The 51,929-nt window shown below is 64.6% G+C and carries 47 protein-coding genes and 3 tRNA genes; 22 read left to right on the top strand and 28 right to left on the bottom strand.

The window, feature by feature from the left end; translation table 11 throughout:
* From Q0O95_RS03620 to Q0O95_RS03640, 5 genes are all read right to left on the bottom strand, one after another.
* Nucleotides 1–903 (bottom strand): phosphotransferase, encoded by a 903-nt coding sequence (locus Q0O95_RS03620; RefSeq protein ID WP_293695367.1) that lies wholly within the window; start codon nucleotides 901–903, stop codon nucleotides 1–3.
* A gap of 38 nt (nucleotides 904–941) precedes the next feature.
* Nucleotides 942–1,391 (bottom strand): MarR family transcriptional regulator, encoded by a 450-nt coding sequence (locus Q0O95_RS03625; protein WP_293695370.1) that lies wholly within the window; start codon nucleotides 1,389–1,391, stop codon nucleotides 942–944.
* Nucleotides 1,388–2,002: an FMN reductase gene (locus Q0O95_RS03630; RefSeq protein ID WP_293695373.1), complete on the bottom strand. Its 615-nt coding sequence runs from the start codon at nucleotides 2,000–2,002 to the stop codon at nucleotides 1,388–1,390. Before Q0O95_RS03630 ends, Q0O95_RS03625 begins: the two co-directional genes overlap by 4 nt.
* 10 nt (nucleotides 2,003–2,012) lie before the next feature.
* Entirely contained in the window at nucleotides 2,013–3,173 is a 1,161-nt protein-coding gene (locus Q0O95_RS03635) for an LLM class flavin-dependent oxidoreductase (protein WP_293695477.1), read from the bottom strand.
* 214 nt (nucleotides 3,174–3,387) lie between these two features.
* Entirely contained in the window at nucleotides 3,388–4,578 is a 1,191-nt protein-coding gene (locus Q0O95_RS03640; RefSeq protein ID WP_293695376.1) for a polysaccharide pyruvyl transferase family protein, read from the bottom strand.
* Nucleotides 4,579–4,721: 143 nt separating this feature from the next.
* On the opposite strand from Q0O95_RS03640, the gene Q0O95_RS03645 reads away from it, so the two are divergent.
* From Q0O95_RS03645 to Q0O95_RS03660, 4 genes are all read left to right on the top strand, one after another.
* Entirely contained in the window at nucleotides 4,722–5,288 is a 567-nt protein-coding gene (locus Q0O95_RS03645; protein WP_293695378.1) for a PH domain-containing protein, read from the top strand.
* Between the two features lie 2 nt (nucleotides 5,289–5,290).
* Entirely contained in the window at nucleotides 5,291–6,892 is a 1,602-nt protein-coding gene (locus tag Q0O95_RS03650; protein WP_293695380.1) for a PH domain-containing protein, read from the top strand.
* Between the two features lie 101 nt (nucleotides 6,893–6,993).
* Entirely contained in the window at nucleotides 6,994–7,875 is an 882-nt protein-coding gene (locus Q0O95_RS03655) for an alpha/beta hydrolase (protein WP_293695383.1), read from the top strand.
* A 115-nt stretch (nucleotides 7,876–7,990) separates the two neighbouring features.
* The gene (locus Q0O95_RS03660) at nucleotides 7,991–9,040 is read left to right on the top strand and encodes a biotin/lipoate A/B protein ligase family protein (protein WP_293695384.1); all 1,050 of its coding nucleotides are present in this window, start codon (nucleotides 7,991–7,993) and stop codon (nucleotides 9,038–9,040) included.
* A 28-nt stretch (nucleotides 9,041–9,068) separates the two neighbouring features.
* Here the strand turns inward: Q0O95_RS03660 and Q0O95_RS03665 are convergent, their stop codons facing one another.
* From Q0O95_RS03665 to Q0O95_RS03685, 5 genes are all read right to left on the bottom strand, one after another.
* A complete protein-coding gene (locus Q0O95_RS03665) occupies nucleotides 9,069–10,055 on the bottom strand; it encodes a proline racemase family protein (RefSeq protein ID WP_293695386.1) in 987 nt (328 codons plus the stop codon).
* A 10-nt stretch (nucleotides 10,056–10,065) separates the two neighbouring features.
* Nucleotides 10,066–10,986: an ornithine cyclodeaminase family protein gene (locus tag Q0O95_RS03670; protein ID WP_293695389.1), complete on the bottom strand. Its 921-nt coding sequence runs from the start codon at nucleotides 10,984–10,986 to the stop codon at nucleotides 10,066–10,068.
* A gap of 78 nt (nucleotides 10,987–11,064) precedes the next feature.
* On the bottom strand, nucleotides 11,065–12,429 hold the full coding sequence (locus Q0O95_RS03675; RefSeq protein WP_293695392.1) for an MFS transporter: 1,365 nt from the start codon (nucleotides 12,427–12,429) through the stop codon (nucleotides 11,065–11,067).
* Nucleotides 12,430–12,645: 216 nt separating this feature from the next.
* Nucleotides 12,646–13,038, bottom strand: a complete 393-nt coding sequence (locus Q0O95_RS03680) for a hypothetical protein (protein ID WP_293695395.1) — start codon at nucleotides 13,036–13,038, stop codon at nucleotides 12,646–12,648.
* A gap of 362 nt (nucleotides 13,039–13,400) precedes the next feature.
* The gene (locus Q0O95_RS03685) at nucleotides 13,401–16,952 is read right to left on the bottom strand and encodes a bifunctional proline dehydrogenase/L-glutamate gamma-semialdehyde dehydrogenase (RefSeq protein WP_293695397.1); all 3,552 of its coding nucleotides are present in this window, start codon (nucleotides 16,950–16,952) and stop codon (nucleotides 13,401–13,403) included.
* A 122-nt stretch (nucleotides 16,953–17,074) separates the two neighbouring features.
* Here Q0O95_RS03685 and Q0O95_RS03690 point away from each other — a divergent pair, with 122 nt between their 5' ends.
* Nucleotides 17,075–17,992: a LysR family transcriptional regulator gene (locus Q0O95_RS03690; RefSeq protein ID WP_293695398.1), complete on the top strand. Its 918-nt coding sequence runs from the start codon at nucleotides 17,075–17,077 to the stop codon at nucleotides 17,990–17,992.
* A gap of 11 nt (nucleotides 17,993–18,003) precedes the next feature.
* On the opposite strand, the gene Q0O95_RS03695 is transcribed toward Q0O95_RS03690, so the two are convergent.
* Nucleotides 18,004–19,014: an EamA family transporter gene (locus Q0O95_RS03695; protein WP_293695400.1), complete on the bottom strand. Its 1,011-nt coding sequence runs from the start codon at nucleotides 19,012–19,014 to the stop codon at nucleotides 18,004–18,006.
* 173 nt (nucleotides 19,015–19,187) lie between these two features.
* On the opposite strand from Q0O95_RS03695, the gene Q0O95_RS03700 reads away from it, so the two are divergent.
* The 3 genes from Q0O95_RS03700 to Q0O95_RS03710 all read left to right on the top strand — a co-directional run bounded on the left by Q0O95_RS03700 (nucleotide 19,188) and on the right by Q0O95_RS03710 (nucleotide 23,976).
* Nucleotides 19,188–21,248: an acyl-CoA dehydrogenase gene (locus Q0O95_RS03700; protein WP_293695403.1), complete on the top strand. Its 2,061-nt coding sequence runs from the start codon at nucleotides 19,188–19,190 to the stop codon at nucleotides 21,246–21,248.
* 240 nt (nucleotides 21,249–21,488) lie between these two features.
* A complete protein-coding gene (locus Q0O95_RS03705) occupies nucleotides 21,489–22,874 on the top strand; it encodes a DUF418 domain-containing protein (RefSeq protein ID WP_293695406.1) in 1,386 nt (461 codons plus the stop codon).
* 253 nt (nucleotides 22,875–23,127) lie between these two features.
* Nucleotides 23,128–23,976 (top strand): aldo/keto reductase, encoded by an 849-nt coding sequence (locus Q0O95_RS03710; RefSeq protein ID WP_293695408.1) that lies wholly within the window; start codon nucleotides 23,128–23,130, stop codon nucleotides 23,974–23,976.
* 176 nt (nucleotides 23,977–24,152) lie between these two features.
* Here the strand turns inward: Q0O95_RS03710 and Q0O95_RS03715 are convergent, their stop codons facing one another.
* Nucleotides 24,153–26,783 carry an MMPL family transporter gene (locus Q0O95_RS03715; protein ID WP_293695410.1) on the bottom strand — a complete coding sequence of 877 codons (2,631 nt, stop codon included), beginning with the start codon at nucleotides 26,781–26,783 and terminating at the stop codon, nucleotides 24,153–24,155.
* 24 nt (nucleotides 26,784–26,807) lie between these two features.
* A complete protein-coding gene (locus Q0O95_RS03720; RefSeq protein WP_293695412.1) occupies nucleotides 26,808–27,536 on the bottom strand; it encodes a TetR/AcrR family transcriptional regulator in 729 nt (242 codons plus the stop codon).
* Between the two features lie 194 nt (nucleotides 27,537–27,730).
* Between Q0O95_RS03720 and Q0O95_RS03725 the strand changes: the two genes are divergently transcribed.
* Entirely contained in the window at nucleotides 27,731–28,009 is a 279-nt protein-coding gene (locus Q0O95_RS03725; protein ID WP_293695415.1) for a type II toxin-antitoxin system Phd/YefM family antitoxin, read from the top strand.
* Nucleotides 28,009–28,413: a type II toxin-antitoxin system VapC family toxin gene (locus tag Q0O95_RS03730; protein WP_293695418.1), complete on the top strand. Its 405-nt coding sequence runs from the start codon at nucleotides 28,009–28,011 to the stop codon at nucleotides 28,411–28,413. The genes Q0O95_RS03725 and Q0O95_RS03730 overlap by 1 nt, the downstream gene beginning before the upstream one ends.
* A 35-nt stretch (nucleotides 28,414–28,448) precedes the next feature.
* On the opposite strand, the gene Q0O95_RS03735 is transcribed toward Q0O95_RS03730, so the two are convergent.
* From Q0O95_RS03735 to pdxS, 3 genes are all read right to left on the bottom strand, one after another.
* Nucleotides 28,449–28,856 carry a Rid family hydrolase gene (locus Q0O95_RS03735; protein WP_293695421.1) on the bottom strand — a complete coding sequence of 136 codons (408 nt, stop codon included), beginning with the start codon at nucleotides 28,854–28,856 and terminating at the stop codon, nucleotides 28,449–28,451.
* A gap of 67 nt (nucleotides 28,857–28,923) precedes the next feature.
* On the bottom strand, nucleotides 28,924–29,538 hold the full coding sequence (gene pdxT, locus Q0O95_RS03740; RefSeq protein ID WP_293695424.1) for a pyridoxal 5'-phosphate synthase glutaminase subunit PdxT: 615 nt from the start codon (nucleotides 29,536–29,538) through the stop codon (nucleotides 28,924–28,926).
* Nucleotides 29,535–30,452, bottom strand: a complete 918-nt coding sequence (gene pdxS, locus Q0O95_RS03745; RefSeq protein WP_293695426.1) for a pyridoxal 5'-phosphate synthase lyase subunit PdxS — start codon at nucleotides 30,450–30,452, stop codon at nucleotides 29,535–29,537. The genes pdxT and pdxS overlap by 4 nt, the downstream gene beginning before the upstream one ends.
* Before the next feature lie 264 nt (nucleotides 30,453–30,716).
* Here pdxS and Q0O95_RS03750 point away from each other — a divergent pair, with 264 nt between their 5' ends.
* Nucleotides 30,717–32,213 carry a PLP-dependent aminotransferase family protein gene (locus tag Q0O95_RS03750; protein ID WP_293695428.1) on the top strand — a complete coding sequence of 499 codons (1,497 nt, stop codon included), beginning with the start codon at nucleotides 30,717–30,719 and terminating at the stop codon, nucleotides 32,211–32,213.
* The gene (locus tag Q0O95_RS03755; protein WP_293695431.1) at nucleotides 32,204–32,833 is read left to right on the top strand and encodes a M23 family metallopeptidase; all 630 of its coding nucleotides are present in this window, start codon (nucleotides 32,204–32,206) and stop codon (nucleotides 32,831–32,833) included. Before Q0O95_RS03750 ends, Q0O95_RS03755 begins: the two co-directional genes overlap by 10 nt.
* A gap of 70 nt (nucleotides 32,834–32,903) precedes the next feature.
* Here the strand turns inward: Q0O95_RS03755 and Q0O95_RS03760 are convergent, their stop codons facing one another.
* Together Q0O95_RS03760 and Q0O95_RS03765 are read right to left on the bottom strand one after the other, a co-directional pair.
* Nucleotides 32,904–33,317: a VOC family protein gene (locus Q0O95_RS03760; RefSeq protein WP_293695434.1), complete on the bottom strand. Its 414-nt coding sequence runs from the start codon at nucleotides 33,315–33,317 to the stop codon at nucleotides 32,904–32,906.
* 31 nt (nucleotides 33,318–33,348) lie between these two features.
* A complete protein-coding gene (locus tag Q0O95_RS03765) occupies nucleotides 33,349–33,687 on the bottom strand; it encodes a hypothetical protein (RefSeq protein ID WP_293695437.1) in 339 nt (112 codons plus the stop codon).
* Nucleotides 33,688–33,748: 61 nt separating this feature from the next.
* Here Q0O95_RS03765 and Q0O95_RS03770 point away from each other — a divergent pair, with 61 nt between their 5' ends.
* Nucleotides 33,749–34,693, top strand: coding sequence for a YafY family protein (locus tag Q0O95_RS03770; protein WP_293695440.1), 945 nt, complete (start codon nucleotides 33,749–33,751; stop codon nucleotides 34,691–34,693).
* A 13-nt stretch (nucleotides 34,694–34,706) separates the two neighbouring features.
* On the opposite strand, the gene Q0O95_RS03775 is transcribed toward Q0O95_RS03770, so the two are convergent.
* Nucleotides 34,707–35,096: a VOC family protein gene (locus tag Q0O95_RS03775; RefSeq protein ID WP_293695443.1), complete on the bottom strand. Its 390-nt coding sequence runs from the start codon at nucleotides 35,094–35,096 to the stop codon at nucleotides 34,707–34,709.
* Between the two features lie 120 nt (nucleotides 35,097–35,216).
* Between Q0O95_RS03775 and Q0O95_RS03780 the strand changes: the two genes are divergently transcribed.
* The 3 genes from Q0O95_RS03780 to Q0O95_RS03790 are packed head-to-tail and all read left to right on the top strand — an operon-like array spanning nucleotide 35,217 to nucleotide 37,527.
* Nucleotides 35,217–35,822: a 1-acyl-sn-glycerol-3-phosphate acyltransferase gene (locus Q0O95_RS03780; protein ID WP_293695444.1), complete on the top strand. Its 606-nt coding sequence runs from the start codon at nucleotides 35,217–35,219 to the stop codon at nucleotides 35,820–35,822.
* A gap of 55 nt (nucleotides 35,823–35,877) precedes the next feature.
* Nucleotides 35,878–36,321, top strand: a complete 444-nt coding sequence (locus Q0O95_RS03785; RefSeq protein ID WP_293695446.1) for a pyridoxamine 5'-phosphate oxidase family protein — start codon at nucleotides 35,878–35,880, stop codon at nucleotides 36,319–36,321.
* Nucleotides 36,322–36,336: 15 nt separating this feature from the next.
* Nucleotides 36,337–37,527 carry a pyridoxal phosphate-dependent aminotransferase gene (locus tag Q0O95_RS03790; protein WP_293695448.1) on the top strand — a complete coding sequence of 397 codons (1,191 nt, stop codon included), beginning with the start codon at nucleotides 36,337–36,339 and terminating at the stop codon, nucleotides 37,525–37,527.
* A gap of 199 nt (nucleotides 37,528–37,726) precedes the next feature.
* Here the strand turns inward: Q0O95_RS03790 and Q0O95_RS03795 are convergent, their stop codons facing one another.
* Nucleotides 37,727–38,953 (bottom strand): YibE/F family protein, encoded by a 1,227-nt coding sequence (locus tag Q0O95_RS03795; protein ID WP_293695450.1) that lies wholly within the window; start codon nucleotides 38,951–38,953, stop codon nucleotides 37,727–37,729.
* A 55-nt stretch (nucleotides 38,954–39,008) separates the two neighbouring features.
* Nucleotides 39,009–40,820 (bottom strand): ABC transporter ATP-binding protein, encoded by a 1,812-nt coding sequence (locus tag Q0O95_RS03800; RefSeq protein WP_293695453.1) that lies wholly within the window; start codon nucleotides 40,818–40,820, stop codon nucleotides 39,009–39,011.
* 69 nt (nucleotides 40,821–40,889) lie between these two features.
* On the opposite strand from Q0O95_RS03800, the gene Q0O95_RS03805 reads away from it, so the two are divergent.
* A complete protein-coding gene (locus Q0O95_RS03805) occupies nucleotides 40,890–41,465 on the top strand; it encodes a TetR/AcrR family transcriptional regulator (RefSeq protein ID WP_293695456.1) in 576 nt (191 codons plus the stop codon).
* An 18-nt stretch (nucleotides 41,466–41,483) separates the two neighbouring features.
* Here the strand turns inward: Q0O95_RS03805 and Q0O95_RS03810 are convergent, their stop codons facing one another.
* Nucleotides 41,484–41,654: a hypothetical protein gene (locus Q0O95_RS03810; protein ID WP_293695458.1), complete on the bottom strand. Its 171-nt coding sequence runs from the start codon at nucleotides 41,652–41,654 to the stop codon at nucleotides 41,484–41,486.
* 29 nt (nucleotides 41,655–41,683) lie between these two features.
* A complete protein-coding gene (gene cls / locus Q0O95_RS03815) occupies nucleotides 41,684–43,186 on the bottom strand; it encodes a cardiolipin synthase (RefSeq protein ID WP_293695459.1) in 1,503 nt (500 codons plus the stop codon).
* Nucleotides 43,187–43,561: 375 nt separating this feature from the next.
* Here cls and Q0O95_RS03820 point away from each other — a divergent pair, with 375 nt between their 5' ends.
* The 3 genes from Q0O95_RS03820 to Q0O95_RS03830 all read left to right on the top strand — a co-directional run bounded on the left by Q0O95_RS03820 (nucleotide 43,562) and on the right by Q0O95_RS03830 (nucleotide 46,862).
* Nucleotides 43,562–45,442, top strand: a complete 1,881-nt coding sequence (locus tag Q0O95_RS03820) for a BCCT family transporter (protein ID WP_293695461.1) — start codon at nucleotides 43,562–43,564, stop codon at nucleotides 45,440–45,442.
* A 510-nt stretch (nucleotides 45,443–45,952) separates the two neighbouring features.
* A complete protein-coding gene (locus Q0O95_RS03825) occupies nucleotides 45,953–46,630 on the top strand; it encodes a hypothetical protein (RefSeq protein WP_293695463.1) in 678 nt (225 codons plus the stop codon).
* On the top strand, nucleotides 46,620–46,862 hold the full coding sequence (locus tag Q0O95_RS03830; protein ID WP_293695466.1) for a helix-turn-helix transcriptional regulator: 243 nt from the start codon (nucleotides 46,620–46,622) through the stop codon (nucleotides 46,860–46,862). The genes Q0O95_RS03825 and Q0O95_RS03830 overlap by 11 nt, the downstream gene beginning before the upstream one ends.
* Nucleotides 46,863–47,063: 201 nt before the next feature.
* On the opposite strand, the gene Q0O95_RS03835 is transcribed toward Q0O95_RS03830, so the two are convergent.
* The 4 genes from Q0O95_RS03835 to Q0O95_RS03850 all read right to left on the bottom strand — a co-directional run bounded on the left by Q0O95_RS03835 (nucleotide 47,064) and on the right by Q0O95_RS03850 (nucleotide 48,307).
* On the bottom strand, nucleotides 47,064–47,651 hold the full coding sequence (locus Q0O95_RS03835; RefSeq protein ID WP_293695469.1) for a hypothetical protein: 588 nt from the start codon (nucleotides 47,649–47,651) through the stop codon (nucleotides 47,064–47,066).
* 351 nt (nucleotides 47,652–48,002) lie between these two features.
* A tRNA-Phe gene (locus Q0O95_RS03840) sits at nucleotides 48,003–48,075 on the bottom strand.
* 59 nt (nucleotides 48,076–48,134) lie between these two features.
* Nucleotides 48,135–48,208 (bottom strand) — tRNA-Asp (locus Q0O95_RS03845).
* A 26-nt stretch (nucleotides 48,209–48,234) separates the two neighbouring features.
* Nucleotides 48,235–48,307: transfer RNA gene (locus Q0O95_RS03850), tRNA-Glu, on the bottom strand.
* Nucleotides 48,308–48,686: 379 nt separating this feature from the next.
* Between Q0O95_RS03850 and Q0O95_RS03855 the strand changes: the two genes are divergently transcribed.
* A complete protein-coding gene (locus Q0O95_RS03855; protein WP_293695471.1) occupies nucleotides 48,687–50,027 on the top strand; it encodes a M23 family metallopeptidase in 1,341 nt (446 codons plus the stop codon).
* A gap of 110 nt (nucleotides 50,028–50,137) precedes the next feature.
* Here Q0O95_RS03855 and Q0O95_RS03860 read toward each other — a convergent pair whose 3' ends face one another.
* The gene (locus Q0O95_RS03860; RefSeq protein ID WP_293695473.1) at nucleotides 50,138–51,133 is read right to left on the bottom strand and encodes a YafY family protein; all 996 of its coding nucleotides are present in this window, start codon (nucleotides 51,131–51,133) and stop codon (nucleotides 50,138–50,140) included.
* Between the two features lie 61 nt (nucleotides 51,134–51,194).
* Between Q0O95_RS03860 and Q0O95_RS03865 the strand changes: the two genes are divergently transcribed.
* Nucleotides 51,195–51,929 (top strand): ATP-binding cassette domain-containing protein (locus Q0O95_RS03865; RefSeq protein WP_293695475.1); only part of this gene is annotated, 735 nt, incomplete at its 3' end.

Consider the following 51,929-nt stretch of genomic DNA (forward strand, 5'->3'; position numbering starts at 1 on the left):
TTACCCGCGAGCTTGCACCGCTCGCTCGGCAAGGTCGATCAACTGTCTCGCGTGGTCGGGCCGATCGCCGACGACCGCTCGTTGCGCGTGGCCGAGCAGGTGCACCGCCGTCAGTGCGCGTGCTCTAGTCGTGTGAATCCAGCGGCGGTCGGCAGCGTTCGCGAGCATCCCCAGCGCCTGCCCCGCATCCGCGTTGCCAGCGCGCTCGTTGAGGATCGCCGAGGCGATCGCGTGGGCGATGAAATTCGCAGAATCGTTGTCGGGTTCGCCGATGCCCGCAGTGTCGACGTCGATAACCCCTGAAACGTCTCCGCTCTCGAAGAAGAGCTGCGCGATGTGCAGGTCGCCGTGAACGCCGACGACCTCGGACGTCGGTGCGTGCTTCGTCGGAACGACGGCGAAGCTGAGTTCTTCGAGTCTCTTTCTTCGATCGGGCAGCGCCCGCATGAGCTGCTCGAGGAACCATTCGATGCGCGTCGCGATCGATCTGCGTGCCGGTTGCTTGAGTCCGATGTGCTTGAATCTGTCTCGCACGGCATCGATCGCATCGAGCAGTACTTCCGGCTCGTAGTGCACGACAGCCTCTGGCCCCGGTGTTCCGTGGCTCGTCGTCAGGAACAGCGCCCCGCCATCCGTGTAGCCGATGACGCGCGGCACGGGCAGCCCGGCTTTGCGCAGGAACCGGTGGTGCTCCGCGAGCGGGCCGGCGACCTCCGGGTGCATGAGTTTGCAGAACACTTCCCCGTCGGCGTGTTCGAGCCGCAGCACTGCACGGTTGCCCTTCCTGTGCGACAGGACGTGCACGCGAACGGGAGGCGAATAGCCGAAGGCCGCGAGTGCTTCGGCGGCGCCTTCGGGGTCGGTCAGGTGCGCAAGCTCTGGAAGCGCCGCGTCCTGAATCACCCCTCTATTCAATCGGAGATTCCGATATCGCACACACCCTAAATGTGTAGATCTCGTAACCTTTCGTCAAGCGGAGGAAAAATCCGCAGCAGCGCAGCTGCATCCTCTTCGCTCAGGTAGTCGAGCATCAGACGGTCAACGAGTCTCGCGTGCACGGGCCGCGTCTTGCGCAGCGCCCGTGAGCCGGCATCCGTCAGTTCCGCCCACACGACCCTGCCGTCGTTGCCGGATGTGCCTCTCGTGATCCAGCCGCGCTTTTCCAGCACCCCTGCGCGATACGACAGGCGCCCCGGCGCGAACGAGAGTTCGCGCGCGAGGTCACCCATCCTGAGCCTCTTGCCGGGAGCTTCCGAGAGTACGAGCAGGACATTGAAGTCGCCCATATCCATGTCGCACTCGACCTTCATGCTGCGTTCGAGTTCGCTCATGAGCCTGCCCGAGCCCTCTATATAGGCCCGCCAGGCGCGCAGGGTCTGCTCCCGGCTCATGATCTGCCGATCAGCTGATCGAACGTTTCGAAGTCGGCGCCCTCGGGGTCGAACGGATCTGTCGCGCGCGCCCGGGGGAGGTTCCTGATGACGGATGCCAGCTCGCGGCCGGCACGCTGCACCCTGTTCGACAGGCCCGAAGTAGCCCACTCCTCACTCGCCGCATACACGCCGGTCGGGATCACGGCCGCCTTCAAGTAGGCGAAGAGCGGTCGCATCGCGGTATCGAGCACCATGGAGTGCCTTGCCGTTCCGCCGGTCGCGCCGAGGAGAACCGGAACGCCGGTGAGGGCGTCCTTGTCTACAAGATCGAAGAACGACTTGAACAGCCCGGAATACGACATCGTGAACGTCGGCGTGACCGCGATGATCGCGTCCGCTTCAACGACCTGTTTGATCGCTTCCTGCACAGCGGCGGTCTCGACGCGAGTGACCATCATACTCGCGATGTCGACCGCGAGCGTGCGCAGTTCTACGACCGTGATCTCGGCGGCGACCTCGTGCTCGAGCAGGGCTCCCTCCGTGGCTTCCGCGAGACGGTCGGCGAGCATGCGCGTCGATGATGGTTCGCTGAGGCCGGCGGCGACAACGGTGATTCGCTTCGTCTCCATGACTGTCAACCTACTCTCCGTCTTGCTTGGCGATGGCCGCACCGGTGTCCACATCATCGCGCGCGGCGGGCTGTGCGCTCGATTCGACACTCCCGTCGGCGCGACTGGCTGCGACGCGAGCCGCGTGGGTCGGGGCATCCGGTACACCGGGAGCGCGCATCCTGTCGAACTCCTTGCGCAGAACGGGAACGACTTCTGTTCCGAGGATCTCGATCTGCTCGAGCACGACATCCAGCGGGAGTCCGGCGTGGTCCATCAGGAACATCTGGCGCTGGTAGTCGCCCGCCCACTCGCGGAACGAGAGTGTACGGTCGATGACCATTTCGGGAGTGCCGACCGTGAGTGGCGTGAGCTCGGAGAAGTCCTCGAGGCTCGCGCCGCCCCCGTAGACGGGTGCGTTGTCGAAGTACGGCCTGAAGAAGTCCTTTGCCTTCTGCTCGGTTTCGGCCATGAACACCTGACCACCGAGCCCGACGATCGCTTCTTCCGGTTCGCCGTGCCCGTAGTGGGCGAAGCGGCGGCGGTAGAGCTGCACCATCTGTTCGGTGTGCTCCTTGTTCCAGAAGATGTTGTTGTGCAGGAATCCGTCGCCGTAGTAGGCGGCCTGCTCCGCGATCTGCGGGCTGCGGATGGAGCCGTGCCAGACGAAGGGAGGGATGCCGTCGAGCGGCCGCGGCGTCGACGTGAAACCGGTCAGCGGTGTACGGTGCTTGCCCGTCCAGTTCACGACATCTTCTGTCCAGAGCTTGCGCAAGAGGTCGTAGTGCTCGATTGCCAGCGCGATGCCATCGCGAATGTCGTAGCCGAACCACGGATACACGGGGCCCGTGTTGCCGCGACCGAGTGTGAGGTCCATGCGGCCCTCCGAAAGGTGCTGCAGCATCGCGTAGTCCTCTGCGATCTTCACGGGATCGTTGGTCGTGATGAGCGTCGTCGCGGTCGAGAGCAGGATGTTCTTCGTCTGCGCTGCGATGTACGCGAGTGTTGTCGTGGGGCTCGACGAGAAGAACGGCGGGTTGTGGTGCTCGCCGATCGCGAAGACGTCGAGGCCGACCTCGTCGGCTTTCTTCGCCATGGCGTTCCACGCGCGGATGCGCTCGTTCTCGGTCGGTGCCTTGCCGGTTGTCGGGTCTGGTGTGATGTCGCTGACGGAGAAGATTCCGAACTGCATGCTGCTCATGATTGCCTCCTTGTTGCTCTGCGAGTCTAGCGCATTACTTCAAATCTTAAATATGTAAACGCACAGACACTGACTCTATTCCCGTGAGGGCACGGCATGAACACCTCCCTGCAGAGCGGCGCTTATTGCGACCCGGGCGAGAACCGGGCGTGGCACCCACCGGCGAACGAGAACTCAAAGCAACGGGGCGCATGGCACCCGCTGCTTACGACTTGAAGATGCGCCGGCCGAGCTGCCCCAGCGAGTGGCCCGCGAGCTGAACCGCGTTCGGCGACGTCGCAAACCCCACTCCCGGGAGGATGCGCGATGCCAGCTGCCGTTTATCGGCCACGTAGTCAGCAGATTTCAGTGCCATTTTCGAAGGCTCCCATGCAATGGGCGCCTTCTTGAGATCCTCTAGGTCGCCGAGCACAAATGGTGATCCGAGATCCGTCACGAGCCTGTGCTTGATGTCGTAGTAGTCGGAGCCGGTGCGGAACATGCCCTGCATGTCCAGCCGTGCACCGACCAGGTGCGGGTGGAACCGCTGCGCGATCATGAAGTCGCGCTTCGAGACGGGTAGGTCGAACAGGAGTTCACGGTTGCCCGCCAGCTCGAAGAACGGGAATCGTTTCGAGAGAGCGACGAACGCGCCGGCATCCTGACCCGTGCAGCTCCAGAACACGTGGTGTTCGAACGACTCGACGAAACGCTGCGGGATCCACCGGGAAATCTTCGCCCCCGCTTCGTCGTGACGCAGCGAAAGGTGCAGGGTGGAGCCGTGCCTCCTCGCGGGATGCAGAGGCTGCAGGAAGGCGTCATCGTAGCCGAAAACAGGGTCATCGTGCAGGTCGTGATTCTTGAGGAAGTCGAAAGACCACTCATCGCGCACCTCGAGGATGTCGAACGCGCGGAAAGCCCGCGCCGTCACTTCTTCATCCGCATCCGGCCCCTGCATAGGCCCCAGCCCGAGCCCGGTTCCGACGAGTCGGCATCCCAGGTTCTCTTTCGCCCACAGCGCGATGCCGAGCATGAAGCCGTGCGTGGGCCACTTCGAGTTCAAATACCCGCCGCCGTGCAGGTGGAACACGGTGGTTCCGCGCAGCTCCCGGTGCAGGGGCGAGTCGGCGTGCTCCGGCTCGGACAGGTAGCCGTAGCCGTGCGAAACCGACTCGTAGAACGTCGTTTCCGGGCGCCAGCGCGCCTCGCGCACCCGCTGCGAGAACTTCACGCCCGGGTACGCATCGCCGAAGAGCTTCTGGAGTACCGTCCGGTGGCTGCCGGATACCGTTATCGACCTGCCGGGAAGACCGAGGTCTCTCGCGTACCACTTGAGCCACGAGTGAATGATCAGTTCATCACCGTAGTTCGGCACACCGCCACCGCCGAGGAGAAAAATCTTCTGCTGAGTCGTCATCGTCCGATCGCTGGGCTTCCTGTGCGTGTGGTGCCGGGCAAAGGCGCACTCAGTCTACAAGGGGCTGCGGGGCGGTGGCTGGGCTCCCGATTCATGACTTCTGGCACCTCCTCGGCGCCCGCTGCGGTTTCTAGTGTGGAGGCGTGAACGACGCAATCCGTTACTCGAGCCCTTCTGACGCCGTAGCCGACGAGACGTCCTCGCAGGAGGAATCGGATTCCGCAGCGCTGACGTTGCGCCCTCCGGCGAACAGAGTACAGCGGCGGGCAATCCTCTGGTGGATGCTGCAGTCGCTCGTGCTGGCCGTACCGGTCCTGGCCGCGACCATCGTCGCGTATGTGCTGTGGGAATCAGCACGGCCGTGGCTCGTCCTGGCCGTGTGCGCCGCAGCACTGCTGCTGGTGGTCGGAGTCGTACTCGAACCCCTGCTGCGCTACCGGGTGCACCGATGGGAGACCACCTCGAGTGCGGTCTACGGCCGCAGCGGATGGCTCGTGCGCGAATGGCGCGCGGCGCCCCTGTCGAGAGTGCAGACCGTCGATGCACGGAGCGGGCCGATCGAGCAGATGCTGGGGCTGGCTACGCTACGCGTTACGACCGCATCCTCGTACGGCGCTATCGACATCGGCGGCCTCGACCGGACGACGGCAGCGCGTCTCGCCGATGAGTTGACCGAGATCACCGAGCAGACGCCCGGTGATGCGACGTGATCGTGAGCGACCGACACGAGCCCACGAGCGAAACCGCCGGTCTCCCGGCCTGGCTGCGGCTGAGCCCGCGCATCATCTGGGTGGATCTCGTGATCAGCATCCTCTCCCTCCTGCCCGCGCTGGTCGCCGTTTGGCTGTTCGACGTCGACTCCGGCGGGCAGATCTGGCCGCTGATCGGCCTTGCGATCTTCGGCGTCATCGGTGCGATCCTCGATGTTGTGCGCTGGATATTTACGCGCTTCAGGATCACACCGACGCACGTGGAGCTGAAAACCGGTGTCGTCCTGCGACGGCACCGCTTCATCCAGCGCGATCGGATTCGCAGCGTCGATATCGAAGCCAAGCTGCGACATCGAACGGCCCGGATGCGGGTCATCAATATCGGGGCGGGCCAGCAGGCTGCCGCTGGAGAGTCCGCGTTATCCCTCGACGCGCTGAGCGTTGACGATGCTCTCGCGCTGCAGACCGAGCTGCTCACCGCGGCGATGGACACGGACGACCTCGATGCTTCGTGCGAGGGGGTCGCTGCTGAGCAGCGGAAGCAGGAGGACGCATCCGTCGACGAGGGCCGGCATCCCGTTGCCCGCGAGAACGGCGAGCCTATACGGGTGTTCGCGCGTTTCCAGCCGAGCTGGTTCATCTTCAACATGTTCAATATTTGGGCGTATGTGCTCGCGCTAGGGCTGGGATGGGGCGCGCTGTGGCTGCTCGGCACTTTCGGCATCGACCTCTACGGCATTGTCGTCGGGCTCTTCGATTGGGAGTCCATAGGCTGGCTCGGCACCGCGCTGGTCGCGGTGGGTGCGCTGGGCGCGATCGGGCTGGGCGTCAACTATTTCACCGAGAACTGGAAGCTGGAGCTGGCCAGAGTGCAGGGCCGCGATGGAACAGTGCTGCGCACTCGAAAGGGTCTGTTCACGACTCGTGAGGTCAACCGGGACGAGAATCGAATTCGCGGGGCGCAGATCTCCGAGCCTGTGCTGTGGCGATGGATGGGTGCGAGCGACACCAGCGTCATAACAACCGGGCTGGACGTGTGGTCCATGACGGAGCCGGCGGCGATCCTCCCGCGCGGACCGCTCCGTCGTGCTCGCGAGGTTGCTGGCGACGTACTGGGGGATAGCGAAAACCCTTTCACCGTGGATTTGGTCGGGCACCCCATGAGGGCACTCTTGCGGCGGCTGCTATTGGCCGCGTTCGTCACCGTGGCTGTCACGGCAGTGCTCGTCATGCTGGCGTTCACTGCAGTAATACCGGTGACGGTCATTTGGGCCGCCGCGGCTCTGTTGCCGGTATGTCTGCTTGCGGCGATTATCGCGTATCGGGCATTGGGACACAGGCTCACCGATCGCTATCTCATCACTCGATCCGGTCTGCTGAACCGTGCGACCACGGTGCTGCAACGGTCGGCGGTAAGCACCGTGGTCATCAGCGAGTCTCCTCTGCAGCGGTTGTTGCGGTTGCGTACGGTTGGCACGATGACGGCGGCCGGCTACGGCGGCTACGACACCCCCGACCTCGACCGGGAAGACGGCTTGGAGTTCGCGCTTCATGCGGCACCGGGAATTCTCGACCCGTTCGTGATCCAGGACGACACCGAGTGAGCGAAAGTGGCGCTCACTGCAACTGGATAGGCGAGCAGCGCTAGAGTGCAAACGTAACCGGCTTGCTTCGATGCCGGGCCTGGAGTGCTCAGGAGGATCTCGTGCCGCAGTTCGATGTTGTGCGTCGTGAAGCTCGGCTGACCATGAATGACGGTGTCGAGCTCTACCGCTACGAATGGACGCCCGCGAAGCCGGTTGCACAGATACTGCTGCTCCACGGTGTCGCCGAGCACGCGCTCCGCTACGAACACGTCGCCCAGTTCTTCGCCAACAACGGTTACCGAGTTGTCGCATACGACCAGCGCGGACACGGTGCCACGGGCATACGCCAGCACAGGGGCGACACATCGAAGCTCGGGAAACTCGGTGCGGGAGGCGTTCGGCGCGTCCGCCGCGATCTCGCCGAGATGCTGCGACTCGTGCGTGGCGAGCAGCCGAGCCTGCCACTCGCTCTCGTCGCGCATTCGTGGGGATCGCTGACGACCCAGGCGCTCCTCAACGAAGATGCTTCTCTCGTCGACGCCGTCGTGCTGACGGGCACCGCCTGGCGTCGAATCGGGCACATGAACAGCGGTGATCTGAACAAGCGGCACGCGCACCTCGGCGATACGGGCGGCGAGTGGCTTACGCGTGACGACAGCAAGGTACAGGCCTGGGTTGATGATCCTCTGGCTTTCGAAGCGCGCGTGCAGCAGCTGTTCGGAACCGTCGAGGCGGCCAAACTTCTGGGGAGGCCCGCGAAAGGGCTCAGCGCGGATGTGCCGATGCTCATTACCTCTGGTTCCGACGATTCACTCTCGAATCCGACGTCACTCGGTAAGCTCGCGGAAGACTACAGGAAGCGCAGCGGGCTCAGCGACGTGACGCTCGCGATCTTCCCCGGCGCACGGCACGAGATCTTCAACGAAACCAACCGTAGCGAAGTCATGGAGTTCATCGAGCAGTGGCTGGCGAGTAAGCTCCTGCGGCGCTCGGGAACGTAGTGCGCCATCCGCCCGCGTGTGTCTCGTCACCCGTGTCAGCTGCATCGCGAGATTTTTGCCGCACGCGGCGAAGAACACAGCGTAGGCTTGATCCGACACTGAACAAGGAGGCGACGTGCACGGCGAGTACAAGGTCCCGGGCGGAAAGCTCGTGGTTGTTGATCTTGAAGAGGTTGACGGCAAGATTGCGAACTTTCAACTCGCGGGTGACTTCTTTCTCGAACCGGACGAAGCGCTCGACGCGATCAACGCCGCCGTTGAAGGGCTGCCCGCTTCCGCGCCGGCATCCCGCATCGGCGAGGTAGTTCGTGAGGCGCTCCCCGCGGATGCGAACCTGCTGGGATTCACGCCCGAGTCGGTCGGCGTCGCAGTGCGTCGCGCGCTGCGGAACGCGAGCTCGTTCGAAGACTACGACTGGTCGATCATCGTCGACGAAGCTCGCGAGCCGATCGAGCACGTTGCTCTCGACGAAGTGCTCACGCGCGAAGTCGGGGAGGGGCGAAGGGGCCCAACGCTGCGCTTCTGGGCGCTCAGCAAGGCGGGTGCGTACCTCGGTTCCTTCCAGTCGTATCGCAATGAGATCGACGGCGACGGCGCAAGGAAGCACGATGTGCAAGTCGTGCGGCGCATCACCGGCGGCGGCGCGATGTTCGCCGAGCCCGACAACGTCATAACGTATTCGCTGTACGTGCCAGGCGAACTCGTGCGCGGCATGAGCTTCGCCGAGTCGTACGAGTTTCTCGACTCGTGGGTGCTCGAAGGGCTTCGCGAGCTCGGCATCGATGCGCGGTACGAACCGCTCAACGACATCACTTCGCCGGGGGGCAAGATCGGAGGCGCAGCGCAGAAGCGACTCGGCTCCGGTGCAGTTCTGCACCACGCGACCATGTCGTACGACATCGACGCCGACAAGATGCTCGAAGTGCTGCGCATCGGCCGCGAGAAACTGAGCGACAAGGGCACCACCAGCGCGAAGAAGCGTGTTGACCCATTGCGCTCGCAGACGGGCATGGCTCGTGACGACGTCCAAGCGTCGCTGCTCGGCACGTTCCGTCGGCTCTACGGCGGCGCGGACGACACCGTGCGCCCGGAGGAGCTCTCGGAGGCACAAGGGTTGATCGAGACGAAGTTCTCGCAGGAGAAGTGGTTGCGGCGGGTCGTCTAGCGCTTCTCCCGGGGTCGGGGCGAGAGCGCTAGCGCAGCGAGAAGCCGATGTTGAGCGGGTCGTGCTCGTCGCGCTCGAACGTGCTGCTGCCGACGCGGTAGGGAGTGCCGGTCACCTCGGGTGTTATCGAGCCGTCTTCGTGCTCCGCCGCGACCCGAGCAGTGAATCGTGTGCCGATGATGGAGTCGTGCGTCAGCACTTCATCAGCCGCCAGCCTGCCGGTCGCGTGCAGCAGCGTGGTGCGAGTCGCGGTACCGGACCCGCACGGCGAGCGGTCGACCTCACCGTCGGCGAAGACCGTGATGTTCCGTTGATGAGGGCCCGTGGGCAGGTCGCCGAGGTCGTCGAACAGGATCGTGCCGTAGACGCCGGAGAGACGCGCATCCGCCAGTTGGGCATCCGGATGCTCGTTGAGCGCCCACTTGATCTCTCGACCGATCGCGATCAACTCCGAAGTCTGCTCCGGCACGACCGCGAGCCCGACAGCCGATGCGGGCAGCGTCGCGTACACGGCACCCGCGAAGACGAGGTCGACCGTCACGCTGCCACGAGAGGTCTCCAGCGGGATGCCGAATCGCAGCATTCGGGATGCCACGTTCCGGAAGGTCACCGACGTCGTGCGCCCCTCCTCTCGATGCACCGTCGCCTGCACTCGGCCGCTCGGCACGTCGATCGTGACGGTCGCTTCGCCGTCGTAAGGGGCATCCACGAGGCCGTGTTCCACGGCCCATGCACCGAGCGCCATGGAGCCGTGCCCGCACGCGGTCGAGAATCCGTCCTTGTGCCAGAAGAGCACGCCCAAGTCTGCTCCGTCGTCGTCGGGCGGCGTGACGAACCCGCCGTACATGTCGTCGTGACCGCGCGGTTCGAGACAGAGAAAACGGCGGAGCTCATCGACGGGCCCGTCCATCGCGTTGACGCGACGCTCTGCGACAGTGGTGCCGCGCGTTTCGACGTCGCGCACGATGCGGAACGGTTCGCCAGCCGTATGCCAGTCCTCAGTGGTGATGCGCATTGCCGTCCAATCAGTCGGCGAGTAACGAGGCTACGACAAGGTCCTGCCACCCCATGCCTGCGGTTTTGATGATGCGGGGCCGTGAGAAGTCGGGCTGCACCGTGCCGCGGACGACATCGACCATCGGCACGAGATCGTCCGCGCTCATGAGCCCCTCGTCGATGGCCATCGTCGCGTCCCCGCACTCGCGCAGAGCCACCTCCACGGATTCGATGACGGTCTGCGAACGTGCGACGAGCGGACCAGGAAGCTCACGGCGATCCGTCTCGTGCGACCCCACGGCAGCGATGGCGGGAGCACCGGCGATGGTGTCGTCGAACAGCGGTGCCGCAGCCGTGGTCGCAGTGACGATGATGTCTGCCGAGGCGATCTCCTCGCCCGTGCCGACCGTGACGGGCACGCCGTACGCGCTCGCCGTATCCGCTGCCGCTTCCGCCTTCTCTCGATCGCGACCGACGAGCGTTATGCGTTCGAGCTGCGGCCTGATCGCCAGCATCGCCTCGACGTGGCGGATGCCCTGCGGGCCGGTGCCGAAGACGACGAGTTCGCGAGCGTTCGGAACAGCGAGCAGGTCGATGATCGCGGCCGACACCGCAGGTGTGCGAATGCTCGTCAGCTCCGTGCCGTCCATCAGGGCGACGGGGCTCAGCGTCTCGGCATCGAGCAGGATGTACACGGCTTGAATGCGATCGAGCCCTCGCTCGGTGTTGGCCGGTGCGACCGTGGCGAATTTCTGCCCTGCGAAGCGGCCAACCTCGGCGGGCATCAGCAGCAATTGGCCGTGCTCGACTTGCTCGATGCGGCGCTGCAGCGCATTTGCCGGGTCGAACTCCTGCAGTGCTTGTTGCAGCGCGCGCGTCGCATCCAGCATGGAGACGCGTTCGGCGATCTGTGCAGCGTTGATGAGAGGAAGTGTGGTGATGTCGAACACGGTGTCCTTTCGGTGGCATTACGTTTGCGGTGCGGCCCCAGGCTGTTTCGAATAGACCGCAGGGCCCGCACCAAGCGGCTACTTCGCTGACTCGGCGGCTTCGTCGGTCTCCTCGGCGTCGTAGCTGATGCCGAGCGTCTGCAGGCGAGCCGACTCGAGGCGTCGCACGGGGCCGGCGAGGGCGACCGCGACGATCGAGATGACCGCGAGGGCCGCGAGGTAGATCGCGATAGGCACCCACGAGTCGTCGTAGCGCGAGAGCAGCCAGGTGGCGATGAGCGGGGCGGTGCCGCCTGCGAGGGCAGCACCGATCTGGTAACCCAGCGTCACGCCCGTGTAACGAACGCGGGTACTGAAGATCTCGGAGGTCAGCGTCCCGAGCGTGGCCGTGATGGGAGGCCAGATGATGCCGAGGCCGACGATGACGGCGGCGTAGACGGCCCAGTTCATCTGCAGCCCGAGCAGCATGAAGAACGGGGCTGCGAAGAGACCGATCAATGCCGTGCCGGTGATGTAAACCGTGGGCCTGCCGACGCGGTCGGAGAGCCTGCCCATGACCGGAATCAGGATCGTGCTCACGAGCGCACCCGCGCTCACGGCGTTCAGCACGGTCGAGCGCTGATAGTCGAGCACGCCGGTCGCGTAACTGACGACGAACGTCGCGAACACGTAGAAGGGAGCCGTTTCGATGACCTTCGCGCCGATCGCGACGAGCACGGAACGCCAGTGATACCGGAAGGTTTCGCTGATCGGCAGTTTCGCGACCTCACCGGTTTCCTTCGCCTGCCGGAACGCGGGGGTTTCTGCGAGGCTGTGCCTGATCCAGAGCCCGACGAACACCAGCACGATCGAGCCGATGAACGGGATGCGCCATCCCCAGCTCTCGAACTGCTCCGTCGGCAGTTGACTCACGGCTGAGAACGCGAGGGTCGCCATGAGCATGCCGATGGTGATGCCCATCTGCGGAACGGAACCGAACAGGCCGCGGCGGTTCTTCGGCGCGTACTCGTAAGCGAGCAACAGTGCGCCTCCCCATTCGCCACCGATCGCGAGGCCCTGGATGATGCGGCAGAGCACCAGGAGGATGGGAGCCAGGATGCCGGCCGTCTCGAAAGTCGGCAGCAGTCCGATCGCCACGGTCGCCCCGCCCATGAGCGAGAGGGTTATCACGAGCGTCTTCTTACGCCCGATGCGGTCGCCGATGTGCGCGAAGAACACACCGCCGAACGGACGGATGAAGAACGTCAGCGACAGCGAAAGGTACGAGAGCATCAGCGAGACGAGCGGATCTTCCGACGGAAAGAAGTACTTGTCGAAGATGATTGCCGCTGCTGTCGCGTACAGGAAGAAATCGAACCACTCGATCGCGCTGCCCGACAGGCTGCCGATGAAGACCTTCCTGTTTGTCGCGGGTGCTCCCGCGACGGAAGTCTGGGATGACATAGGTGCTTTCCGTTCTTGATCAGGGCGACGGATCGCGAACAGGCCGTCCGGTCGTCATTGATCAGATGTATTGAGGGGCGCCTTCAAGTCTGCACGATCGTACGGCAGAACTCGACGACAATATCTTGGCGTGATCGTGCAGTACTCCTAACGGATTCGTCGTCGGCTCAGGAGCGCCCGTCAGTTCAGGAGCGCCCGTCAGTTCAGGAACGCGCGTCAGTTCAGGTCCGGCAGACCCGGGATCGTCAGCAGCCCCAAGCGCAGCCAGAGGATCGACGACGCGATCGACAGGCCGAGTACGAGCAGCAGTGTTGCGGTGATGGCGATGAAGAGGCGCTGTCGCGCGCCCTCGGTTATGCGTCTGAATCCCCACGCGATGGGGAGGCCGACGCACGCGATGATGAATGCGGCGCTGATGGCGACCCAGTGGGGAACGCAGGCGAGGAGGGCCAGCAATCCGGAGCCGACGGCAGCGAGGTAGGGAGGAGTTTCGGGTCGCTGGAACTCCGATGTCTCCTCGCCGGGTGCGGGTTCAGCGCGCTCAGGGATCGGCACCGAGACGCGAGGCTGCAGCTCGCCCCTGCGCACACGCTCGACATCATCCCTCATGGCCGTGCGCCTCCCGTGCCGGATGCGCGATCGGCTCCGGCAGCGTTCGCAGCGTGCGAGAGTGCCATGCTGCCAAGGTATCGCAGCGGCCTCGAGACATGGCCGAGAGGTGAAGCCACACGCATCGCCGCGAAGATGATTTTTTGCCGGTTGTGCCGAATGTATGGGTTTGCCCGAAGGTATGGATATTGGCCCGACATTGGGTCACCTGGGTCGATTGTCCATACGTTGGGCACCGTTCGCGCGTGTGGCCGGGATGGCTGCGTCCGAGCGTGGGTGCGAAAAACTTCGAAACATGACCGTCATGTTTCGAAGTTTTTCGCACCCTGGGGACGGTGCTGAGCGGTTCCGGCCGAGTGCGGCTAGATCAGGTCGTCGCTCAGGCGGTTCGGCGTACCGAAGCGATGCGCCGTGATCGAGACGGCCTGCTCGTGCAGGAACGGCAGCATTGCGACGCGGCCGGCTCGCACCGACTCACCGGCGTAGACGGCGACATCCGGCTTGCCGTCGACGATGCGGAACACCTCGGATGCCCGCTCGGCTCGATCATCACCCGCGAGGATTCGTACGCGAGCGGACGCCTGCGGGCCGTCCTGCGCGGCGAGTCCCTGCAGTCGTCGCTCCCAGGCCGCCTCGTTCTCGTAGACGAGCGTCGCACCCGCCTGCTGCGCGGCCTTCTCGACGGCATCCGGCAGCACGGTCGCAGCGCTCAGCGTCACGCGCGAGCCGGCTGCAGCACCCGCAGCGAGCTCACGGATGACCTGCTGCAGAGAAGCAGACGCCGCCGCCCGAATCGTGACAGGAACGGAGCGGTAGCGGAGTAGGTTCCGCTCGACCCCGAGACCCGTCGGGTCTGCTGCGATGCCGAACTCTTCGCGCCAGGCTGCGGCGTCCGAGCTCAGCGCCTCTCGCAGCCACGCGAAGTCTTGCTCGCCGAGCGCATCCTCGCTCCGAGCCGCTTCAGCGGCACGCAGGAGCGCATCGGTCGCGGGCAACGGCTTCTCCTCGGAGGTGACTGGAGCGTCGTGCCAGTCGACAAGAGCGTGCAGGTAGCTGGGGCCGCCCGCCTTCGTGCCGTTGCCGATGGCCGACTTCTTCCAGCCGCCGAACGGCTGTCGCTGCACGATGGCGCCGGTGATGCCGCGGTTGACGTAGAGGTTGCCTGCTTGGATGCGGTCCAGCCAGGTGCGCAGCTCGTCACGGTCGAGTGAGTGCAGACCGCTCGTGAGGCCGTAGTCGATGTCGTTGACGATGTCGATCGCCTCGTCGAGGGTCTTCGCCGTCATGACGCCCAGGATCGGGCCGAAGTACTCGGTCAGGTGGTACTCGCTGCCGCGCTTGACACCCTCGCGGACGCCGGGGCTCCACAGCTTGTTGTCGCCGTTGCCATCGCGCGAGAGCGGGTGCTCGCTCGGGATCGGTTCGGGCTTGATGACCCACTGCTCTCCGGGGCTCAGCGTTGTGAGGCCGCGCAGCAGCTTGCCATCGGGGGCCGACACGACGGGGCCGATCTGCGACTCGAGATCGTCGGGGGTGCCGACCTTCATGGAGCGAACGGCGTCGAGCAACTGGCGGCGGAAGCGCTTGGAGGTTGCAACCGAACCGACCAGGATCACGAGCGACGCGGCGGAGCACTTCTGGCCCGCGTGGCCGAACGCCGACTGCGCGACGTCCTTCGCGGCGAGGTCGAGATCCGCATTCGGTGTCACGATCAGCGCGTTCTTGCCGCTCGTCTCGGCCAGGAGCGGTAGGTCCTGGCGCAGTTCACGGAACTTCACGGCGGTCTCGTAGCCGCCGGTCAGGATCAATCGGTCGACCCGTTCGTCGGCGACGAGGGCGCTGCCGAGCGACCTGTCGCCGAATTTGACGAGCTGCAGGACGTCCTTCGGGACTCCCGCCTCCCACAGGCACTCCACCATGACGGCGCCCGAGCGTGCAGCCTGCGAAGCGGGCTTGATGACGACGGAGGAGCCGGCGGCGAGGGACGCGAGAACGCCTCCCGCAGGGATGGCGACGGGGAAGTTCCACGGCGGGATGACCGCGACCAGGTCCTTCGGCTCGGCGACGGCGCCGTCGACGGAGTCGAGCGCGCTGCCGAGCTTCGCGTAATAGTTCGCGAAGTCGATGGCCTCGGAAACTTCCGGGTCGCCCTGATCCAGGGTTTTGCCCGTCTCCGAACCCATGACTTCGAGGAGGTCGGCCCGACGGGCCTCCATCCGTTCGGCGGCGCGGTGCAGGATGCGCGAGCGCTCGAGCGAGCCGAGTGCCTGCCACGACTTCGCTGACTGCGTTCCACGTTCGACGAGTTCGTCCAGCTGTTCTTGCGTCTCGACCGTTGCGTCGCGCAGCGTCTGCACGCCGAGCTCCGACTCGACCATCCGATTCGCGATCGCGCGGCCCCAGATGCGGTTGCCCGCGAGATCCGGATCGGTGTCGGGGGCGTTCACGAAGCCCTTCTGGCCGGATGCGAGCGCTTCGATACGAGCCTCGGCTCCTTGCTCGTCGTACTTGCGGCGATCCTGCTGGCGGTTCGCGGTCGGTACGCCTTCGACGGGGTTGTTGAGCGAGGCGAGGAAGCGATCCTTCTCGCGCTCGAACAGGCCCTTGTCGTCGTGCAGCTCGAACACTGCCGACATGAAGTTCTCGTGGCTCGCGCCCTCTTCGAGACGACGGATCAGGTAGGCGATGGCGACGTCGAACTCTTCCGGGTGCACGACCGGCGTGTAGAGCAGCAGCTTGCCGACGTCGCGCTTCACGGCCTCCGCCTGCTCGGTCGCCATGCCGAGCAGCATCTCGAATTCGATGCCGGCCTCGACACCGCGTGCCTTGGCCAGCAGCCAGGAGAGCGCAAGGTCGAAGAGGTTGTGGCCTGCGACGCCGATGCGTACGTTGCCGATGCGATCGGGGTGCAGCGCATAGTCGAGCACTGCCTTGTAGCTGGAGTCAGAGTCCTGCTTCGAACCCCAGGTTGCGAGTTCCCAGCCGCGGATCGCGGCGTCGACCTGCTCCATCGGGAGGTTCGCCCCCTTCACGACGCGGACTTTGGTGGGGGCGCCGCCGCGCGATACGCGCTCCGCCGACCACTCCTGCAGGTGCATCATGGCACCGAGCGCGTCGGGGAGGTACGCCTGCAGCACGATGCCGGCCTCGAGCTGCAGGAACTCCGGTCGGCCGAGGATGCGCTTGAAGACCGCGATCGTCAGGTCGAGGTCCTTGTACTCCTCCATGTCGAGGTTGATGAACTTCGGTGCCGGGGTGGCCTTCGCAGCGATCTCGAACAGCGGCACGAGCTGCTGCTCGATGTGGTCGACCGCTTCGTCGAACGCCCAGTGATTGTGCGGCGCGACGGTCGACGAGACCTTGATCGAAACGTAGTCGACGTCATCGCGCAGCAGGAGCCGCTTCGTGCCCTCGATGCGGCGCCCTGCCTCCTGCTCGCCGAGGATCGCCTCGCCGAGCAGGTTGATGTTCAGTCGGACGTCGTCCTTCTTGATCTTCGTGATCGCGCGCCCGAGCTTGCTGTCGGTCGCGTCGACGATCAGGTGCGAAACCATCTGACGGAGCACCGTCTGCGCGGCCGGAACGACGACACCCGGCAGGGGCTTCGACGCGATGCCGCCGAGGCCGATCGCTCCGCGCATCGGCGCCGGGAGGAAGCCGGGAGTGAGGGGAACCAGCTCGCGGAGCTTCTTCGCAGCCGCCCGGTTATCCTCGGGGCGCACGACGCCATCGACGAATCCGACCGTGAAGTCGAGGCCGTTCGGATCCTGTAGGACGCCCGCGAGACGGCGCCCGGACGGATCCTTCGGCAGGGTCGCCGCGGTGCTCAGCCATTTGTGCACCAGCTCGACAGCTTCGTCGGCCAGGTCGGCGGGAGCGGCGAGCGACCGCTCGGTTTCGGAGGGGCGGGTCATTGCAATCTCCAGTGTCCGGGTATCAAAGGGGTATGCCGCCATTGTCCGCCTAGTCGTTCATGAAGTAAAGCAGTAGTATTAGGAGAATACTGTACGGATTTACTTCATCATTTGGAGCACGGATGTTCGAGGTCAAGCGACTCAGATTGCTGTGGGAGTTGAACGCGCGCGGAACGGTCGCGGCGGTCGCCGAAGCACTCAACTACAGCCCGTCGGCGGTGTCGCAACAATTGGCGATCCTCGAGTCGGAGGCGGGTGTTCCGCTGACCCGCCGCGTCGGTAGGGGGCTGGAACTCACACCGGCGGCAGATGTCCTCGTCGCCGAGACGGCGGACCTGCTCGACCGTCTCGAGTTCGCACAGGCGCTCGTCAAAGGGACGGAGAAGTACGTGCTCGGCACCGTCCGGGTCGCGGTGTTCCAGACCGCAGTTCTGGCGCTCATGCCGCACGCCCTGCGGCACCTGCGGCGCGAGCATCCGAAGCTCCGTGTCGAGATGGTGCAGCACGAACCGGAGGAGGCGCTGTACGAGACGTCGGCGCGGGGCTTCGACCTGGTGGTCGCGGAAGAGTATCCGGGGCACGCCGTCCAGGCCACGGCATCCCTGACGCGCAGCAACCTGACGCGTGACCGGCTCTCACTCGCGGTTCCCGTCGGCGATGCACGCTACGACGAATGGCCGCCGATCCGTCGGCTCGAGGATGCCGCGACGATTCCGTGGGTCATGGAGCCGCGTGGAGCTGCATCCAGACACTGGGCGGAGCAGCTGTGCAGGGTCGCCGGCTTCGAACCCGACGTTCGCTACGAGACCGCGGACCTCCAGGCGCACGTCCGCCTCGTCGAGTCCGGTCACGCGGTCGCGGTGCTACCCGACCTCGTGCGCGTCGACCGGGCGACATCGTTCAGGACGGTCGCGCTCGATGGCAACCCGCACAGGACCATCCTGACCGCCACGCGCGAGGCAGCGAGCGAAAGCCCCGCCGTCCGAGCCGTGCGAGCGGCGCTCGCGGCCGCCGTCGAGCACCTGCACGAGGCGACCTGACCCGATCGGTGTCAGCGCAGCCCTCCGTCGGGGTCGATGCCCCGAGGGTCCGAGTCGTCGCCCTCGTGGCCCTCGTCGTCTTCGCTCGGCAGCGTGATCTCGCCGGTGCGAACGTCCAGCGACTCGTCCGCGGGGATGATCGTGCCGACCGTGCCCGTCACGACACGCTCGTGCGCGGGTTTCGCCGTCAGCGCGACTCCCGCGGAAGCGATCATGACGAGGGCGATCGCGACGAGTTCGAGCGGCCCGATCGTTTCGCCGAGCAGCATGATTGCGAATGCCGCTGCCGCTGCGGGTTCAAGGGCCATCATGACGCCGAACACCCTCGTCGGGATGCGCCGCAACGAGATCAGTTCGAGTCCGTAGGCAAGCACGCTCGACAGGAGTGCGATGGCTCCGATCGGCAACAGTATCGACGGGTCGGCTGCCACCGCGTTGGTGAGCGGCACGATGGCGAGCGGCAGCACCAGCACGGCGCTGATCATGAGCGCGACCGCGAGCCCCTTGAGCCCTGCGACGCGTTGGCCCACCTGCTTAGAAGCAATGATGTAGAGCCCCCAGAAGACTCCGGCCGACGCCGCCAGCAGCACGCCCACGGGGTCCATCTCGCCCCTGAACGACTGCAGACCGATGATCACGACGCCCGCGAGCGCCAGCAGCACCCAGACCAGTTCGCGGAACCTGCGGGATTGGAAGAGTGCAACGGCCAGCGGGCCGATGAGCTCGATCGTGACCGCGACGCCAACGGGAATCCGCTCGATCGACAGGTAGAACGTGAGGTTCATGCCCGCCATCGTGGTGCCGAACATGAGCATCCACAGCCAGGTCTTGCCCGTGAACGAGAACAGGCGCGGACGCGCTATCAGCATCAGTACGACCGCGCTGATCGCGAGACGGCCGAGCGTGACAGAGGCGGGGTCGGCCCTGTCGAAGGTGCCCTTGCCGATGACCGACCCCAATTGGACAGCGCAGATCGCGGCGAGCACGAGGGCGACACCGAGGAGAATGCTGGAGCGGTTCACACGACCATTCTGCCTCCGCGGGTGCTGCGGACACGAACGAGAGCGGAGCACTCCTCTTGTGCTCACCGCACAAGCTGATTCGCGCGCCTCGGCTGCGGCTTGTGCCCCTCGACAGCGAACCGGCCCGGACGCCGATTTCGGCATACCTTGGCAGAAGAGACGATGGAGGAACTGTGTCGCGCATTGACGTTGAATGGCTAGGACGAGACCTGCTCGGACGGTGGTCGGAGCGCCGCCTGGCCGGGCGTGCGAAAGCCGCCGACCCGAAGTACCAGCGCATCCCGAACCAGACGATGGAAGAGCACCGCGAGCGCGTCTTCGAGCAGATGGGGCATCTGAGCGATGACGGGGCTGTGCGAGTCGCCTTCCCCGAGTCGGTCGGCGGTGCGAGCGACCACGGCGGGAATATCGCCGGCTTCGAAGAGCTCTTCCTCGCCGACCCGAGCCTGCAGATCAAGTCGGGCGTGCAGTACGGGCTCTTCGCGGCGGCGATCATGCACCTCGGGACGCAGGATCACCACGAGCGTCTGCTGCCGGGAGCTGTCGATCTGACGGTTCCTGGCGCGTTCGCGATGACCGAGAAGGGTCACGGTTCGGATGTCGCCTCCGTCGGCACGACGGCGACCTACGACACCGAAACGGAAGAGTTCATCGTACACACGCCCTTCCCCGGTGCCACAAAGGAGTTCCTCGGAAACGCAGCGCTCCACGGCAAAGCCGCAGTCGTCTTCGCGCAGCTCATCACGCAGGGCGTGAACCACGGCGTGCACGCATTCTACGTGCCCGTTCGGAGCGATGCCGGCGAGCTGCTCGACGGCGTCGAGTCGCACGACGATGGCTTCAAGAACGGCCTCAACGGCATCGACAACGGTGGCTTCACGTTCACGCAGGTGCGCATCCCCCGCAACAACCTGCTCAATCGCTACGGCGATGTCACTGCCGACGGCACCTATTCGAGCCCCATCGACAGCCCCGGCCGTCGATTCTTCACCATGCTCGGCACACTCGTGCAGGGCCGGGTCTCGCTCGACGGTTCCGCCGTCGTCGCGTCGAAGGCAGCCCTGTCGATCGCGATTCGCTACGCGCTGCAGCGCCGTCAGTTCAATGCGTCGAGCGATACGCGCGAAGAGTTGCTGCTCGACTACCGGAGCCACCAGAGGAGGCTGTTCACCAGACTCGCGAAGACCTACGCGATTTCGTACGCGCACGAAGAGTTGCTGCAGCATTTCCACGGCGTCTTCTCCGGCGAGGAGGACACTCCTGAAAACCGTGAAGACCTCGAGACGCTCGCAGCCGGGCTGAAGTCGCTCTCGACCTGGCACGGGCTCGACACGCTGCAGGAGTGCCGCGAAGCATGCGGTGGTGCCGGCTACATCGCCGAGAACCGCTTCGGCCCCTGGTACGAGGATCTTGACGTCTATACGACGTTCGAGGGCGATAACACGGTGCTGCTGCAGCTGGTCGGGAAGCGACTGCTAGGCGACTTCGCGAAGCAGTTCAAGGGTGCCTCCGCCGCTTCGCTCGCACAGTTCGCGGCGAAGGAGTTCGCCGGTCGCGCCGCAGCACAGGTCGGCCTGCACGTCATGCGCCAGGACCTTCACGACTTCGGCAGCCCCGCGAAGGCCTCGCTCGAACTGCGCAACACGAAGTTCCAGCAGGAGCTGTTCGCCGACCGTGTCGAGACCATGGTCGCGGACATCGCGTCGCGTCTTCGCAAGGCTCCTCGCGACGATCAGGCCAAGGCCGCTGCCATGTTCAACAACGAGCAGAATCAGTTGCTTGAAGCCGCTCGTGCCTGGACGGAGCTCCAGCAGCTGAACGCGCTGAACCGCGCACTCGAGCGTATGGACGGCGAGACGCTGCAGATCATGACCTACGTTCGCGACCTGTTCGCGCTCACCGTCATCGAGGAGCACGCGGGTTGGTACCTCGAGAACGGACGGTTGTCAGGGCAGCGTTCGAAGGCCGTCACCTCGACGATCGAACGACTGCTCCAGCGCCTTCGCCCGCACGCGGCCGATCTTGTGGACGCGTTCGGCTACGGCGACGAGATCCTGCGATCGCCGATCGCGACGGATGCGGAGGGCGAGCGCCAGCGCGAAGCCGTCGCGTACTACGACCGCTTGCGCGCATCCGGAGAGCTTCCCGTGACCGAGAAGGAGCTGCGCGAGCGCGCTAAGCGTGAGGCGAGGGCAGCCGAGGAGGCCGAGCGCACAGAGCGCGCGGCGAGCTGACCCTCCCGTCCCTGCCCGGCCCATCTCCCTCATCCTTATTTCCGTGGCCGTGCCAACTTCTCGGTCGCTGGGCGACGACACGCCGTAGAAATGCCTCGCCATCGCCAGGCGACCGAGAAATTGACGGTTGAAGGGCGGCGGGATGCTGGCGATATGTTGCGGCGCGCGTGACAGTTGTCACGCCGCATTCATGACGGCGCACTGCTGCGCTGCGTCGCGCATTGCCGCACAATGGATTGCATGAACGCTGCGACCGGAGCACCTCAGCCGTCCGCCCCGTCGGGGCACAATCCATCCGTTCGCTCGCTCGCGCCCGATCTAGCGCGAGGGCTGATGCTCATGCTGATCGCGGCCGCGAACGTGTCGTGGTTCCTGTGGGGGCGTGAATCGTCGGAGACCGGCGTACATCTCACCGATGGCAGCATCTTGGATCGCGTGGCGCAATTCGTCATGATCGTCACGGTGGATGGCCGCATCTATCCGCTGTTCGCCTTCCTGTTCGGCTACGGCATGGTGCAGTTCGTGCGCTCGCGGCTTGGCAGGGACGAACCGTACCCGGAAGTCAGACGGATGCTGCGCCGCCGTCACTGGACGATGCTGCTGCTGATAGGTCCGCTGCATGCGGCGCTGCTGTTCATGGGCGACATTGTGGCGGCGTACGGACTGGTCGCACTGATTCTGGTCGGTATCTTCTTCGACCGACAGGAGCGCACGCTCTGGATCTGCGTATGGATACTGGTCGGGCTGTGGGCGCTCAATGCAGTGTTCTCGATTATGGGAGGGGTCGGCATGGCGTTGTTCTCGCCGGACTTGATCCCCCTCATGTCGAAGGGAATGCCCGATATTCAGGGTATGACCGTCGGGCAGGAGAACTACCTCTGGAGCATCGTGGGCCGTCTCGGCATGTGGGCAATGGGCGGGCTCACACAAGGAATTATCAGCGCGGTGCCGATCACGATTCTGCTGGGATGGATCGCCGCACGCAGGGGCATCCTCGATAATCCGGCCGCGCACAAGCCGCTGCTGCAGCGCGTCGCACTCTTCGGCATCGCGATCGGTTGGCTCGGCGGCCTTCCCTCGGCGCTCACGCACGTTGGCGTACTGACGGTGCCGAGCTGGACGTTTACCGGGCTGGACACGATCGCGGGTGCTGCGGGAGCCGTCGGCTACGTCGCGCTCTTCGGTCTGCTCGCAGCCCACTGGCAGTCAGCGCCACCCGCCCCCATTCGCTGGGTCGCCGCGGTCGGCAAGCGCTCGCTCACGTTCTACCTGTGGCAGTCGCTCATCTTCGCGCCGCTGTTCAGTGCATGGGGCTTCGGCGTCGGCGGCACGGTCGGTACTGCGGGCGCGCTCGGTATCGCGATGCTCGTGTGGCTCGCATCGGTTCCGATCGCGGTGCTGCTCGAACGGAGAGGCGCTCGAGGGCCGGCGGAGGCCGTGCTGCGGCGCATCACCTACGGTCGCGTCGGCACCAGCGGAATGAACGCAGGAGCGCAATATCCGAACGGCCGCCCAGAAGCCCCACCACCGTATCCACCGCCCGGCGCCGAACAGCTCCAGGGCGCGCATCCCAATGTCGATCACCCACAGACCGAGCGGATCCCGGGGCCCGAGCAGGACCGATAAGGGTGGACTACGCTACTTCTTCGATCTCGTAGGCCTGTGCCCTTTCTCGGTCAATGGCGACAGCCATCCACATTGCTTTGAGCGGCCGTATAGACCGAGAAAAGGCACTGATGAAGTGCCGGATCCGGGTCGTGGTTCGTGAGGCTCGCCGTTGGATGGTTCATGCTCGGGAGGCCATGACGGATTGCTCAGTGACAGGATTGCTCAGTGACGACTACCGTGGGCGATTGTCGACGCGAGATAGTCTGACGCTATGAGCATCCCCAACTATCGACTCAATGACGGTCACGAGATTCCCGGCATCGGCTTCGGCACGGCAGGGCTCCTCGAGGACGACGGCTACCGAGCCGTTCGGAGCGCCATAGAAGTCGGTTACAGGATGATCGACACGGCGATGCGCTACGGCAACGAGGAGCCGGTGGGCAGGGCGATTCGCGACGCGGTGGCCGCGGGAGATGTGACCCGCGATGAGATCACCCTGATCTCGAAGCTCCCGGGGCGCGACCACGGGTACGACGCAGCACGGGCATCCATAGAGGGGTCGCTCCAGCGACTCGGGCTCGAGCGCATCGACATGTACCTGATTCACTGGCCGCTGCCGCGGTTGAACGAGTACGTGAATTCGTTCAAGGCGATGCTCGATGCTCGTGCAGAGGGGCAGATCGGCAGCGTCGGCGTCTGCAACTTCACGCCCGAGTACCTGCGTTGCCTCATCGACGAGACAGGCGTGACCCCTGCCGTGAACCAGATCCAGGTGACGCCCGACCTGCCGCGCAGTGACTGGCGAGAGGTGCACGCCGAGCTCGGCATCGTGACCGAGGCATGGAGTCCGCTCGGCGGTCTGCACGGTATAGGCGATGACACGAAAGAGGTCTTCACGGGCATCGCTGAGGAGCACGGTGTCGGTTTCGGGCAGGCGATGCTGCGGTGGCACACCCAGCAGGGCACCGTGCCCGTTGTGAAGTCCGGCAACCCCGACAGGCAGCGCGAGAACCTCGACGTGTTCGGTTTCGATCTCACGGATGCCGACTTCGAGCGCGCCGCAGCGCTTGCGAAGCCCGTGCATCCCGACTGGGACCCGGAAACCCACGAGGAGTTCTAGGCAGCTCATCCTCTGTCTTGCGCTGGACCTTGCGGCGAGCGGCCGTGTAATTCGGCAAACGCCTACTGAGCGCACTCATCGCTGGGCGTTTCCCGAATCGCCAGAACTGCCGGTTCGGGAAACGCCTACCCAGCACGCTGCTGAATAGGCATTTCCCGAATTGCGAGGGGTCGAGGCTAGCCGCGTTCCGTCTTCGACTCGGCGGAGTCTGTTGACGAATCGTCGTCCTTTGCGCCCGCGCCGGCATCCGCCGCAGCGACCTCGACAGGTCCGGTACCGGGGTGGCGTCGCTCGAGGCGTTCGCCCTCGACGTCGACGTTCGGCAGAATCCGGTCGAGCCACTTCGGCAGCCACCAGGCCGACTTGCCCAGCAAGTGCATGACGGCCGGAATCAGCAGCAAGCGCACGACGAACGCGTCGAACATCACGCCCACGGCAAGGCCGAAGCCCATCAGCTTGATCATGGCCGAATCACTGAAGATGAAGGCGCCGAACACCGAGATCATGATGATCGCAGCGGTGATCACAACGGCTCTTCCATTCCTCAACCCCAGCTGCACCGCCGTGCGCGCATCGTTGCCGTGCGCATACGCCTCTCGCATGCCCGAGGCGACGAAGAGCTGGTAGTCCATCGCGAGCCCGAACAGGATGCCGATCACGATCGTCGGGGCGAAGCTCAGAATCGGCTCGGGCGAGTGGATTCCGAGGACGCTGCCGAGCCAGCCCCACTGGAAGACAGCCGTGATCGCTCCGAAGGTCGCGAACAGCGACAGGACGAAGCCCAGCGTCGCCGTCAGCGGCACCAGCAGCGACCTGAACACGAACACGAGAATCACGAACGACAGCCCGACCACGAGTGCGAGGTAGCCGGGCAGAGCATCCGCCAGTCGCTCGGAGATGTCGATGTTGCCGCTCGCGCTGCCCGCGACGCCGAGCTCGATGTCACCCTCGAGCGGTGACAGGTCACGCAGATCGTGCACGAGGTTCTCGGTCGACTCGGCTGACGGACCCTCTTCGGGAATCACCTGGAACGCCAGCACGCTGTTGTCATCGTTCGTGGCGATCGGCGCGACCGCGTGCACGGCATCCCGCTCGGCGATCTGCTCGGCGATCTCCAGCTGCTGCGACACGAGGTCGTCGTCGCTCACGCTCTCCGGCGCATCGGCGACCACGAGGAGCGTGCCGTTCATACCCGGGCCGAACTCGTCCTCGATCGCGACGTAGGCGCGGTACTGCGTGGAGTCCTGCGGTTCGGATGCGCCGGTCGGCATCCCGAGTCGCATCGACAGCGCAGGAATCGCGATGATGAGCAGCAGCACGATCGCCGCCACGCCGGTCAATACGGCGCGCAGATTGCCCATCGGCTTCACCTGTGATGCAGAAGCGCTGCCGCCGTTCGAACCGATGCGCTCGCGTTCGCGCTTGCCGAGCGCTCGCATCCCGATCAGTCCCAGGAAGGCCGGAGTCAGCGTCGTCGCGATCAACACGGCGATGAAGACACCGAACGCGCCGACCGAACCCATGAGCCCCAGGAAACCGAGCCCGCTGACGTTGAGCGCGAGCAGGGCCACGATGACGGTCGCGCCCGCGAACACGACCGCGTTACCGGAGGTGCCGTTCGCGAGCCCGATCGACTCGTGCAGATCGTAGCCGTCCTTCAGCTGCCTTCGGTGCCGGTTGATGATGAACAGCGAGTAGTCGATGCCGACCGCGAGACCCAGCATGACACCGAGCACGGGCGTGACCGACATCATCTCGATCGCGCCGGAAAGGGCGAGCGCGGCCGTGGTGGCCACACCGACACCGATGACGGCCGACAGGATGGGGATGATCGCCGGCAGGAGCGCGCGCATCAGGATGAGCAGCGCGATGAGGGCGATCGCGACGCCCACGACTTCGCTCGGGCCGAGAATCTCTGGGATCTCCATCGTGAGTTCCTGTGAGAAGTCGACCGTGACGCCATCGGGGAGTTCGTTGGTGATGAACTCCGTGACGGCTTCGCGTACCTCGGGCGTCACGTCGAAGAGCGAGTCCTCGAACACGATCGCGCCGACGGCGGTGCTGCCGTCTTCCGATACCTGCCGGATACCGGCGGCGAGGTCGAAGAGCGCGCTGCCGTCCTCGAGCATTGCGAGCCCGGACTCGTAGTCCTCTTCGCCGTCTTCGAGCTCGGATCGAGCGTTGTCCAGCTGCTCCTGCTGCTGGTCCAGTTGTTCCTGGCCCTGGTCGAGTTGCTGTTCCTGGCCGACGATCTCGGGGTTGGTGGACGGGTCGACGCCCATCGCTTCCATCTGCTCTTTCGCCTGGTCGAGTTGCTCGCGGCCCTCGTCGAGTTCCGACTGCGCCTGATCGAGCTGCTCCTGCCCGTTCTCGAGTTCCTCCAGGCCCGCATCCAGCTGTTCTCGGGCATCCTCGAGTTCGTCGAAGCCGTCTGCGATCTCGCGTTCCTGGTCGGCGAGCTGCTGCTGCGAATCGAACGGGTCGACAGCGCTCTCGACCCCCTCGAGATCGGTCGTGTCGTCGAGAATTGCGGCCAGCGCATCCTGCTGCTCGTCGGTGAACCCGTCGCCGCTGTCCGTCTGGAACACGACCGACCCTGTTCCGCCGGCGGATTCAGGTATTTCGTCCGCCAGCTGGTCGGTGACCCTGGTGGTTTCGGTGCCGGGGATGTTGACGGTGCCGACGAGTGTGCCGCTGAACGCAAAGTATGCGCCCGCGCCGAGCCCCAGCAGCACGAGCCAGGATGCTATGACGACCCAGGCTCGGCGAGCTGAGGCTCGCCCGAGACGGTAGAGGAATTCTGCCACGATGGCCCTTTCGATGAGCGGGTATTAGCGAGGGGAAGTTGGTCCGGACTCCGTCGGCCAGGTGGCCGTGACTCTCGCGAGCAGCTCGTTGAAGCGCTCGCGGGATTCCGGGGTCAGGACGGTGTCCGTTTCTCGTGCCCAGTGTCGTGCAGCGGTGGAAACCCCGCTGATGACCTGAGCGACAGCGACCTCCGCGTCGAATGCGTCGAGGTCGCTGGATGAGCGGACGATCTCGCCAATGAGTTCGTCGCCGGTGCGGCTGAGTGTTGCGTGGAAAAGCTCGTCGGTGTGACCTATGACGCCCGGGTCGGGGCCGAGGCTTCTCGCGAAGAACGCGATCGTGTCGAGAAGATCGGGCACCTTGAGTGTGTGAACTCCGGCGTCGAACAGCGACTCTCGAGTTACGGATGGCTCGATGGCGCGGATGGCCTCACCGAATCGATCGACGAAATGGCGCAGCCTCTCTGATGCGAGCGTGATGAGCACCTCGTCGAGTGAGGCGAAGTGATTGAAGATCGTGCGGCGCGAGACGTCTGCCTTGGCCGCGAGTTCATCGACGGAGAAGAGCGCGGAACGCTGCTGCGCGACAAGGTCTTCCGCCGCCTGCAGGATCTGCTCTCGCGACCGCTGCTTCTGAGCTTCGCGGCGATCCTGCGCCGGCTTCGACGTGCCCTTGACGAAGCACTTCGACTGCTTGGTGTCGGTCGGGTCGTCGACGTCACCCGTTTCGGGAGCGGAGTTCGAAGCGATCACGTGAATACACTAAGTGCAACGTTGCACTAGGTGCAATCTGGAACGCCTTTCGATTTTCTATGGTTTCGCTGCCCTGGGGTGGCCGGCGCCGAGGGTGTTGCCTTCTTCCGTTGTCACACTCGTATGACCCCCTCTGCCGACAGATGGCAGTGTTCGACGCCGGCAATGTCAGACATAAGTAGTACAATGAGGTCATGCGCACAGTATCGAAACGAGAGTTGAACCAGAACACCGCCGGTGTCCTGGACGCCGTTACGGATGCTGAGGATGTGGTTGTGACCGAGCGCGGAAGGCCGCGTTGGCGGTTGAGCACCACGCGCGAAAGTGCCGACACGTTGCAGCGGTTCGAGCGTGACGGTCGCTACACGCCACCCTCGTCGGCACCCGCGCCTTGGCCGCAGCAGCCGGGAGGCCCGGAATACACCGAAGAAGAGGTGGACGAGCTCCTGGCGGACTTGCGCGGAGAACACTGATGGGGTCACTCGTGTATCTGGATTCCTCGGTCGCGCTTCGCACGATCTTGAATGTGCCGGAACGCAATGCGCTCGTTGCCTGGATGCAGACGCCCGATACGACGTTTCTGTCGTCGAGATTGTTACGCACCGAGGTCGTGCGAGTACTGCGTCGCGATGAACGGCCACTCTCCGACGGCGCCCCTCTGCTCGACCGAGTTGGGCTGTTGGATATCACCCGCGAAGTGCATTCGGTTGCGGAGTCCATCGAGCGCCATGTGAAAACCCTCGACGCACTGCACTTGGCCACGGCACTGCTCATCGGGGAACGCGTAACGGTAGCCACGCACGACATGAAGATGCTTGAGGTTGCCGGTCGCTTAGGGCTCAGGTCCATTGATCCCGTCAAGTCATCTAGCGTCTAATCGCCGGTCGTACCTCGTGCGTTGACGGTGGCTCGTCAGTCACGGACGGCGGCGGTTGCCTCGATCTCGACCAGCTGATCGTCGTAGCCGAGCACCGTGACGCCCAGTAGCGTGCTCGGCACGTCGTGGTCGCCGAATGCCGCTGCTACGACATCCCATGCCGTCACGAGATCCTCCTGGCGTGCAGACGCCACGAGCACGCGCGTCGAGATCACATCACGCATACTCGCCCCGGCCTCCGCGAGCGCGATCTCCAAATTCTCGATGCATTTCGCCGCCTGGCCGGCGAAATCGCCGATGGCGGCGGTGGAGCCATCGAGGTTCAGCGGGCAGGAGCCGGCGAGGAAGATAAATCGAGCATCCTTCGGTGCCGTGGCGGCGTAGGCGTACTGTGCGCGGTCGCTGAGATCTGCGGAACGGATGAGCTGCACGGCTGAGTTCATGTCTCCATACTCTCCTGCGCACAGCGTGTACCGCATCCCCCTTGCGAACGAGGTTGCGTCGAGGAGGCTATGCTGCGGCGTCCGCGGCCCGCTGCGCCGCCAGGTCGAGGAAGCGCCTGTGCAGACGGTTCTCGCCCGTGATCTCCGGGTGGAACGTCGCCGCCACGAGACGCCCCTGCTGTACTGCGACCGGCTGACCATTGTGGCGCACGATGGTCGCCACCCCGGGGCCGACGGCCTCGATGATCGGCGCGCGGATGAACGCGGCGCGCATCCGGTCGCCCGGAGTGCCATCGACGCTTATGTCAGCATCCGCCTCGAACGATTCCAGCTGCCCGCCGTAGCCGTTGCGGCGTACGGTGACGTCCAGGCCGCCGACGCGATCGAAGCCCGCGAGGGCGTCCGCGTCGAGCACGTGATCGGCGAGGAGGATGAGGCCCGCGCAGGTGCCGAGCACGGCGAGCCCGGTATCCACTCGCTCGCGCACTGCGGGCAGGAGCCCTGTCGAAGCAGCTAACCGTGCGATTGCGGTGCTCTCACCGCCCGGGATGACCAGCCCGCTCAGCCCCGTGAGTTGCTCCGGTCGACGCACCGGGGTCACCGATGCGCCAAGGGCCCTGAGGAGCCTCGAGTGCTCCTCGATCGCGCCCTGCAGGGCGAGGATGCCGACGCGTGCGTTCACCAGCCGCGCTCGGCCAAGCGGTGCGGTGCCGCGAGGTCGGCGACGTTGATGCCCACCATGGCTTCGCCGAGCCCGCGAGAGACCTTGGCGATCTCCGCCGGGTCTTCGAAGTGGGTTGTCGCGTGTACGACTGCGCGAGCGCGAGCCGCCGGGTCTCCCGACTTGAAGATGCCGGAGCCGACGAAGACGCCGTCTGCGCCGAGCTGCATCATCATCGCCGCATCCGCGGGCGTTGCGACACCACCCGCGACGAAGGTCACGACCGGCAGGCGGGCGTCGCGAGCAACCCGAGCGACGAGGTCGTAGGGCGCCTGCAGCTCCTTCGCCGCGACGTACAGTTCATCGGCGGGAAGGGCTGCGAGGCTCGCGATCTCGGCGTTGATCGTGCGGATGTGGCGCATGGCTTCCGAAACATCACCGGTGCCGGCCTCGCCCTTCGAGCGGATCATCGCGGCACCCTCGGTGACTCGGCGCAGCGCCTCACCGAGATTCGTTGCACCGCACACGAACGGCACGTCGAAGCCGCGCTTGTCGATGTGGTGCGTGTAGTCGGCTGGAGAGAGCACCTCCGACTCGTCGATGTAGTCGACGCCGAGCGCCTGCAGCACCTGGGCCTCGACGAAGTGACCGATGCGGGCCTTCGCCATGACCGGAATCGAGACGGTGTCGATGATGCCATCGATGAGGTCGGGGTCGCTCATACGTGCGACGCCGCCCTGCGCCCGGATGTCGGCGGGAACGCGCTCGAGCGCCATGACGGCGACGGCACCGGCATCTTCAGCGATGCGGGCCTGGTCGGGCGTGACGACGTCCATGATCACGCCGCCCTTGAGCATGTGGGCCAGGCCCTTGTTCAAGCGGGTTGCCGGAGTTGTTTCGCCCTGCTCAGCGGTGCGCTCTTGCGTCGTCGTCATGGTGCTCCTTGTTCGGTGATGTGCGGAAATTTGCTTCTCAGATTTGCGCGGCGTCGGTGCCAGTTTCATGCCGCGCCAGAAGGTTTTTACGGGTCGAGACGGCGTCCAGACCCATAAAAACCATCTAGCACTGCTTGGAAAACCTTCCGGTGTTGCCGCGTCGTGTTCGTTCGTCGCCGTCATTCAGCTTGCTGTGCGCGATTGGTCTACGGCAAGATCCAGTTCAAGGCACATTGACTAGACCAGTTCGCGTAGCATTGCACCATGTTGCCCTTCGTGATCGATCGCGCATCCGTCGTCCCGATCGCGGCGCAAATCGCCGCGGGCGTCCGCGGGTTCGTCGCCGACGGTGCTCTGGAAGCCGGCCAATCGCTTCCCTCGTCCCGCAGACTGGGGCAGCAGCTCGGTGTCGCAAGGGGCACGGTGGTCTCCGCCTACGATCAGCTCGTGAGCGAGGGCTATCTCGTGACGAGAGCGGGAGGTGCCACGCGCATCCACCCCGATGCCGCGAGGGCAGACGGGATCGAACGAGCGAGTTCGAACGTGAAGGAGCCGGCCGTGGCCGTGGGCGAATCGTCGCAAGGACGGCACCGCTCGCAGTGCGCCCGGCAAGATGCGCGCAAGCGGCCGGATGCCGTGGACCTCATGCCGGGCAGGCGTCCGGCACCGGTCATCGACGACGCCGCGTGGCGCGAGGCGTGGCGTAAGGCGGCGACCGCGAATCGGGTCGACTATTCTCCTCGGGCAGCGGTGGCCGGCCTGCAGGAGCTGCGCCTCGCAATCGCAGAGCACCTGCGATTGCTGCGGGCGATGGTCGTCGACCCAGACTCGATCATCGTGACGGGAGGCGCACGAGATGGGCTGACGCTCGTCCTCGCAGGGCTGGAAGCCGCACCGGTCGCAGTCGAGTCCCCCGGCTATCCCGGCTTGCGACGCGTACTGCAGCGCCGCGGGGTGCCGGTGCGAGAGACGCCGGTCGATGGCTCCGGGCTGATCCCCGCGAAGCTGCCGCGCGACTCCCGCGCGGTCCTCGTGACGCCGAACCACCTGTTCCCCGTTGGCGGCAGCATGCCCGCGGCGCGACGCATGGAGCTGCTGCGGCACGCGTCCGAGACCGGCATGCTCGTCATCGAGGACGACTTCGACAGCGACTTCCGTCACGTCGGTGCCCCGGTGCCGACGCTGTTCGATCTGCACTCGGATGCCGTCATCCACGTCGGCACGTTCAGCCAGGTGCTGACGGCAGAAGCGGGTGTCGGCTATGTCATTTTGCCGGATGATGCTCGGGATGCGCTGCTTGCTGCGGCGGAGGACCTCGGGCCGAGTACGCCCGCGATAGCGCAGCGAGCGGTCGCGGATTTCCTGCACTCCGGCGGTCTGCGGCGGCGCATCACCCGCAGGAGGCGCGCGCTGATCCGTCGCCGTGACCTGCTGCTGCAGGAGCTCGCGGGGCTGCCGGTCGACATGATCTCCGGCGCCCACGCGGTTGTCAGAACGCACGGCGCCGGCAGCGTTCCTGCCGTTATCGAGCGCTGCGAGTCTCGGGGGGTTCTGGTCGGTGACCTCTCGGCGTACTGGAGCGGCGGCATCCGAGAGTCACCAGCGCCGGATGCGGAGGAGGGCATCGTCCTGCAGTGCGATGACACTGCCGACGACGACCTGCTGTTCGCGCTGCGGGTCATTCGCGAAGCGCTGGACGACGCCTCGGTCACCCTGGCTCGATGCGAGGAGAGGGACGGTTGGAGTGAGGGATGCGCGTGATTACTGCAATCGACCTTGAATATCCCTTCTCGGGTCGATGGCTGACACAGAACAGCCCGGCAGTACGTGTGCCGAGCCATGGCACCGCTCTTTTCGGGACCTCCTACGCGATCGACTTCGTTCCCGTCGATGATCGCGGCCGCACTGCGCCGTTCACGCTTGCGTCGCTTGTGCGCCCCGAGCGCCCGGAGAAATTCCCCGGGTTCGGTCGTCCCGTCCTATCTCCTGTTGCGGGTCGTGTTGTCGCAGTGCACGACGCCGAGCAGGATCACGGTGCCTTTCGCGGATTCCCCTCGGTCGCCTATGCGCTGACACAGCGTCGTCGAGTCGCCGCGGGCTGGATCGGCCTGGCAGGCAATCACGTGATGATCGAGGCGGACGGGGCGGTGGTCGCGCTGTGCCATCTGCAACACGGGAGCGTTTCCGTACGTGCCGGCCAAGCCCTGCAGATCGGTGACGTGGTCGGCCGGTGCGGCAATTCCGGCAACTGTACGGAGCCGCACCTGCACCTGCAGGCGATGGATCACCGGGACCCGCGGCGTGCGCGAGCCGTTCCTATCACGTTCCGGGGCGGGCTGCCCCGGAACGGAGAGATCATCGAGGCGGCGCCTGGCGACTGAACTGCTTGTTTATTGAGGTGTCGTGCCGAACCGCTTGGATCTTCGAGCCGCTCCCGCAAAAGCAAGCACTTCAGTCGCCTTGGCCGAGCACCTCGAGGTAGTGCGGGCTGTGCATGATCCCCAGGATGTTCCCGAACGGATCCGCGACGTACGCCGTCACCCACCCTTCGCTGCGGATCGTGGGCGGCTCGATCTCTTGTGCGCCGAGCTCGAGTAGGCGCTCGAAAGAGGTCTGCACGTCGTCGACGTGCCAGTACGTGACCGCGCCCGCGGGGCTTGCCGCACCATGACCGGGCGGGCGGTAGCGGCTGTCGATGAGGCCGAGTTCGTCCTCGCTGTCGCCGATACGGAACTCGACGTATGCGGGCTCCTCGATGGAGGGCTGTGCGAAGTAGGGGTCGACGCCCAGCAATTCTCGGTACCACTCGACCGCGGCCGGTACGTCGTCGACGAAGAAGGTGATGGTGGTGAATCCTCGTAGCATGGTGCTTCCTTATCTCTGAGTTCTTACTCGATTAGTCCTGTGGGGTGTGCCGGCGGTACGTTTCCATGCCGGCCGGGCGCATGCGGCCCTCGGCGATGAGCCGCTCGGCAACGGCGATGTTTCTTGCCGACCAGTTGCTGCCGCGTCGCCGTGGCGAGTACCGCTGCAGATAGGTGCTCTCGTCGCCAGCGCGGCGGTGGCTGTCGATCCAGCCGAAGCAGAGCGCTATTTCTGTCGCTTCCTCTGGCTGCACGGACTCGATGCCCGATGCCTTCTTGCCGACTCGAATCCAGACCTCGTCGACTTGCTCGTGATGGCGTTCGAGCCAGTGCTCCCATTCGGTGGTGTTCCGTGCGGTGATTTCTTCCATACTTCGATGGTTCCAGCTAAAGTGCTCACGGAATGAGCACTTTCTCTGAGATGCTTGAAGTATGCGCGCCGACCGAATGATCTCCGCACTACTGCTGATGCAGGCCCGTGGGCGAGTCACGGCGAAAGAGCTCGCGGCCGAGCTCGAGATCTCGGTTGCGACCGCCAGGCGCGATCTCGAGGCGCTGTCGATGGCGGGCATCCCCGTGTATCCGCAGCAGGGCAGGGGAGGGGGATGGTCGCTGATCGGCGGAGCGCGAACAGATCTCAGCGGCCTCACAGCGCAGGAGTCGCAGGCGCTCTTCGCGATGCTCGGAGCCGCGGAGGGCGCGTCGTCGGAGATCTCGTCTGCCGTGCGGAAGCTCCTCCGAGCGCTGCCCGGCCCGTTTCGCGACGACGCAGCGGCAGCGGCCGCGGCCGTGCGTGTCGAACGCGCAGGCTGGGGTGAGTCGTCGGCGGAGGAGCCGCCGCACGTGCAGACGATGCGGCAGGCCATTGTCGATCGCGTCAACGTGGGCATGGCGTACACCGACAGCGCCGGACGACGCAGCGAAAGAACGATCAGCCCGCTCGGGCTCGTCAACAAGGGCGATAGGTGGTATCTCGTCGGCGTTCGCCCAGGGGAAGAACCCCGCACCTTCCGCATGGATCGTGTCGCCTCCGTGACCGTGACCGATGAGCCCGCCGAATGGCCGACGGATTTCGATCTGGATGCGCACTGGCGGCGGTTCGCCGAGCGCATAGAGGCGCGGCGCTCACTCGTGCGTGCAACCGTACGTCTGCCGTCTCGGTATCTGTGGGTCTTGCGCGATCACTTCGGTGCGTATCTTGAAGTTCGCGAAGAGTACGGCGATGTCGTCGAGATCTCGGTCGCCGCCCACACGGCTCGCTCGATCGCCGAGCAGCTCGCGGGTTGGGGTGCCACGATCGACGTGCTCGAGCCCGCTGAGGTCCGCGCCGAGCTTGCGCAGATCGGCACGGAGCTTGCGGAGGCCTACCGCGGGTGAAGAACTGCGCAGCTCACTCCTCGCACAGGCAGAACGGATGACCCTCCGGGTCGAGGAAGACGACGAATTTGCCGTCTTCGCTCGGCTGGTGGGCGTGGCGCACGGCTCCCGCGGCTTCTGCGGCAGCCGTTGATGCCGCGATCGAGTCGACGTAGAAATCGAGGTGAGCCTGCTGCGGGATGGGCCCGTCCGGCCACGTCGGCGGGCGATAGTTCTCGATCTGCTGGCAGCCGAGCTTGACCGAGGCTGCGCTGCCCTCTGGCGGCAGGACATCCACCCAGTCGCCGTACTCGGGGCGATCGTCCACGCGCCAACCGAGAAGCTCCGCGTAGAACTCCGCGAGCCCCCTCGCGTCTGCGCAGTCGAGGGCGAACACGTACTTCTTCGGTCGTATCGAAGCCATGCCGTGCATTGTAGGTGCTGAGACGCGTGTTCGTCGAGAGGCGGTTCCGGCGAGCTCTGCCGAGGCTATGGATGTCACCGGCAGCTCCGCGGTCTACACCCTGCGCAGTATGCTTTCGGCATGGCACTCGAAACGCTCCGTCGCGGCGTTGCCCGCGTATTCTGGCGATGCTCGAAATGGAATCTTGCCCGCGAGCAGGACCGCTACGACGGTCCGCGCATCATGATCGGCGCTCCGCACACATCCAATTTCGACTTCGTGCTGATGCTCGCTATCGCCTGGGAAGGGCGATACAGCATTCATTGGCTGGGCAAGCGGCAGCTGTTCAAAGGGTGGCGAGGGCCCGTCATGCGTTCGCTCGGCGGCATCACGGTCGACCGTGACAACCCCGGCCGAGTGGTAGACGAGATTGTCGAGCTCGCGAAGGGCGATGAACGATTCTTGCTGGTTGTGACGCCGGAGGGGACGCGCAAGGGCAAGGGGTGGCGCAGCGGGTTCTACCGGATCGCCACGGGCGCCGGGCTCCCCGTCTCCCTCGGATTCGCCGACGGCTCGACGAAGACGGCCGGTATCGGGCCGACGTTCAAGCTGAGCGGTGACGTCGCGGCAGACATGGACCGGATTCGCGAGTTCTACCGTGACAAGACCGGCGTACGCGCCGAGTACCGCACAGAGCCCCGATTGCGTGACGAGTCGTCTCTGCACCTGGGTTCTCCCAGCCAGTAGCCGCTGCTCTCCCTCGCACCTGGCGGGTCGGTGCACTGTAGTGAGAGCATGGGGCATGGATCACACCCCAGTGCACGAAATATCCGAGGAGGACTGCCTCAAACTTCTCGGCCTGTTCGATATGGGGCGGCTGGTGTTCAGCGTTGGCGATTCGGCGGAGATCTTCCCCATCAACTACCACCTGGTGGATCGATCGATCACGTTCCGCACGGCGCCGGGTACGAAGCTCGCAGGCGCGCTTGTAGCACGAGAAGTCCTGTTCGAAATCGATCAGGTCGGCGAGCACGAAGCCTGGAGCGTTATCGCGCGCGGTAGGGCTCGACGTCTCGAAACGACCGCGGAGATCGACGCCGCAGAGGCCCTACCGCTGCAGCCGCTCATCCCCACCGTGAAACGCGAATTCGTGAGCATCGACATCGGCGCAGTGACCGGCCGACGGTTCCACAGGAGCGCTGAGCCCGATCGCGACTTCGACGCCGTACTCGATAACCCGGACTGATCAGGAAGACGTCGCATGAACGTATCCTCCGGGTTCCCCGCACACCGGTTCGGCGTCTCGCCGATGGCGCTGACGTATCCGGCCTCCGACATCCGCAAGATGTTCACCCTCGCCCAGAACCGGCCGGAGGTCGTGAAACTCACGGTCGGCGAACCGGACTTCCCGACACCCGATCACGTGAAGGAGGCGGGTATCGCGGCGATCCGCGACGGTGACACCGGCTACGTCGCCAATGCCGGGATTCCGGAACTGCGGGATGCGCTGGCCGCCAAGTACGCTGCCCGCTGGTCGCGTGAGCTGACAGCCGAAAACGTCGTCGTGACCGTTGGCGCGATGGAAGCTCTGACACTCGCCCTCGACAGCGTGGTGAGCCCCGGCAAAGACGTGCTGGTGCCCGACCCCGCCTTCCCGAACTATCGCGGTCAACTGCACCGCCTCGGAGCACGCGCGGTCACGGTGCCGGTGCGCGAAGAAGAGTCGTTCAAGCTGCGCGCTCGCGATGTCGAGGCAGCGTTGACCCCGCGGACGACCGCCATCATCCTCAACAGCCCTTCGAATCCGCTGGGCTCCATTATGGATGCTGACGATGTCGCCGAGATCGCACGCCTTGCCGACCTGCACGGCTTCGTCGTGATCTCCGACGAAGTGTACGACGAATTGGTGTTCGACGGCGCACGCAATACATCGATCGCCGAAGCCGTCCCGGGGTTCGAGCGCTTCATGGTCGTGAACAGCTTCTCGAAGACCTACGCGATGACGGGCTGGCGGTGCGGTTTCGTGATCGGGCCCGCGGACCTCGTGGCGCCCATCCCGCTCATCCAGGAGGGCGTTGCCTCATGCCTGCCCGGCTTCGTGCAGCGTGCCGCCCTGGCCGCGGTCACCGGCCCGCAAGACGTGACGAGGCAGATGCTCGGTGCCTATCAGCAGCGTCGAGATCGCATCGTTTCGCTGTTGAACGACATCGAGGGCATGCGCGCGCTGCGACCGGAGGGCGCGTTCTACGCGTGGGCGAACGTGCGCGACCTGGGGCTTACCTCGTGGGATCTCGCCGCCCGACTGCTGGAGGAGAAGAACGTCGCCGTGATCCCCGGCTCAGCTTTCGGGCCGGGAGGAGAAGGGTATCTGCGGCTGTCGTTCGCGTCGTCGCTCGAGTCGATAGAGGCGGCGTGCGCCGGCATCGCGGAGTATGCGCGGTGGCGCTCCTGAGAAACAGCCATTTCTGGCTGTTTCGCGCCCCCAGCGCCGAGGCCGTCTCGGCCGAGGGTGCGCGATTGGACCGCTGAGCCCATGCACGGGCGCGAAGTAGTGGTCGCGCTCGTGAAATAGTCGAAAGAATGCCTTTCGGGAGCCTCCCAAAGGGCATTCTCTCGACTATTCCGTGCCTGTCGGAGCCGGCACAGCGGGCTCAAGCCTCGGCAGTGTCCTCCTCAAGCTCGTCTTCGAACCCGTCGTCGGCGTCATCTGCGTTTTCGACCTCGATCGGATCCCCGCACAGCCATGCCGTTATGGCTGTCGTGAGCGGGATGGTCAGCACGAGCCCTATGGACACTACGAGAATCGGCACGATCTGCGCGGCGAACTCCTCGAACGTGAACAGCTCGAGCATGGTCAGATCGAAGGTGGCTCCGAGCATGATCATGACCATGGATGCGCCGACGTACGCGAACGCCACCGTGTAGACCGTCGATGCGATGTGGTCGCGGCCGATGCGCATGGCCATCGCGAAGATCGATCGACGCGAACGGTTCGGTGCGCTCGATCGCAGCTCGATCACGGTCGCCGACTGGGTGATCGTGACGTCGTTCAAGACACCGACGCCCGTGAGCACCATGGCCGAGAGCAGGATGCCCTTCGGATCGATGGTGCCCTCGGTCGAATAGAACAGTCTTCGCATATCTTCGTGCGCGAGCGGCGTGAGGTTGGTTGCCGGGATCGCCCACCACGCGAGTGCTGCGACGGATGCGATCCCCAGGAACGTGCCCAGCAGCGCCGTGACGGTCTTCACCGAGATGCCGTGCGCCAGGAACATCACGATCATCATCACGACGCTCGCCGTGACGAGCGCGACCATGAGCGCATTCGCACCCGTCATCAGAGCAGGCAGCAGGAAGAACCAGACCATGGCCATGGCGCCGATCAGCCCGACCAGCGCGGCGAATCCCTTCCAGCGCGCAACGGCGACGATCGCGATCACGAACAGCCCGAACAGCACCAGCATGGGCCATTCGCGGTGATGATCCATGTAGGAGTAGACGGTTTCGGGGCCGGACGGCGTCTCCTGCAGGGAGGTCAGATTCACGACTCTGATCCTGTCGCCGATTGAGAAGTCCTCCGCGGGGACATCCGGGTTCGCATGCACGAGAATCGTGTTCTCGCTGCCGTCCGGCTGCATCGTCACCATACCGCCGGCCTCACCCGGGTGCGTATCGACGATTTCACCCGAGATGGTTGATCCCTCGTGAGCGAACAGCGGCTGCTTCTCAGGCAGATCGGCCTGGTTCGGCCACAACGCGATGAGACCGATCAGAGTGATGAGCCCCAGGGCGCCCATGATCGCCGACAAAGACACGACTACGCGGCGACTCGTGCGCAGTTTGGGAACCCCCTCGGTCGGGGCGACGTGCTGATGCATGCGGTCACAGTAACAGCGCTGCTGTGCGCGCAGCAGTTGCCATACGGCGGGGGAGTTAGGTGCGTGCCTCCGCCGGTGACTCGTGCTTGGCGCCGGTATCGATGCGCAGTGCCGCGACGAGCTCGCGGTAGAGATCGTTCGTCGCCAGCAGCTGTTCGTGTGTTCCTCGCGCCGCGATCGAGCCGTCGTTCATCACTACGATCTCGTCGGCGTCGATCACGGTGGACAGGCGGTGCGCGATCGTGAGGACGAGCGCGTCGCGTGATCGGTCGGAGATCTCCTGCTGGATCGCCGCTTCCGTGACACCGTCCACCTGTGCCGTCGCTTCGTCCAGCAGCAGGATGCTCGGCTCCGCCAGCAGCGCGCGGGCCAGCGCGATGCGCTGTCGTTGGCCGCCCGAGACGTTCGTCTCCGTCAGCATCGTGTCGAGCCCGTCCGGAAGCTCATCGAACTTCTCGGCCAGGTGCAGGCGCTGCAGTACGCCCGCAACCTGCTCCTCACTCGCATCGGGATTGGCGAAGAGCAGATTCTCGCGAATGGTGCCGGGAACAACCGGTGTCTCCTGCTCGACGTAGGCGAAGTTCGCGCGAGTCTGCGCGTGCGTGAGTTGTTCGTACGGGATGCCGTCCAGCCGGACTTCTCCCGCGCGCGGTTCGACGAAGCGCAACATGAGCGAGAGCAGCGTCGTCTTACCTGCGCCGGACGGTCCGACGAGCGCGATGTGTCCGCGGTGCGGCAGATGCAGGTCGACTCCGGTCACCGCCGGAGCAGCGTCCTCCTCGTAGCGAACCGAAACGTCGCGGAGCTCGAGCAGCGTTTCAGTTGCTGCGTTGCCCCCGATCGCCTGGGGACCCTCCGGCTCCTTGCTGGACGTGCTTGCGGCATCCGGCTGCGCTTCCAGCGGGATCTGCTCGACCTGCCGGATGCGAGCCGCAGCCGCGAGACCGGACTGCAGGGTCGTGAGGTTCTGCGCGAGCTCCATGATCGGGCCGGTGAGCCCCCAGACGTACAGCAGGAACGCGACAAGCGCCGAGACCGTGAGGTAGCCCTCGGAGACGCGGTAGGCGCCGATCGCGAGCACGGCGATGATCGCGAGTTCTATGCCCGTCCCTGCGATCGTCCAGACGCCCGCACCTATGCGTACCGACCGCATGCTGTGCCTCCTGGATTCCGAGGCGTGGTGCAGGAGGCGGGCAGTGCGTCGCTTTTCGGCGCCGGACGACTTCACGGTCTTGATCGCGCGGACCGTGCCTTCGAGCTCCGATCCGAGATCCCCGAGAGCGGCTTGCGCGCGCTCTTCGGCCTTCGCGATGGCGGGCATCAACACGACGAAACTGAGCACGACGACGGCGACCGCGATAATCGCAGTGATGAGCAGCACGCCGTCGAGCGTTGCCATCAGCGCGATCGAACCGGCGATCATGATGCCGCCGTTGATGAGTCCGATCAGGCTGGACGATGCCGCCTGATTCAGCAGCACGGTATCGGAAGTCACCCTGGTGACCAGCTCACCGGGGCTGCGCTTCAGCAGTTCGAGTACGCGTGAACCGAGGTAGCGCAGAATCATGCGCCGGCGTGCATCGAATACGACGTCCTCGGCGAGCTTGCCGAGCAGCACCCACTGGAACCAGCCGACCGTTGCGCCGACGACGAGCAGGACGATCAGTACGAGCACGGGCTGCAGGAGCGAGCCGCCGACTTCGAGGGTGTCGAGCACCCACTTCGTGACCATGGGGCTCGCAAGGCCCATCGCGGAGACGATGAGTGCAAGGAACAGGCCGAGTACGAGCACCGGCAGGTAGGGGCGTACGAACGACCAGAGGACGCTGAAGGGCGTCGGCTGAGTTTCGGTTGCTGAGTCAGGCATGCATCAAATAAAACATAAATGTCTTATTTCAGTCAAGCGTGTTTCGCAATAATCGGTTAATGTAGTGCCATGGCCGAGCGACCGAAAGTGCGTGAACGCACACGCCTTGCCATTCTGCACGCCGGTATCGACGTGCTCTCGAACGATCCGTCCGCCCCCCTCGGCGAGGTCGCAGCGCGAGCCGACGTCGCCCGCAGCACGTTGCACCGCTACTTCCCCGACCGCCGATCGTTGGCTGTCGCTATCGGAACTTACGTCAATGAGCAGTACGACGAAGTCGTCGACCGCGGTCTGCAGGGCGGTGGCACGGGGCTCGAGCAGTTCAGACGCCTGTACGTCGAGCTGACCGAGCGCCTTGATCTGCTGACTTGGTGGATGAACCCGGGCTCGGCAGCGCTCTGCGAAGGTTCGGAAGCCGAAGTCGAGGATGAGCCGGATACCCGCATCGTCGATCTCGTCGCGCGCGGCCATGAGGACGGCAGTATTGATCCGCTGGTGAGCGCGGACTGGACCGAGAATCTGTTGTGGTCGACGCTCTATGCGATTCGGATGACGCCGCTCAGCGGTGCGGAAGGTTTCGACCTCCGCAATCAGGCGGTGCGCACACTGATGAAGGCGCTGGCCGCCGACCCGATTTCGGTCTGACTTGATGTTCGCAGCGGGTCAGGGCCGGAACAGCTCGATCCCATCCGCCGCAAAGTAGTTCTGATAATCGGCGCCCACGCGTACGAGGTACAGATTGCGGGGCTCGTCGAGGTAAACGACCGTGCCAACGCTGCCGATCCGTGCGCCCTCTTTGATCTGCACGGTGTCGCCGATCTTGAACTCGTCCATGCGACAACGGTACCGGTTGCTGCCGAACGCTATTGCAGTGCGGAAGTCAAACGTAAAACCGACTCGGAGTAGCGTCGGCCAAGCGGGCGTTTGGGCCACTGCTCGGGGTCGAGCTCCGTGCTCAGGCGTCGGTATTCGGCGATGACGCCGTTAATCTGCTCGACGATGTCGCCACCGGTTGCCAGCAGGCTGATCTCGTAGTTGAGCCCGAACGATCGCATGTCCATGTTCGACGAACCCAATACCGCGCAGGTGTTGTCGATGAGGAAGCACTTCGTGTGCAGCACTTGCGGTGCCGGGTACATGAAGATCCTCACGCCGGCGTCGAGCAGTGCTTGATAGTACGACGACTGCGCCCTGTCCACCATGAACTGATCGGCCTGCTCGCTCACGTAGAGTTCGACACTGACGCCGCGCATCCCCGCGGTCGTGATTGCCGCGAGCAGCGACTCGTCGGGCACGAAGTACGGGCTGACGATCGCGATGCGTTCGCGCGCCATGTACATGAGCGAGTTGAACGCACGCAGCGTGGGTTCGGTGCGGAAGCCCGGGCCGGACGGGATGAGCTGCACAGCGTTGACTGCGCCGCCAACGTCTCGCTCCGGGCCGTGCGCGCTGGGCAACAGGTGCTCGTCTTCGTGCTGAGTGCCGGGGCGGTAGGCGTGTATGTCGACCACCTCGCCGGTCTCGCTGTACCAGTCAACGGCAAAGATCGCCTCGAGCGAGGACACGATCTCGCCCGTGAGCTCCACCATGATGTCGTTCCAATGCCGGCCGAGCTTACGGTTCTTCTCCGAACCGTAAGTCGATTCGATGAGGTTCGCCGAGCCCATTATCGCGATCCGGCCGTCGACGACGAGAAGCTTGCGATGATTGCGCAGATCCGGGCGCTTCCACGAGCCACTGAACGGGCGGAACGGCAGCATGAGTCGCCAATCGATGCCGGCATCCGTCAGCCAGCGCTGCAGTTGCTTGAAGCCCGGATACTTGCGCGACCCGATGTGATCGAACAGCAGTCGGACCTTGACGCCCCTTTGCGTGGCTGCCTCGAGTGACAGGAAGAACGCATCCGTCGTCGAGTCGCGCGCGGCGATGTAGAACTCGACATTCACGGTCTCTTCGGCCGAATCGACGATGCGCGTCATGCGCTTGAAACACTCGTCGTACTCCATCTCGACGCCGAGGTTGGTGCCCGTCACCATCGGCAGCGACGTCAAGGACCTGGAGAGTTCGACAACGCCGCGGAGGTCCTCGGCCACATCGGCAGAGGGAGGGACGGTAGGCAAGGTTTCCGTGCCGATCTCGAGCAGCTCATTGGCTCGGGCCTGGATGTTCTGCCGTCGCTTGTTGATGTACGGGCTGCCGATGAGGAGGAAGAGCGGCACGCCGACCAAGGGAATGAACAGGATCAATAGGAGCCAGGCCGTCGACGATGACGGCTTGCGGTTCTCCGGGACCACGCCGATCGCAACGATCTTGATGATCAGATCAAACGCGATGTAGAGCCCCATGGCGAGGTTTCCCAGCGTCATGGTCGAAGCGCTTCGTCGTGGGCGGGATGCGCGCGGTACGCTGCGGAGCCCACTCCTGGGTACAGATGGCGATGGCCTGCCGTGGTCACTCTGTGAGCGTACCGCGGCGAGCTGTCGAATCGGCACGGAAGACCGACTTCCTGTCGTTCGCGCACGAGAGGCCGACCGATTGTCAGTCTTTCGCGATTTCAGCGTGGCATTTCGAGTCTGTGACGGGAGGCCCGCGCACTCGCCCTCAGTCACACCTCCCGACCCCCGCGGGTAACGTGAAGCTCGCCCCGCTGCAACGGATTCCCGAGCGACAGGCTTGCGAGTTCGCTTGAAAATCGGAATGGTAGGTGGGTACAACAATCAGCAGCAGAACGGTAAACAACTATGAGTGAACCGAATACCCCCTCTGTAGACGGAGAGGGGAACGATCCCGCGGCGCCTGAGCGCGCCCGCACAGAAGTGATCCCATCCGAGCCAGGGCTCCCCGATACCGTGCATCTGCCGCAAGACGTGCAGATTGCCGATGACGACACCGATGACGACATCACGCGGAAGCTCCGCAGTCACGGTGTGAGGATGGGCAGGGGCATGATCGCGCCCGCCGTCTTCTGGCCATCGCTCATCGTGATCGCGCTCGTGTGTGCGCTTGCCATCGCGCTGCCAGGCATTGTGGGCGGAGCGTTCGAGACGATGCAGGACTGGATCGTCGCGAACCTCGGCTGGTACTACATGCTCTCAGTGGCTGCCTTCATCGCCATCGCCGTGTTCATCGGGTTCTCCCGACTCGGTCGAATCAAGCTCGGCCGCGACAACGACAAGCCCGAGTTCAATATGCTGTCGTGGTTCGCCATGCTGTTCGCAGCGGGTATGGGTATCGGGCTCGTCTTCTACGGCGTTGGCGAGCCTCTCACGTACGCAACGGTTTCCCCGAAGCCCGGATGGGACGGAACGGAAGCTGAACTCGCCGGTCTTGCGATGGCGCAGACCTTCGTCCACTGGGGTCTGCACCCCTGGGCGATTTACGCGGTCATCGGCCTCGCGATCGCCTACGCCATCCATCGCCGCGGACGACCGGTCTCGATCCGCTGGGCGCTCGAACCGATCTTCGGCGAGCGCGTCAAGGGTTGGACGGGTGACCTTATCGACATCCTCGCGATCTTCGGAACCGTGTTCGGTGTGGCTACGTCGCTCGGGCTCGGTGTCCAGCAGATCTCGGCGGGGATGGCCGCGATCGGCATCGTCGATCAGGTGAACAACACGATCCTCGTCGTGCTCATCATCGTGATCACCCTGATCGCCATGGTGTCGGTTATCAGCGGCATCGGGGCCGGCATGAAATGGCTCTCGAACATCAACCTCTCGCTTGCGGGCATCCTGCTCATCAGCGTGCTGTTGCTCGGCCCCACGCTGTTCCTCCTGCAGAACCTGACCGAGTCCGTCGGGCTGTACTTCGCGAACTTCATGAACATGACGTTCGACGTTGGGGCGTTCCAACGTGGTGAAGCAACCAGCTGGTTCGCCGGATGGACCATCTTCTATTGGGGCTGGTGGATCTCCTGGTCGCCCTTCGTCGGCATCTTCATCGCGCGCATCTCCCGCGGCCGCACCATCCGTCAGTTCGTCGCCGGTGTTCTGCTGGTGCCGACGATCGTCGGCTTCATCTGGTTCTCGGTCATGGGAGGCTCGGGCCTCTTCCGACAACTATTCGGAGCCGGGGATCTCGTGCAAGATGGTGAAGTCGATGTCGAGAGTGCGCTCTTCCAAGTGCTCGGTGATCTGCCTTTCGGGATGATCTTCTCGATTCTGGGCATCATTCTGGTTGCGATCTTCTTCATCACCTCGTCTGACTCCGGGTCGCTGGTCGTCGACATGCTTGCCTCAGGTGGTCACCCGAACCCGCCCGCCTGGTCGCGCGTGCTCTGGGCGGTGCTTGAAGGTGTTGTCGCCATTGCGCTGCTGCTCGCCGGTGGGCTGCAATCGCTGCAGGCGGCTGCGCTAGCGACGGCGCTACCGTTCAGCATCGTGTTGCTGCTGATGGGATGGGCGACGATCAGAGCGCTGCAGGTCGACCACAAGGTGCTCGACCGAGCGCAGCGGATGGAGCAGGTGGATCGCCTCACGGCACATGTTTCCAACGAGCTCGCCGGCCACATCCCGGAGAACCCGGAAGTGTCGTCATGGGTCGATGAACGGGTCGATGATCGCATCGACTACCGGCTCTCTCGGACTCGTGGTCTGTTCAAGCGCAAGCCGGAAGACAGGTAAGCGCAGAAGAGATCTCTGAGGATAAGCGAGGCGCCTGCCGGGAAGTGCTCTCGGCAGGCGCCTCGTTCGTTTCCCGGACGGCCCGGCTAGGTTGGGATGCACGCTGCGGGATGCGCTCGGTGCGCAACTTCTGTCGGAATTCTTCGATAATTCCGACCCGAACCCCGCACTGAGTTCTCGCGTCGCGATCACATCGTTACGCCTTCTGGCGATTCAGATGACAAGCCGCCCTTCGGCTGGCTCTCCAAGGGTGGTTTCTCAACTATTCTCGGCGCATTTCACGCACGGGTCGGTGGCACTTGGGAAAGAGATCACGCCCCGTGAGGTCGGATTTCGGCTGGCCATACGGTTTCGGCGAGAGCGTCGGTGTGGGCCGAGGTCCCCGCACACTGGTTTCTGTCGAACACTCATCGTGCAGCGGTGACGCATCGAGTGCATAAGAGTGGACACCGTCAGCCGACAGTTATATATTGATTATCGATAATATCGTTTTTCGATAATCGAGGGTTTATGAGTACGGACACCGTGGAATCTGAATCGCCGGTGCGGCCAAAGCGTGCCCGGTACCGGGTGATCAACAGCATCGTTGTAGGCGTCGCCTCGTTAGCAGCCCTCTTCACGCTGCTGCAGGTGGCGACCACCGTGACGGGGCGTGCGTTGTTGACGTTCGGGGGAGCGGACGGTCGTCTGCCCTTGGTGCAGCTCCCGCAGCTGATGCAGGCTGACCATGCCGAAGGGGGGTCGGGGACGCTTGCCGACCTGGACTTGTCGATGAGAGTCCTGGGAGCCTCGCCGATGTTCGTGCAGGCAGTGGTCTTTGTCGTGGCCACGATCGGATTGGTGCGTATTGTCTCGGGCATCTCGCGGGCGCAGCCGTTCAGTGATGGCGTGCAATCCAATTGGAAACTGCTCACGACGGCACTCTTGGGTGGTGGCCTGCTGCAGGCGGCGCTCGAGACGGCGGCGTGGATGTACTTCTCCAGCAGGATCGGCTTGTTGTTCGGTGCCGGTTTGGGAATCACACGTGAAGAACAGGAAGCCTTCCTAGGCGGCGACTACTCTGCGATAGCTGTCGCGTTGCCGAACTGGCCATTGACGATCATCGTCGCGGGGCTCGTGACGCTAGCCCTCACGGCGGCATTCCGCATCGGGGCACGATTGGAACGCGAGGCCGACGGTGTCGTCTGAGACTGGCCCGGACGGCCTGCCGGAACATCGCATTACCGTGCATCTCGACCGAATACTCGAACGACGCGGCATGACGCTCACCGAACTCTCACAGCGTACGGGCCTGACCATGGCGAACCTGTCGATTCTGAAGAATGGCAAGGCGAAAGCAATCCGCTTCACGACACTCACGCTCATCTGCGATGCCCTCGAATGTTCGCCGCAAGACCTCATCAATATCGCTCCTGCCTAAGCGGGGCGCGATCGCAGCATGGCCACTTGGCGTCACCAGGGGTCATGAGAGATCAAATGAAGAAACCTCTCGATGCAAAGGCTCCGGGGTTCCAATGACTACTATCGCCCACGGTCAGAAGCGGTTTTCATTACTCGCTCTTGCCATTCGCTGCCGCTGAATGTGGAGGATAGGTAGGAGGATTCAGGACAATACCAAGTCTTACCTTGACGCGGAGAACACTCCAAGGGCTTCGGCGTAGAGCGCAGGGTCCTCCCGTGTTCCATCAGTCACGAGGAGGCCCGAGGTGCCGACGACGCGGGTGTGTTCCGCTCTGCAGGGAATCGTCACCACGCGTTCGAGCCCGGCTCTCCACGCGGGCACAAGGGCGTCGAGGGAGAGTCGCTCGGGAGACTCGGCGGCCGTATGCCGGGGCGGCCATATCTTCTCGAACTGTCGCTGGCTCCACTCCGAGAAGCCCGCCTCGAGGGCTTGCCCACCGAAGCGCCCGCGCCACGTAGGTCCCGTGAGCCGGGCGAGCAGCTCCGCGTGTTCCGAGGAACCTGCAGCGCTCGCCTGGAGGCTGTCCATCGCCGAGGCGTCGAGCGGCTGTGCCGCGACGGCCAGGGCGCCCTCCCACAGCGTTGACCAGGCTTCACTCCATTCAGCCACATCGGATGGTGTGTTTGCGCCCTCCGGGCCATCGATCAAGGGGCCGGGCTCGTCGCCGATCGGTTCGAGGCTCCAAGTCTCCCGCACCCAGAGCAGCTCGAGGAGTGCCTGTGAGTGGTCCTCGATGCTGATGGTCATGTCGTGTGGCCAGGGATCGCCTTCTATCGGAACGATTGAACGCACAGCGACCTCCCGAATCCGCGCGTTGACTTCATCTGTCGTGCAGTATCGCATGTAATCGGGGCGTCCGACGGGGTAGTCACGAAATGCGGCTCGGATGAGCTGGAGTGAACCGTAGGGTCAACATTTCGTGACGTTCGACCGGTAAGTCAACATTTCGTGACGTTAGAACAGGCGGCGTGTTGGTATGAAGAAACCCCGCGATGTAGAAGCTACGCGGGGTTCCAGTATCCGGGTGCGAGCACCCGTCTACTGACTCAATCGGCAAGACTGAAAGAGCAAGCTCTTTCGTCTGGCCTCAATCGTCAGTGGCTCCGACCGGCATCGATCCGGTGACCTTTCGATTTTCAGTCGAACGCTCTACCAACTGAGCTACAGAGCCTTACGGCGACATTGTACTGTCTGGGCAAAGGCCCTCTCCGAAGAGAGGGCCTTCACTTGCGACCCTGACGGGACTTGAACCCGCGACCTCCGCCGTGACAGGGCGGCACGCTAACCAACTGCGCCACAGGGCCTTGTGTATTGAATTGTAACGCCTACGTGACCCCAACGGGATTCGAACCCGTGTTACCGCCGTGAAAGGGCGACGTCCTAGGCCACTAGACGATGGGGCCATGCGCATAAACGCACAACTACCAAGGAACGAGAATAGAGCATCTGGGAGCTCGATTGCAAATCCTTGAAAATGTCAGCGTTGACGCACTTCCGAACTGTACCGTATTCGCAAGCCTCACGCCCAACCCGAGACGACCTGAAGTTGGCCCCGAAAGTCTTCTGACGAGCAGGAATGAGGCGCGTCGCGCCTTGAGGAACCGCACGTGGGCGCGTCGTATGATCCCGCATCCGGCCCGTCGTGCTGCGGATGTCGCTGCAATCTACGCATAGCGCACGCTCCGAATCGCAACCATCCTTTCAAGTTGCACTTGAACTTGATACGCTGGGCCAGCCCCTAGGCCCAAGCTACGGGTCCCCTACGTTAGGAACGTTTCAATCATGGCAAGTCGCAACGGCACAGCAGCCAGGCGCGCTCCGCGGTTCGCGGTAGCTGTTGCAGCGGCAGCCATCGTTGGCCTCTTCGGGTCTACTGCGGTGCCTGCTTCTGTTCAAGCGCAAGAGACAGACGAGTACGGCTACCCGACCTGGGCCGAGGTCGAGCGCGCACGGGAGAGCGAGAGTTCGAAGGAACAGCAGATCGTCGAAATCCGGCAGCTCATCAGCAACCTCGAAGATGAGGTAGCGGAGGCCGAGCGCATCGCCGAACAGCGGATGGCGGAGGCTCAAGAGGCCGAGCAGTTGTACATGGATGCGATGGCGAACGCAGACCTGCTGCAGAACCAGGCCGACGAAGCCCAGGAGCGTGCGGACGAGTCGCACGCCGCGGCATCGACGTTCGCGGGAGCCCTGGCTCGCTCCGGCGGCTCGGGCAACATGAGCATCGAACTGTTCTCGAACCCCGGTGAAGCAGACGACGTCCTGTATCGACTCGGTCTTATGGACAGTGTCACCGGTCGCCAATCCACGCTCTACGAGCAGGCGCAGCAGGATGCCAACACGGCACAGTCGCTGTCCGAGCAGGCGGAGATCGCTCGAGACGAGCGCGACCGCCTGAACCAAGAGGCTCAGGAGGCGATGGAGCTCGCCATTCAGGCGCAGGCCGCCGCCGAGGATGCTCTGCAGGAGGAGATCGATCACCGCGGAACCCTCGAGGCGCAGCTCGAAGTGCTTACCGAGGACCGCGCGGCGACGGAAGAGGATTACCGAGCCGGGCAGGAATACCGCGAGGAACTCGAACGCCAGCGACTCGAAGAGGAGCGCAAGCGTCAAGAGCAGGCTGAGCGCGAACGCCAGCAGAACGAGCAGAACAACAACGGCAATAACAACCCCGGCACCGGAACCAACAACCCGACGAACCCACCACCGGTCAGTGGAGGGTGGGCTCGGCCCAATAACGGCGGTGTTACCTCGAACTATGGCTACCGGCTCGACCCGCTGGGCCAGTTGGGTTGGAAGCTGCACGCCGGTACGGACTTCGCTGCCGGATGCGGTGCCCCGATTTTCGCTGCCGGCAACGGCACGGTCGCAGCCAAGGGGTACGACGTCTACGGCGCGAACTTCGTGTTCATCGATCACGGTAACGGTGTGCAGAGCCGGTACTACCACATGATGGCCCCTGCCAGTGTGAACGTGGGGCAGTCCGTGAGCGCGGGACAGGTGATCGCCTACGAGGGCGATACCGGCTGGGCGACCGGCTGCCACCTGCACTTCGAAGTGCGGGTCTACGGCGCGCCGACCGATCCGCTACCGTTCTTGAGACAGCGCGGCGTCTCGATCTAACCGATCCGCGTAGAAGAAGGGGAGAGCATCTACTCTCCCCTTCTTCCGTGTACCGGGCACTTGCAGGATGCGCTCGTTCGCGGCACGAGGCAACAGCCGAGAGCAGCCGCTCACGGTGTTGCGTCGGAGGCAGCAGGGGGAGGCGCGTCCAGCGCACGCAGCATCCGTGCGAGCGCCTCGCGCAGCTCGGCGCGCGCGGGTTCGGGGAAGTCGGTTGTGTATTCGACGCCTTCCGGCACGTAGAGCATTCCGTACATGGCCTCTCGCCAGTCGCCACCGCCGATCGGCCAGCGGGTGCGGCGCTCGTCCTCCTCTGTCGCGCCCTGTGACCACTGGCCGAAGAATCGCCGCATCTCATCGAAAGGCATGTCCATGACGATGTCCGCTTCCACTTTGTGGGGCGTCCATGAGCTGGCGATGAGGGCGAACACCTCGACCTGTTCGGGAGTGAGGGAACGGGGCGGAAACAGTGCGTGCGTATGCTCGAGCTCTGCAATGCGGTCGACACGGAAGGTGCGCCAGTCCTCGCGCTCGAGGTCCCAGCAGATCAGGTACCAGTGCCGGTCGGCCGGAGCGAGCGCTTCCGGCTCCACGCGCCGACGCGTGACGACGCCATCCCCGGAGGTGTAGGTGAACCGCAACCGCTCGTGATCGCGGCAGGCGAGCGCGATCTCACCCAGGATCTCCGACGAGACGGGAGCGCCCGAGGAGATGCCTGCGGGCTGTACCGTGTCTGCGAGTGCGTTGACGCGTCGCCGCAGCGGTGCGGGCAGCACCTGTTCGAGCTTTGCCAGCGCCGTGATGGTCGTCTCCGCCCCGGAAACGAGCCGCCGGGATGCCGCGACACGGAGCCCGATCGCCATCGCGACGGCCTCCTCGTCGGTGAGCAGCAGCGGGGGTATCGCGCTGCCCGCTTCCAGTCGGTAGCCGCCTGCGGCGCCGGGCGACGATTCGACGCGGTAGCCGAGCTCGCGAAGCCGCTCGACATCGCGACGTAGCGTGCGCTGCGTCACGCCCAGTCGTTCAGCCAGTTCGGAGCCCGGCCAGTGCCGGTGAGTCTGCAGCAGGTTGAGGAGAGCGAGTGCGCGAGAGGTTGTGTCCGACATGTTTCCAGCCTGTCGATTAATGAGGACTAGATCTGTCCGCATTGTTTTCTAGCTTCAGGGTATGGCAAACGAACCGATCATCCAAGCGCAAGGACTCACCAAGCGTTTCACCGTCAGCAAGAAGACCGTCGAGGCGGTCACCGACCTCACCTTTTCCGTCGCCCGCGGCGAACTCGTCGCCTTCCTGGGGCCGAACGGGGCCGGGAAATCCACAAGTCTCAGGATGCTGACCACGCTCCTGCCTCCCACTGCGGGAGGGGCAAGCGTCGTCGGCCGGGACATCCTTCGGGATCCGTCGGGCGTGCGTGCCCGAATCGGCTACGTCGGGCAGCTCACCAGCGGAAGTTTCGCTCAGCGGGTTCGCGACGAACTGATCAGTCAGGGAGCGTTCTACGGCCTCACGAAAGCCGCTTCGCGGTCTCGTGCCGATGAACTCATCGACTCGCTGGATCTGAGCGGCTTCGCGACACGCTCCGTCCAACAGCTCAGCGGTGGCCAGAAGCGGCGGCTCGACATCGCGCTCGGGCTCATGCACGCCCCTCCGCTCATCTTCCTGGACGAACCATCGACGGGGCTCGATCCGCAGAGCCGCGCGAATCTGTGGGAGCACATCCGCGACCTGCGCAAACAGCATGGAACAACCGTCTTCCTGACGACGCACTACCTCGAGGAAGCCGACCGCTACGCGGAACGCGTCATGGTCATGGATCGCGGGCGCGTCATCGCCGACGACACGGCAGCGCGGCTGAAGGCTGAGCTGGCGGGGGACGTCGTCACGCTGCGCTTCGATTCGGAA

It is taken from the genome of uncultured Agrococcus sp. (assembly GCF_945915485.1).
In the GTDB taxonomy this organism is placed as follows: domain Bacteria; phylum Actinomycetota; class Actinomycetes; order Actinomycetales; family Microbacteriaceae; genus Agrococcus.

Coding starts and splice junctions, on each gene's coding strand:
- Q0O95_RS03625 (WP_293695370.1), bottom strand. CDS start 1,391: ATGAGCCGGGAGCAGACCCTGCGCGCCTGGCGGGCCTATATAGAGGGC.
- Q0O95_RS03630 (WP_293695373.1), bottom strand. CDS start 2,002: ATGGAGACGAAGCGAATCACCGTTGTCGCCGCCGGCCTCAGCGAACCA.
- Q0O95_RS03635 (WP_293695477.1), bottom strand. CDS start 3,173: ATGCAGTTCGGAATCTTCTCCGTCAGCGACATCACACCAGACCCGACA.
- Q0O95_RS03640 (WP_293695376.1), bottom strand. CDS start 4,578: ATGACGACTCAGCAGAAGATTTTTCTCCTCGGCGGTGGCGGTGTGCCG.
- Q0O95_RS03665 (WP_293695386.1), bottom strand. CDS start 10,055: ATGCGCATCACCACTGAGGACTGGCATACGGCTGGCGAACCGTTCCGC.
- Q0O95_RS03675 (WP_293695392.1), bottom strand. CDS start 12,429: ATGTCATCCCAGACTTCCGTCGCGGGAGCACCCGCGACAAACAGGAAG.
- Q0O95_RS03680 (WP_293695395.1), bottom strand. CDS start 13,038: ATGAGGGATGATGTCGAGCGTGTGCGCAGGGGCGAGCTGCAGCCTCGC.
- Q0O95_RS03685 (WP_293695397.1), bottom strand. CDS start 16,952: ATGACCCGCCCCTCCGAAACCGAGCGGTCGCTCGCCGCTCCCGCCGAC.
- Q0O95_RS03690 (WP_293695398.1), top strand. CDS start 17,075: ATGTTCGAGGTCAAGCGACTCAGATTGCTGTGGGAGTTGAACGCGCGC.
- Q0O95_RS03705 (WP_293695406.1), top strand. CDS start 21,489: ATGAACGCTGCGACCGGAGCACCTCAGCCGTCCGCCCCGTCGGGGCAC.
- Q0O95_RS03710 (WP_293695408.1), top strand. CDS start 23,128: ATGAGCATCCCCAACTATCGACTCAATGACGGTCACGAGATTCCCGGC.
- Q0O95_RS03725 (WP_293695415.1), top strand. CDS start 27,731: ATGCGCACAGTATCGAAACGAGAGTTGAACCAGAACACCGCCGGTGTC.
- Q0O95_RS03730 (WP_293695418.1), top strand. CDS start 28,009: ATGGGGTCACTCGTGTATCTGGATTCCTCGGTCGCGCTTCGCACGATC.
- Q0O95_RS03735 (WP_293695421.1), bottom strand. CDS start 28,856: ATGAACTCAGCCGTGCAGCTCATCCGTTCCGCAGATCTCAGCGACCGC.
- pdxS (WP_293695426.1), bottom strand. CDS start 30,452: ATGACGACGACGCAAGAGCGCACCGCTGAGCAGGGCGAAACAACTCCG.
- Q0O95_RS03750 (WP_293695428.1), top strand. CDS start 30,717: ATGTTGCCCTTCGTGATCGATCGCGCATCCGTCGTCCCGATCGCGGCG.
- Q0O95_RS03755 (WP_293695431.1), top strand. CDS start 32,204: ATGCGCGTGATTACTGCAATCGACCTTGAATATCCCTTCTCGGGTCGA.
- Q0O95_RS03760 (WP_293695434.1), bottom strand. CDS start 33,317: ATGCTACGAGGATTCACCACCATCACCTTCTTCGTCGACGACGTACCG.
- Q0O95_RS03765 (WP_293695437.1), bottom strand. CDS start 33,687: ATGGAAGAAATCACCGCACGGAACACCACCGAATGGGAGCACTGGCTC.
- Q0O95_RS03770 (WP_293695440.1), top strand. CDS start 33,749: ATGCGCGCCGACCGAATGATCTCCGCACTACTGCTGATGCAGGCCCGT.
- Q0O95_RS03775 (WP_293695443.1), bottom strand. CDS start 35,096: ATGGCTTCGATACGACCGAAGAAGTACGTGTTCGCCCTCGACTGCGCA.
- Q0O95_RS03780 (WP_293695444.1), top strand. CDS start 35,217: ATGGCACTCGAAACGCTCCGTCGCGGCGTTGCCCGCGTATTCTGGCGA.
- Q0O95_RS03785 (WP_293695446.1), top strand. CDS start 35,878: ATGGATCACACCCCAGTGCACGAAATATCCGAGGAGGACTGCCTCAAA.
- Q0O95_RS03790 (WP_293695448.1), top strand. CDS start 36,337: ATGAACGTATCCTCCGGGTTCCCCGCACACCGGTTCGGCGTCTCGCCG.
- Q0O95_RS03795 (WP_293695450.1), bottom strand. CDS start 38,953: ATGCATCAGCACGTCGCCCCGACCGAGGGGGTTCCCAAACTGCGCACG.
- Q0O95_RS03800 (WP_293695453.1), bottom strand. CDS start 40,820: ATGCCTGACTCAGCAACCGAAACTCAGCCGACGCCCTTCAGCGTCCTC.
- Q0O95_RS03805 (WP_293695456.1), top strand. CDS start 40,890: ATGGCCGAGCGACCGAAAGTGCGTGAACGCACACGCCTTGCCATTCTG.
- Q0O95_RS03810 (WP_293695458.1), bottom strand. CDS start 41,654: ATGGACGAGTTCAAGATCGGCGACACCGTGCAGATCAAAGAGGGCGCA.
- cls (WP_293695459.1), bottom strand. CDS start 43,186: ATGACGCTGGGAAACCTCGCCATGGGGCTCTACATCGCGTTTGATCTG.
- Q0O95_RS03820 (WP_293695461.1), top strand. CDS start 43,562: ATGAGTGAACCGAATACCCCCTCTGTAGACGGAGAGGGGAACGATCCC.
- Q0O95_RS03825 (WP_293695463.1), top strand. CDS start 45,953: ATGAGTACGGACACCGTGGAATCTGAATCGCCGGTGCGGCCAAAGCGT.
- Q0O95_RS03835 (WP_293695469.1), bottom strand. CDS start 47,651: ATGACCATCAGCATCGAGGACCACTCACAGGCACTCCTCGAGCTGCTC.
- Q0O95_RS03855 (WP_293695471.1), top strand. CDS start 48,687: ATGGCAAGTCGCAACGGCACAGCAGCCAGGCGCGCTCCGCGGTTCGCG.
- Q0O95_RS03860 (WP_293695473.1), bottom strand. CDS start 51,133: ATGTCGGACACAACCTCTCGCGCACTCGCTCTCCTCAACCTGCTGCAG.